Source organism: Streptantibioticus silvisoli, assembly GCF_027947535.2.
Taxonomy (GTDB): Bacteria; Actinomycetota; Actinomycetes; order Streptomycetales; family Streptomycetaceae; genus Streptantibioticus_C; species Streptantibioticus_C silvisoli.
The window spans coordinates 1-57,671 of record NZ_JAAGKO020000035.1 but is presented as its reverse complement, the minus strand read 5'-3'; the positions used below and the strand labels follow the sequence as shown (position 1 = coordinate 57,671).

38 protein-coding genes and 1 pseudogene are annotated in these 57,671 nt (G+C 73.6%); 28 read left to right on the top strand and 11 right to left on the bottom strand.

The genetic code is table 11. The features are described from left to right. Positions 1-78: 78 nt before the first annotated feature. Positions 79-666, bottom strand: coding sequence for a TetR/AcrR family transcriptional regulator (locus POF43_RS22475; protein ID WP_271322522.1), 588 nt, complete (start codon positions 664-666; stop codon positions 79-81). A 124-nt stretch (positions 667-790) separates the two neighbouring features. Here POF43_RS22475 and POF43_RS22470 point away from each other — a divergent pair, with 124 nt between their 5' ends. The 3 genes from POF43_RS22470 (at position 791) to POF43_RS22460 (ending at position 3,971) form a co-directional block, all read left to right on the top strand. Continuing rightward, entirely contained in the window at positions 791-1,801 is a 1,011-nt protein-coding gene (locus tag POF43_RS22470; RefSeq protein ID WP_271322521.1) for an NADP-dependent oxidoreductase, read from the top strand. A 107-nt stretch (positions 1,802-1,908) separates the two neighbouring features. Beyond that, positions 1,909-2,451: an NUDIX hydrolase gene (locus POF43_RS22465; protein ID WP_271322520.1), complete on the top strand. Its 543-nt coding sequence runs from the start codon at positions 1,909-1,911 to the stop codon at positions 2,449-2,451. Between the two features lie 284 nt (positions 2,452-2,735). Beyond that, entirely contained in the window at positions 2,736-3,971 is a 1,236-nt protein-coding gene (locus POF43_RS22460; RefSeq protein WP_271312269.1) for an epoxide hydrolase family protein, read from the top strand. On the opposite strand, the gene POF43_RS22455 is transcribed toward POF43_RS22460, so the two are convergent. Together POF43_RS22455 and POF43_RS22450 are read right to left on the bottom strand one after the other, a co-directional pair. Beyond that, on the bottom strand, positions 3,901-5,295 hold the full coding sequence (locus POF43_RS22455) for an MFS transporter (protein ID WP_271322529.1): 1,395 nt from the start codon (positions 5,293-5,295) through the stop codon (positions 3,901-3,903). The genes POF43_RS22460 and POF43_RS22455 overlap by 71 nt on opposite strands. Positions 5,296-5,502: 207 nt before the next feature. Then, positions 5,503-5,721, bottom strand: a complete 219-nt coding sequence (locus POF43_RS22450) for a hypothetical protein (protein WP_271312268.1) — start codon at positions 5,719-5,721, stop codon at positions 5,503-5,505. A gap of 342 nt (positions 5,722-6,063) precedes the next feature. Here POF43_RS22450 and POF43_RS22445 point away from each other — a divergent pair. Next, positions 6,064-6,296: pseudogene (locus tag POF43_RS22445) on the top strand (IS5/IS1182 family transposase); the annotation flags it as partial. 598 nt (positions 6,297-6,894) lie between these two features. Next, positions 6,895-9,492, top strand: coding sequence for a rifamycin-inactivating phosphotransferase (gene rph, locus POF43_RS22440; RefSeq protein ID WP_271322519.1), 2,598 nt, complete (start codon positions 6,895-6,897; stop codon positions 9,490-9,492). Positions 9,493-9,785: 293 nt separating this feature from the next. Here rph and POF43_RS22435 read toward each other — a convergent pair whose 3' ends face one another. Then, positions 9,786-10,694 (bottom strand): LysR family transcriptional regulator, encoded by a 909-nt coding sequence (locus POF43_RS22435; RefSeq protein ID WP_271322518.1) that lies wholly within the window; start codon positions 10,692-10,694, stop codon positions 9,786-9,788. Between the two features lie 93 nt (positions 10,695-10,787). Between POF43_RS22435 and POF43_RS22430 the strand changes: the two genes are divergently transcribed. Beyond that, positions 10,788-11,525: an SDR family oxidoreductase gene (locus POF43_RS22430; RefSeq protein WP_271322517.1), complete on the top strand. Its 738-nt coding sequence runs from the start codon at positions 10,788-10,790 to the stop codon at positions 11,523-11,525. 364 nt (positions 11,526-11,889) lie between these two features. Here the strand turns inward: POF43_RS22430 and POF43_RS22425 are convergent, their stop codons facing one another. From POF43_RS22425 to POF43_RS22415, 3 genes are all read right to left on the bottom strand, one after another. After that, positions 11,890-14,400: an ArnT family glycosyltransferase gene (locus tag POF43_RS22425; protein ID WP_282704714.1), complete on the bottom strand. Its 2,511-nt coding sequence runs from the start codon at positions 14,398-14,400 to the stop codon at positions 11,890-11,892. 1,006 nt (positions 14,401-15,406) lie between these two features. After that, positions 15,407-15,982, bottom strand: coding sequence for a hypothetical protein (locus POF43_RS22420; RefSeq protein WP_271322213.1), 576 nt, complete (start codon positions 15,980-15,982; stop codon positions 15,407-15,409). Positions 15,983-16,361: 379 nt separating this feature from the next. Continuing rightward, entirely contained in the window at positions 16,362-16,556 is a 195-nt protein-coding gene (locus tag POF43_RS22415) for a hypothetical protein (RefSeq protein WP_271322217.1), read from the bottom strand. Positions 16,557-16,869: 313 nt separating this feature from the next. Here POF43_RS22415 and POF43_RS22405 point away from each other — a divergent pair, with 313 nt between their 5' ends. From POF43_RS22405 to POF43_RS22345, 13 genes are all read left to right on the top strand, one after another. Next, complete coding sequence (locus tag POF43_RS22405; protein ID WP_308217757.1) at positions 16,870-21,846, top strand: non-ribosomal peptide synthetase; 4,977 nt, start codon at positions 16,870-16,872, stop codon at positions 21,844-21,846. Between the two features lie 28 nt (positions 21,847-21,874). Continuing rightward, complete coding sequence (locus tag POF43_RS22400) at positions 21,875-26,431, top strand: non-ribosomal peptide synthetase (protein WP_271322212.1); 4,557 nt, start codon at positions 21,875-21,877, stop codon at positions 26,429-26,431. Positions 26,432-26,436: 5 nt separating this feature from the next. Further along, positions 26,437-26,655, top strand: coding sequence for an MbtH family protein (locus POF43_RS22395; protein WP_271312503.1), 219 nt, complete (start codon positions 26,437-26,439; stop codon positions 26,653-26,655). Continuing rightward, positions 26,652-28,547: a non-ribosomal peptide synthetase gene (locus POF43_RS22390; protein WP_271322211.1), complete on the top strand. Its 1,896-nt coding sequence runs from the start codon at positions 26,652-26,654 to the stop codon at positions 28,545-28,547. Before POF43_RS22395 ends, POF43_RS22390 begins: the two co-directional genes overlap by 4 nt. Next, the gene (locus POF43_RS22385) at positions 28,544-30,022 is read left to right on the top strand and encodes a condensation domain-containing protein (protein ID WP_271322210.1); all 1,479 of its coding nucleotides are present in this window, start codon (positions 28,544-28,546) and stop codon (positions 30,020-30,022) included. Before POF43_RS22390 ends, POF43_RS22385 begins: the two co-directional genes overlap by 4 nt. Further along, entirely contained in the window at positions 30,019-31,986 is a 1,968-nt protein-coding gene (locus POF43_RS22380) for a cytochrome P450 (RefSeq protein WP_271322209.1), read from the top strand. The genes POF43_RS22385 and POF43_RS22380 overlap by 4 nt, the downstream gene beginning before the upstream one ends. A gap of 52 nt (positions 31,987-32,038) precedes the next feature. Further along, on the top strand, positions 32,039-33,526 hold the full coding sequence (locus tag POF43_RS22375; RefSeq protein WP_271322208.1) for a condensation domain-containing protein: 1,488 nt from the start codon (positions 32,039-32,041) through the stop codon (positions 33,524-33,526). Further along, positions 33,523-34,257 (top strand): thioesterase II family protein, encoded by a 735-nt coding sequence (locus POF43_RS22370; RefSeq protein WP_271322207.1) that lies wholly within the window; start codon positions 33,523-33,525, stop codon positions 34,255-34,257. Before POF43_RS22375 ends, POF43_RS22370 begins: the two co-directional genes overlap by 4 nt. Next, a complete protein-coding gene (locus POF43_RS22365) occupies positions 34,254-35,876 on the top strand; it encodes an amino acid adenylation domain-containing protein (protein WP_271322206.1) in 1,623 nt (540 codons plus the stop codon). The genes POF43_RS22370 and POF43_RS22365 overlap by 4 nt, the downstream gene beginning before the upstream one ends. Before the next feature lie 53 nt (positions 35,877-35,929). Further along, a complete protein-coding gene (locus POF43_RS22360; protein ID WP_271322205.1) occupies positions 35,930-37,015 on the top strand; it encodes a MupA/Atu3671 family FMN-dependent luciferase-like monooxygenase in 1,086 nt (361 codons plus the stop codon). A 141-nt stretch (positions 37,016-37,156) separates the two neighbouring features. Then, positions 37,157-37,840, top strand: a complete 684-nt coding sequence (locus POF43_RS22355) for a flavodoxin family protein (protein ID WP_271322204.1) — start codon at positions 37,157-37,159, stop codon at positions 37,838-37,840. A 309-nt stretch (positions 37,841-38,149) separates the two neighbouring features. Continuing rightward, complete coding sequence (locus tag POF43_RS22350) at positions 38,150-39,439, top strand: MFS transporter (protein WP_271322203.1); 1,290 nt, start codon at positions 38,150-38,152, stop codon at positions 39,437-39,439. 256 nt (positions 39,440-39,695) lie between these two features. After that, complete coding sequence (locus tag POF43_RS22345; protein ID WP_271312493.1) at positions 39,696-41,429, top strand: thiamine pyrophosphate-dependent enzyme; 1,734 nt, start codon at positions 39,696-39,698, stop codon at positions 41,427-41,429. Between the two features lie 366 nt (positions 41,430-41,795). Here POF43_RS22345 and POF43_RS22340 read toward each other — a convergent pair whose 3' ends face one another. Beyond that, a complete protein-coding gene (locus POF43_RS22340; protein WP_271324607.1) occupies positions 41,796-42,197 on the bottom strand; it encodes a hydrophobin family protein in 402 nt (133 codons plus the stop codon). Positions 42,198-42,666: 469 nt separating this feature from the next. Here POF43_RS22340 and POF43_RS22335 point away from each other — a divergent pair, with 469 nt between their 5' ends. Next, positions 42,667-43,644 (top strand): helix-turn-helix domain-containing protein, encoded by a 978-nt coding sequence (locus POF43_RS22335; RefSeq protein ID WP_271324606.1) that lies wholly within the window; start codon positions 42,667-42,669, stop codon positions 43,642-43,644. Between the two features lie 277 nt (positions 43,645-43,921). On the opposite strand, the gene POF43_RS22330 is transcribed toward POF43_RS22335, so the two are convergent. Together POF43_RS22330 and POF43_RS22325 are read right to left on the bottom strand one after the other, a co-directional pair. Then, positions 43,922-45,634 carry a carbohydrate binding domain-containing protein gene (locus POF43_RS22330; RefSeq protein ID WP_271324605.1) on the bottom strand — a complete coding sequence of 571 codons (1,713 nt, stop codon included), beginning with the start codon at positions 45,632-45,634 and terminating at the stop codon, positions 43,922-43,924. 322 nt (positions 45,635-45,956) lie between these two features. Beyond that, positions 45,957-47,480, bottom strand: coding sequence for an EF-hand domain-containing protein (locus POF43_RS22325; protein ID WP_271324604.1), 1,524 nt, complete (start codon positions 47,478-47,480; stop codon positions 45,957-45,959). A gap of 728 nt (positions 47,481-48,208) precedes the next feature. Here POF43_RS22325 and POF43_RS35180 point away from each other — a divergent pair. The 5 genes from POF43_RS35180 to POF43_RS22305 all read left to right on the top strand — a co-directional run bounded on the left by POF43_RS35180 (position 48,209) and on the right by POF43_RS22305 (position 52,346). After that, entirely contained in the window at positions 48,209-48,571 is a 363-nt protein-coding gene (locus POF43_RS35180) for a beta-ketoacyl synthase N-terminal-like domain-containing protein (protein ID WP_372516108.1), read from the top strand. Positions 48,572-49,002: 431 nt separating this feature from the next. After that, positions 49,003-49,857 carry an AfsR/SARP family transcriptional regulator gene (locus POF43_RS22320; protein WP_372516107.1) on the top strand — a complete coding sequence of 285 codons (855 nt, stop codon included), beginning with the start codon at positions 49,003-49,005 and terminating at the stop codon, positions 49,855-49,857. Positions 49,858-50,641: 784 nt separating this feature from the next. Then, positions 50,642-51,217 carry a GNAT family N-acetyltransferase gene (locus tag POF43_RS22315; RefSeq protein WP_271325565.1) on the top strand — a complete coding sequence of 192 codons (576 nt, stop codon included), beginning with the start codon at positions 50,642-50,644 and terminating at the stop codon, positions 51,215-51,217. 435 nt (positions 51,218-51,652) lie between these two features. Next, positions 51,653-52,141 (top strand): eCIS core domain-containing protein, encoded by a 489-nt coding sequence (locus POF43_RS22310; protein ID WP_372516106.1) that lies wholly within the window; start codon positions 51,653-51,655, stop codon positions 52,139-52,141. Beyond that, positions 52,131-52,346 carry a hypothetical protein gene (locus tag POF43_RS22305; RefSeq protein ID WP_271325566.1) on the top strand — a complete coding sequence of 72 codons (216 nt, stop codon included), beginning with the start codon at positions 52,131-52,133 and terminating at the stop codon, positions 52,344-52,346. The genes POF43_RS22310 and POF43_RS22305 overlap by 11 nt, the downstream gene beginning before the upstream one ends. Positions 52,347-52,633: 287 nt before the next feature. Here POF43_RS22305 and POF43_RS22300 read toward each other — a convergent pair whose 3' ends face one another. After that, positions 52,634-53,689 (bottom strand): ketoacyl-ACP synthase III family protein, encoded by a 1,056-nt coding sequence (locus tag POF43_RS22300; protein ID WP_282704713.1) that lies wholly within the window; start codon positions 53,687-53,689, stop codon positions 52,634-52,636. A 603-nt stretch (positions 53,690-54,292) separates the two neighbouring features. Here POF43_RS22300 and POF43_RS22295 point away from each other — a divergent pair. The 3 genes from POF43_RS22295 (at position 54,293) to POF43_RS22285 (ending at position 57,566) form a co-directional block, all read left to right on the top strand. Continuing rightward, the gene (locus tag POF43_RS22295; protein WP_303659609.1) at positions 54,293-55,369 is read left to right on the top strand and encodes an acyltransferase domain-containing protein; all 1,077 of its coding nucleotides are present in this window, start codon (positions 54,293-54,295) and stop codon (positions 55,367-55,369) included. Further along, entirely contained in the window at positions 55,366-56,610 is a 1,245-nt protein-coding gene (locus POF43_RS22290) for a methyltransferase (RefSeq protein ID WP_282704712.1), read from the top strand. The genes POF43_RS22295 and POF43_RS22290 overlap by 4 nt, the downstream gene beginning before the upstream one ends. Before the next feature lie 200 nt (positions 56,611-56,810). Then, entirely contained in the window at positions 56,811-57,566 is a 756-nt protein-coding gene (locus tag POF43_RS22285; RefSeq protein WP_271318864.1) for an SDR family NAD(P)-dependent oxidoreductase, read from the top strand. The last annotated feature ends 105 nt before the right edge of the window (positions 57,567-57,671 follow it).

Sequence of the window (57,671 nt, the reverse complement as noted above, 5' to 3'; positions counted from 1 at the left end):
TACGCCTGCCGGCCCCGCGCCGCTCCGTTACCTGAGCGCCGCGGAGAGGTGCCGGTCCGGGTGGGCGGACGAGTTCGGCTACGGCCCCGGGGGCGGCGTCCTCCCGGTGTCGGTGCCCGCCGGATTCGTCAGGATCGCGTTCGCGACCACGTCGAACAGGTGGTCGACGCGTGGGGTGAGCGGGGGCTGGTCGCTGAGCCACGCGAGCGCGGCGACCAGCGCGAACAGATCGGTGCCGTCGACGTCGGTCCGCGCCGTGCCCGCGGCCTGGGCACGGGTGAGCAGCCGCGCGCCGGCCGCGCGCATGGTGACGCACGAGGCGTGGAGTGCGGACTCGGTGTCCTCGATGGCGGCTGCCATCAACACGGTCACGCCCCGAAACTCCGTCGTCCACGCGAGGCAGTCGCGCAGCCACGAGACGAGAGCGTCCTCGGGCGAGCTCGACGTCTCGAACTCGCCCGCCCTGGCCGTCAGTTCGTCGAAGCTCGTGCGGAGCAGGGCGACGAGCAGCTCCTCGCGCGTCGGGAAGTGGCGCAGCAGCGTCGCGAGCCCGACGTCGGCCCGGCGCGCGATGTCGCGCAGCGATACGTCGACGCCCTGCTCGCTGATGGCGGTGCCCGCTACCGCGAGCAGGTGGTCCCGGTTCTTCCTGGCGTCGGCCCGCATCTGTCCCTCGTGACTATCCGGCTTGACTATCCGGATCGGTGGTCCATATATTCGGATCAGTGGTCCACTTATGTGGAGCGCTGATCCGGATAAGCCTATCCCGCAGCACGGGCAGGAGAAAACGATGCCGAAAAACACGATGAGGGCGGTCCGGCTCCATGAGCACGGCGGCCCTGAAGTGCTGCGTTACGACGAGGCGCCGATGCCGGAGCCGGGGCCGGGGGAGGTGCTGGTCCGCGTTCACGCGGTCGGCGTCAATCCGCCGGACTGGTACCTGCGGGGCGGGCTGACCAGGATGCCCGGGCGGCCGGAGTCGACGGTCGGCCTGCCGGTGATACCCGGGACGGACGTGTCGGGCGTTGTCGAGGCCGTCGCCGCGGACGTGGACGGCCTGGCCGTGGGTGATGAGGTCTTCGGCCTGCTGCGTTTCCCCGGCTTCCACGGCGGCGCGTACGCCGAGTACGTGGCCGCGCCCGCGTCGGACCTCGCCCGCAAGCCGGCCGGCATCGACCACGTGCACGCCGCCGGGGCGCCGATGGCCGGGCTGACGGCGTGGCAGTTCCTGATCGAGGCCGGACACGACCACCCCTCGCCCTTCCAGCCGGGCCCGCACCGCCCGACGGCACTCGACGCCGGCACGACGGTGCTCGTCAACGGCGCGGCGGGTGGCGTGGGGCACTTCGCGCTGCAACTGGCGAAGTGGAAGGGCGCGTCGGTCATCGCGGTGGCGTCGGGCGCGCACGCGTCGTTCCTGAACGGACTCGGCGCCGACCGGTTCATCGACTACACCAAGAGCCGTCCCGAGGAACTCGTGCGCGACGTCGACCTCGTCCTCGACACCGTCGGCGGCCCCGACAGCAAGCGCCTCCTGCACACGCTCAAGCGCGGCGGCGCCCACTTCCCCGTGTTCTACGGCGACTTCGACGAGGAGGAGATCGCGAAGCTCGGCGTCACCGTCTCCATGGCCCAGGTCCGCTCGAACGGCGCGCAACTCGCCGAACTGGGACGCCTGCTCGACGCGGGCACGGTCCGCGTCGCGATCGACAGCACGTTCGCGCTGGCGGACGCCCGGGCAGCCCACGAACGCGCCGCCCGAGGACACATCCGGGGCAAGATCGTGCTGACGGTCGGCTAGGTCGTCCAGGTCGTCCGGAACGAGCCGTCCACCGACGTCTCCGGTGGCTGTCTCGGCGGGGCACCGGTGGGCATTCCGGGCCGGCCAGGGGACGTACAGTCCTGTCCATGACGATCAACACCGCGGCGTCATGGCGCGAGATCGAACGCAGCACCGTCTTCAGCGAGTTCGGCCGCTCCGTGGACCGCGTCGCGTTCGAGCTGCCCGACGGCAGGCGGGAGGAGTTCTACCTCAAGCGCGAGGGCCCGGCCGGCGCGGTGCTCGCCCTCACCCCGGACCGGCGCGTCATCCTGGCCCGCCAGTACCGGCCAGGGCCCGACCGCGTGATGTCCGAACTGCCGGGCGGCTTCATCGAACCCGGCGAGCAGCCGGCCCGGGCCGTCGCCAGGGAACTGCTGGAAGAGACCGGTTACCAGGGCGAAGTCCGACCGGTCGGACAGTACTGGCACGACGCCTACTCCAGCGCCCGCCGCTTCGCCTTCCTCGCCACCGACTGCGTCAAGGTCACCGAACCGACCCCGCAGGGCACGGAGTTCATCGAGGTCGTCACCCTCACCCTGGACGAGTTCCGCACCGGCGTGCTCCGCACCGGCGGAATGACCGACACCGCCGCGGCCTACCTCGCCCTGGAACACCTGACGCTCCTGTGACGGGGGAGGCGGCGGGCGGTCCTGGCGGTGGCGGTCCGGGCGGCGCGAGGGCGTGCACAGGCGTGCGGGCATGGGCACGCGGGCGTGTACGGGTGCGGTCGGGCCTGCGGGGGCGTTCACGAACGTGCGGCGCGTACGGGCGCGTGCGTGCGGGCGCGGGCGTCGCGTGCGCGAGGGGTTTCGGGGACCCACCTTTTCGGCCTGTTTCCGCGTCCGGCGCCGGGGAGGAGGCGTTCGACAGTAAATTCCTTTCGCATTCCCCGCTCGCAGTGAGGAGCCACGACATGACCGCCCCGCAGGGATTTCCCCTGGAACCCACCCCGATCCATGTGTCCGACGACGTCCTCGACGACTTGCGCGCCCGGCTCACGCTGACCCGTCCGCCGCTGGACGAGGGGAACGAGGACTGGTCCTACGGCGTCCCGGACAGCTGTCTTCGTGAGCTGGTCGCCCACTGGCGGGACGGCTACGACTGGCGCAAGGCCGAGGCCGCCATCAACGCCTACGAGCACTACCGGGTGAGCGTCGCCGGCGTCCCGGTGCACTTCATGCGCAAGCCCGGCCGCGGCCCGCGCCCGATCCCGTTGATCCTCACCCACGGCTGGCCGTGGACGTTCTGGCACTGGTCGAAGGTGATCGACCCGCTCGCCGACCCGGCCGCGTTCGGCGGTGACCCCGCCGACGCGTTCGACGTCATCGTGCCGTCCCTGCCCGGCTTCGGTTTCCCCGGCCCGCTCACCGGCTTTCCGGACGTCAACTTCTGGAAGGTCTCCGACCTCTGGCACTCGCTGATGACCGAGACCCTGGGCTACGAGAAGTACGCCGCGGGGGGTTGCGACATCGGCGGGCTCATCTCCAGCCAGCTCGGCCACAAGTACGCCGACGAGCTGTACGGAATCCACATCGGCTCCGGACTGCGCCTCGACTTCTTCACCGGCCCGCGCGCGTGGGACCTCGCCCAGAGCCGGCCCCTCACCGACGACCAGCCCGCCGACGTCCGGGCCCGCATCATCGAGATGGACCACCGCTCGGCATCCCACCTCGCCGTGCACATGCTCGACGGCGCCACCCTGGCCCACGGGCTGAGCGACTCACCCGCCGGACTGCTCGCCTGGCTGCTGGAGCGGTGGAACGCCTGGAGCGACAACGGCGGCGACATCGAGTCCGTCTTCAGCAAGGACGACCTGCTCACCCACGCCACGATCTACTGGGTGAACAACTCCATCGCCACGTCGATGCGTTACTACGCCAACGCCAACCGCTACCCCTGGTCCCCGTCCCACGACCGCACCCCGGTCGTGCAGGCCCCGGTCGGCCTCACCTTCGTCACGTACGAGAACCCGCCCGGCATCCACACCGCCGACGAGCGCGTCCAGGCGTTCACGTCCGGCCCGCAGGCCGCTTGGTTCAACCACGTCAACGTCAACGCCCATGACCACGGCGGCCACTTCATCCCCTGGGAGAACCCCGCCGCCTGGGTGAGCGACCTGCGCCGCACCTTCCGCGGCCGCCGGCCCTGAAGCCCCCGCGCAGCCGGATCAGGCGCAGGCGGGCGTAGGGGGATGGGTGGCCGCCGGACTCCGGCAGCTCGGTGCGGCCGGCCGGCGGAGGCGCGTTCCGCGCGGCCGGAAGCGTCCGGCCCAGGCGGGCGAGCGGGGACAGAGCCATCAGCACCGGTGACGACAGCATGCCCACGGCCGTCACCAGCAGGCTGGTGCGCAACCCCCACTCCATCGGGAGGAACCCGCCGAGCAGGGAGCCGGGTGGCGCCATCCCCATGCCGACGAACGATATGGTCGCGGCCACGCGGGCCTGCATCCCGTCCGGAGTGACGGTCTGCCGTATCGCCATGACCGTGACGTTCACCAACTGCCCGGCGGTCCCGAACACGAAGGCGATCGCCAGGAGCGCGCAGACCGTCACCGCCGAGGAGCCGTGCAGCGCGGGCACCGCCAGGAACACGCCGTCGCCGAGTGCCGCCGCGAACACGAGCACCGCGCCATGACCGAACCGGCCCGGCAACCGCGCGGCCAGCATCGAACCCAGCAGCGCGCCCGGCCCCGTCACCGCGAGCGCCAGCCCGACCGCGGCGCCCGGCAGGTGCAGTTGCCGCGGCAGGAAGAGCAGATAGACGGTCATCATGGCCGCGAAGGAGAACTGGAAGGCGGCCGAGGCGAGGCACACGGTCCGCAACGAGGTGTCGCCGACGACGAAGCGGAGGCCCTCATGAATCCGCCGCCCCACCCGACGGGAACGGTCCGGGCGTTCCGGAACCGACTCGGTCCGGCGCATCCGCCGGAGCGACAGGAACGACAGCGCGAAGAACACCGCGCCGCAGACCGCGGCGATCGGCGCCGACAGCAGTGACACCAACGCGCCGCCGAGGGCGGGCCCGCCGATCTGCGCTGCGGACCGGCTGCCCTCGAGCGCGCTGTTGCCCCGGAGCAACTGGCCGCGTTCCACCAGCCGTACGAGAGACGCCTGGTACGCCACGTCGAAGAACACGGACAGCGCCCCGGCGGCGAGGGCGACCACCAGCAGCGCGGGCAGACCGAGCCGGCCGAGCAGACCGGCCACGGCGGCGGCGCCCAGTACCAGGGACCGGCCGGCGTCCGTCATCACCATGACCGTGCGGGTCCGCCACCGGTCCACCCAGGCGCCGGCGAGGAGCGAGAGCAACAGGACCGGCACCTGTCCCACCGCGCGCAGCACGCCCAACTCGCCGGCGCCGGCGTTGAGCGCCAGGACGGCGTAGAGCGGGAGAACGATCAGCGTGGTCTGTTCGCCGAGTTGGGAGGCCGTCTGACCCGCCCAGAGTCTGCGGAAGTCGCGATCGCGCCACAGGCTCGGCGCAACGGATCGACCGGAACCGGGAGCAGTTGCAGGGGAGGAGGAAGAGGGAGTGGACGGCACGGAGGCCCTTCGGATTGCCGGCGGCGAGGCCCGTCCCCGGCGCACACCAGGTGTGCCGGGTGATTCAGGCAGGGAACGGTCGCTGTGTCGCCGAACCGAAGGCAGCACGCGATGACGGGCCGACAACGGCCCGCAACGTCAACGCGTGCTCGGACGACCGACCATGTCTGCGACTCCTCGTAGGTCGACTCGCTGCACCGGGACACCGTACTGGGTTCCTCCCTCGGTCTTCACCGGGTAGGTGTCGATCTGCGAACCGCGGCAGCCATAGGTCGCGGCGCTTGCGGCCGGCGCGAACAACACACCGGTCGCGACGACCGTGGCGGCCACCGCGAATGCTGCTACTGCCTTGCGCATGGTTTCCCCTTCTCGTCGGTCCGGGCGGAAACCTACGCCGACCCGCTTCTTGAGTGCGACTGGTTTCCATCAACTCCATTGACAGCAAGCCGAGTTGAAGGCGGCCGAAGGTCGGATCCCGGCGCTATCCGGATTGAGACGTCGTGGGCGTCGGCGGAGCGACCGACAAGGCGCCTGTTTGCCCATGTCCGGGGCCCGGTTGGCTCGTTGGTCGGGTCATGGGGGAGGAGAAGGAGCCGACTTGGCTGGTATCGGACGACCTGTGGGCGCGGGTCGCGGGTGACGTGCTGGCGCCGGCTGGTGGACGGGGTGCGGTACCGGCTGCCCCGGGGGTTGACCGCCCCGCCCGCCACCGTGCTCACCGCCGGCAACCGGGACGACGTCACGTAGCCGCTGCCGTTGCTCGACGCGGCACCGCACGTCCGGGGCAGGGCCGGCCGTCCTCGCCACCGGCCATGTCAGCTGTTGGCCGACCGCGGTTACGCCTCGACACGTACCGTCGTCGCCTGCCGCGGCAACGCGGGATCGAACCCGCCATCATGCGACGTGGCGTGCCCCACGGCTCCGGGCCCGGCACTACCTGCGGCTGGTACATCCGTGGGCCGGGGAACGCCTGGGCCCGCGGCCGTTGCATCCGTAGGGCCGACAGGACATTCGCCCGGGCCAGCGCCGCGTCCCGCTTCGCGTGAAGCTCGCCGTTCCGGCGGGCGGCAGAAGTCACAGCGTGAAAAGACAAGACGCCGAAGGGGGGAACGGCCAAAGAGGAGTGGCAAAACACAACGGCGAGGAGATCTCTCTCCTCGCCACTCCTAAGTTATAGCGCGTAGGGGGGCTTGCGGCAAGGCCCCGGTGGTGGCGCAGAATCGGCGGCCGAGGCTACAACCTGCGGAAATGAGGGCACGACGTGCGGGTGTTGTTGTCGACGTACGGGGGACGCGGTGACGTCGAACCAGCGAGGGGATCGGAAGCGCAGGTGCGGATGGGGATGCGGACGTTCGGGGCGGTGCGGGGGTGTGCGCGGTCCGGGAGGCTGGAGCGGTCGGCCGACCGGTCGACGGGAGGGCGGCCGGAGACCAGGGCGGGTCTGACAGGAGGTTCGACGCAGCCGGCGGCGCCGGTGCAGCGATCGGCCGGTGCGGTGCGACGGGACACGGCTGCCCCGGGGGTGTCGCGATGACCGAGCAGTACGTGCGGGATCTTCACGAGGTGGACGAGACGCAGGTCGCGGTCGTCGGCGGCAAGGGCGCCCACCTGGGCGGGCTGTCGCGGATCGACGGCGTCCGCGTGCCGGACGGCTTCTGCGTGACGACGAACGCCTTCCGGCGGATCATGGCGCAGGAGCCGTCGATCGGCGACCGGATCGATCAGTTGTCGCGCCTGGACCCGGACGACCGGGAGGCGATCCGCACGCTCAGCGAGCGGATTCGCCGGACCGTCGAAGAGGTCGCCGTCCCGGGCGATCTCGCGGCGGCGATCACCGGCGCGCTCGCCCGGTTCGGCGAGCAGGCCGCTTACGCCGTCCGGTCCAGCGCCACGGCGGAGGACCTGCCGACGGCCTCGTTCGCCGGCCAGCAGGACACGTACCTGAACGTCATGGGGCCGGCGGAGGTCCTCCGGCACGTCAGCCGGTGCTGGGCCTCGCTGTTCACCGAGCGGGCGGTGGCCTACCGCCAGCGCAACGGCATCGACCACCGTACGGTCCACATGGCCGTCGTCGTGCAGCGGATGGTCTTCCCGCACGCGGCCGGCGTCCTGTTCACGGCCGACCCCGTCACGGGCCACCGGAAGACCGCCACCGTGGACGCCGGCCTCGGTCTCGGCGAGGCCCTGGTCTCCGGACTGGTGAACCCGGACGTCTTCACGGTGCGGCACGGCGAAGTCGTCACCAGGGCGATCGCCGTCAAACAGCGTGCCGTTCACGCCCTGCCGGCCGGCGGTACGCAGGACGTGGCGGTCGACGCGCGGCGGCAGGAGCAGCCGGCGCTGACGGACGCGCAGGTGGTGCGGCTCGTGCAGCTCGGGCGGCGGATCGAGGCGCACTTCGGCCGCCCGCAGGACATCGAGTGGTGCCTGGTCGATGAGGGTTTCCACATCGTTCAGAGCCGGCCGATCACCACGCTGTTCCCCATCCCCGAGGCCGGCGACCAGGACCCGCACGTCTACGTCTCCGTCGGCCACGCCCAGATGATGACCGACCCGATGAGGCCCCTGGGGCTCTCCGTGTGGCAGCTGACGGCCATGGCGCCGATGCACACGGCCGGCGGGCGGCTGTTCGTCGACGTCACCCGGCGCCTGGCCTCACCCGCCAGCCGCGCCGGCCTGCTGGAGCTCATGGGAAGGGGCGATCCGCTGGTCAGGGACGCGCTGGAGACCGTCCTGGACCGCGACGACTTCGTCCCGTCGCTCCCGGACGCGGGCCCCGGGGGGCCGCCGGCCGGCGGTGCGCCCGCCCCGATCGAGACCGATCCGGCCGTCGTCACCGGGCTGATCGAGCGCAGCCGGGCGTCCGTCGCCGCCCTGGAGCGGGGCATCCGGGCGAAGACCGGCCCGGCGCTGTTCGACTTCCTGCTGGAGGCCTTCGAGGAGCACAAGCGGGTCCTGACCGATCCGCTGAGCCTTCAGGCGATCATGGCGGGGATGGAGGCCACGTGGTGGCTCAACGACAAGCTGGGGGAGTGGCTGGGCGAGAAGAACGTTGCCGACACGCTCACACTGTCCGCCCCCGGCAACGTCACGTCCGAGATGGGACTGGCGCTGCTCGACGTCGCCGACGTGATCCGCCCGTGGCCGCAGGTGGTGGCGTTCCTGGCGGGCGTCGAGGACGAGGGCTTCCTGGACGAGCTGGCGACGCTCGCGGGCGGGAGCGCGGCGCGGGACGCCATCGTGGCCTACCTCGACCGGTACGGCATGCGCTGCGTCGGCGAGATCGACATCACGAGGCCGCGGTGGCGTGAGCGCCCCACCACGCTCGTGCCCGTGATCCTCGACAACGTCAGGAACTTCGGGCCGGGCGCCGCCGAGGAGCGCTTCGAGCAGGGGCGGCGCAAGGCGGAGAAGAAGGAACAGGACGTGCTGGCCCGGCTGCGGGCCCTGCCGGACGGGGAGCGCAAGGCCGAGGAGGCCAAGCGGATGATCGACCGGGTCCGTACCTTCATCGGGTACCGGGAGTACCCGAAGTACAACATCATCAGCCGCTACTTCGTCTACAAGCAGGCCCTGCTGGAGGAGGCCGAGCGCCTCGTGCGGGCCGGCGTGCTCGCTGCGAGGGAGGACGTCTTCTACCTCACGTTCCAGGAATTCCACGACGTCGTGCGCTCCAACCGGGTGGACGACCGGCTCGTCCGACAGCGCAAGGACGCGTTCCGGTCGTACCACGCGCTCACCCCGCCGCGGGTGCTCACCTCGGACGGTGAGGCCCTCACCGGGGCCTACCGGCGCGACGACGTGCCGGCCGGCGCCCTGGTCGGCCTGCCGGTCTCCGCCGGGACCATCGAGGGAAGGGCCCGGGTCGTCCTCGACATGGCCCAGGCCGATCTCGAAGCGGGCGACATCCTGGTCACGACGTTCACGGACCCCAGCTGGTCGCCGCTGTTCGTCGGAATCGCGGGTCTGGTGACGGAGGTCGGCGGCCTGATGACGCATGGCGCGGTGATCGCCCGGGAGTACGGCCTGCCGGCCGTCGTGGGCGTGGAGCGGGCCACCCGGCTGATCCGCGACGGGCAGCGGATCCGCGTGCACGGAACCGACGGATACATCGAGATCCTGCCGTGACCGGCCGCAGCGGGAAGCCCCAGCGGTAGCCCCCGGCCGAACAACGCCGAGCGGGTGTCGGCCTCCCCCGGCCGCCACCTGCTCGGCGTACCCGTGGACCCGGTCCGTGCGTGTCCTTCGCCGGGTCCCCGGCCGCCGCCCGTAAGGCGTACCGCGGGGCCCGCGTGTCCTTCGCCCGGTCCCCGGTCACCGCCTGCGACGCGTACCCCCGGGACCCGGCTCGTCGGTGTCCTTCGCCGGGCCCGTGGCTGCCCCGCCCGGGAAGTGCCTCCCCGCTGCCGCGTGCCGGACCGTCAGTACGTCCCGTCGTCGCAGCCCGGAAGCACTTCCCGCGCCGCTGCGGGCGGAGGGGGAGCAGCCGGTCGAAGACGTGTCGCCACGCGGACCAGGTCGGCGACCATGCGAAGCCGGCTCTGCGACGGCCAGGCGATCACCGTGGCCACCGGCGGGGCGTCCAGCACCGGCACGGTGGTGAGGTCCCGGCGCAGGTCGGTGGCGGCGGACTCGGGCATGATCGCGGTGGTCCGGCCGAGCGCGATGAGCTGGAAGAGCTGGGTCAGGTTGCGTACCTCTGCCCCCGGCCCCTCCGGGTAGCCGCCGCCGGGGCCGGGCCAGCGGGCCATCGGCAGCTCCGGCAACGCGGCGACCTCGGCCATGCGGACCTGGGAGCGGCCGGCGAGCGGGTGGGAGGCCGGCACGATCGCCACCTGCCCCTCGGTGTACAGGGTCTCGGTGTCGAGCCCGGTCGTCGCATCGAACGGCAGGTGCAGCAGGGCCACGTCGGCCCGCCCGTCCCGCAGCAGTTCCTGTTGCTGGTGCGCCTCGCAGAGCAGCAGGTCGACGGTGGCCGCGCCGGGCTCCGCGCGGTAGGCGTCGAGCAGTTCCGCCAGCAGTTCGCCGCCGGTGCCGGATTTGACGGCGAGGGCGAGGCGGGGGCGCCGTGCCGCGGCCTGCTGGGTACGCCGTTCGGCCGCGGCCACCGCGCCGAGGATCGCGCGGCCCTCGCCCAGCAGCACCGCCCCGGCCTCGGTGAGCGTGACCTTGCGGCTGGTGCGCTCCAGCAACGTGACCCCGAGCCGCCGTTCGAGCCGGGTGATCGCGCGGGACAGCGGCGGCTGGGCGATCTCCAGACGCTGGGCGGCCCTGCCGAAGTGCAGTTCCTCGGCGATGGCGACGAAGTACCGCAGCTCGCGTATCTCCATGCCGCCACGGTATCCGCGGCGGCCGGCCGATCGATGCCGCCCGGGTATCGCTGCGTTACCGGGACGGTGTTGGTCCCCGGCCGGTGTGCGGACATGCTCGACGTCATGAGTGACAAGACGATCGCGCTGGTCACCGGCGCGAACAAGGGAATCGGCTTCGAGATCGCGGCCGGGCTGGGCGCGTTGGGCTGGAGCGTCGGTGTCGGCGCCCGGGACGGGCGGCGCGGGGCGGACGCCGTGGCGAAACTGCGCGCGGCCGGTGCCGACGCGTTCGGCGTGCCCCTGGACGTGACCGACGACGAGAGCGTGACCGCCGCGGTGCGGCTGATCGGGGAGCGGGTGGGCCGGCTCGACGTGCTGGTCAACAACGCCGGTGTCGCCGGCGGCTGGCCGGAAGAGCCGTCGGGCCTCGACCTCGCGACCGTGCGGCGGCTGGTGGAGACCAACGTCATCGGCGTCATCCGGGTCACCAACGCGATGCTGCCGCTGCTGCGCGCCTCCGCGCACCCGCGGATCGTCAACCAGTCCAGCCATGTCGGTTCCCTGGCCCTTCAGACCGCGCCCGGTGCCGACCTCGGAGGGATCAGCGGGGGATACGCGCCGACCAAGACCTACCTCAACGCCGTCACCGTCCAGTACGCCAAGGAGCTGAGCGGCACCGGCATCCTGATCAACAACGCCTGCCCCGGCTACGTGGCCACCGACCTCAACGGGTTCAGCGGGACGCAGACCCCCGCACAGGGCGCGGCGATCGCCATCCGGCTGGCGACGCTGCCCGACGACGGCCCCACCGGCCAGCTGTTCGACGACAACGGGGTCGTGCCGTGGTGACGGGTTGAGGTGCCCCTGTGCCCCTGTGCCCCAGTGCCTCCGTGCGACCGCACGCTCGCCGTGGGTTGAGCGGTTCTCCCGGCCCGGCCCGACCGGTGGGTGTGCCGCCGTCCACCAGTCCGGCGTCCGGCACGCCACCCGCCGCGCCGACAAGAGCCGCACGACCGCACGCTCGCCGTACGGTCGCGCGGTTCCGTTCCTCTGCACGCCCGGCCCGAGGGGGCCGTGACGCGGACCGCGGCACCGCTGGGCCGCGCGGTCGGCGCACCCCCTGACCTCGGACGTCGCCGGGAGCGGTGTCCCGGGCCGAAGGGGGCGCCGCGGCCGGTCGGGGGCGGGCCGGTGCGCGGCCCGCCCCCGCGGGTCAGGAGGAGGCGGTGCAGCGACGCAGGGTGCCGGAGCCGCCGCCCATCATCGCGGCGAACCCGCCGGCCTGCGCGGAGGCGCCGGAGGACTGCGCGACCCCGTACGCGGTGGACGGCACCTCGGTGCAGTGCTGCTGCGCCCAGGAGCTGATCGCCTGGGACGAGCCGCCGCTGCCGCCGCCCATCATGCCCATGCCGCCGCCCCCGCTCTGGGTGAGGACGTAGCGCACCTTGCCCTGGCGCACCAGTTGCTCGAACGCGGCGAGCGTCGGCTGGGCGACGCCGCCGGAGAAGCCGCCGATCGGCAGCACCTTCTGCCCGGTGAACAGGATGTACGGCTCGGCCTGCCGCCAGCCGACGGTGGTCAGCGGATACTCGGCGCCGTCCCGGCGCGCCGAGACGTAGGACCACAGCTTCTTCTCGTCCGACGTCATCGAGGTGGGCGCGGTCATCCCGCTGAAGCCGCGGGCCCCCGCTCCCTTGCCGCCGCCGGCCGCCGAAGCCCCGGGGAAGGCGGGCACGCCATGGGCCCCCGAAGCGCCCGGCATCCCCGAGGCGCCCGGCGCCCCGGCCGCGCCCCGCCCGCCCGTCGCGCCCGGCCGGCCGGCCGCGGACCCGGCGCCCGGGAACCCGCCCGCGCCGCCGAACCCGCCGAACCCGCCGGCGGCGCTCGGCCCGGCCTCGGCGTCGAACGCGCTGCCGCCGTCCGCCGGGTCGAACGCCGAGGCGGACCAGGCGACGCTGCCGGTGAAGGCCGTGGCCAGGGCGGCCAGCAGGGCGACGGCGGTCAACCGGGTGCGGGTGCGGCCGGTCAGCCGGCCGGCGACCAGCGCGACGACGCCCGCCACCGACAGGACCAGCGACAGCCAGCGCAGCCACGACGCGAAGGAGGCCGAGGCGCTCCACAGGTGCCAGGTCCACCCGGCCTGCACGGCGACGACGGCCGGAAGCGCCCAGGCGGCGCGCCGGCCGGCCCGGTAGGTGCGCCACAGCAGCACCGAGCCGGCGCCGCACAGCGCGGCCAGCGCCGGGGCCAGTGTGGCCATGTACGCGGTGTGCGGGATCGAGTCCATGTCGCTGAAGACCGCGCCGACCACGACCAGCCAGGCGCCGTAGGTGACGAACCCGCCGCGCAGCACGTCCGTGCGCCCGGCCCGGCGGCGCCACCACAGGCCCAGCGCCGTCACCATCAGCGCGAACGGCAGCGTCCAGCCGATCTGCGCGGCGAACCTGCCCTCGAACAGCTTGGTCCACTTGTCGCCGCCCCCGAACATGCCGCCCGCGCCGCCGCGGCCGCCCGGCATCCCGGTGAAGCCGCCCCGCGCGGAGGCGTCGCCCCCGGTGAAGCCGCCCCGTGCCCACGCGCCGCCGGTGAAGCCGCCCTGCGCGGCACCGGAGCCGCCGGGCGCACCGGAGCCGCCGGGCGCTCCCGAACCGCCGAACGCGCCCGCCCCGCCCGGCGTGCCGAAGGCACCCGTGCGGCCCGTACCGCCGGCCGCGCCGCCCGGCGCACCGGTGCCCGAGCCCGCGGCACCGGGGGCGCCGAAGGGGGACCGCCCGCCGTGCCCGCCGCCGGCGGCGCCCGGCCCCATGCCGTTGATCGCACCCTTGATGTGGACGCCGAAGCGGTCCAGGCCGTTGTAGCCGAAGACCATGGCGATCGCGCTGTTGTCGGTGGAGCCGTCGACGTACGGGCGGTCCTTGGCGGGGACGACGGTCATCATGAGCACCCAGCTCACCGACACCGCGAAGCACACCGCGCCGGCCACCAGCACGTGCCAGGTGCGGCGGCGCAGGCGTCCGGGGGCGACCAGCAGGTAGGCCAGCGCGAAGGCGGGCAGCACCATCCAGGCCTGCATCATCTTCATCTGGAAGCCGACGCCCACCCAGACCCCGGCCCAAACCAGTGACCGCAGCCGGCCCTGCACGACCGCCGCCTGGAAGCGGTCGGCGGCCAGCACCAGGCAGCAGACCAGCGCGCCGTCCTCCATCGGGTGCCCGAACATCGAGGCGCACACCGGCGTCAGGGCCAGCAGCGCGGCGGCCGTCAGGCCCGCGGCCTCGCCGGACCAGCGGCGCACGAGGCGGTAGATCACCAGTACGGCGATCACGCCCTCGACGCACTGCGGAAGCGCCACCGACCACTGGTGGAAGCCGAGCACCCGCGCGAACAGCGCCTGGATCGCGAACGATCCGGAGATCTTGTCCAGGGTGATCGTGGCACCCGGGTCCATCGCGCCGAACAGCCACGCCTTCCAGCTCACCGACATGCTCTTGACGCTGTCGCTGTAGAACATGGAGTAGCCGGCGGTGGCGATGTTCCAGGAGAACAGCGCCGCGGCGAAGGCGGCGATCACCAGGAGCGCGGGTCGCGCCCACCGCGGCTGGTCCTGCGGCGAGCGCCACACCTGCCACTGCGGGCGGCCGCGGCCCGCCGGGTCCCCCTCGGGGCCGGGTGCCCGGTCGGGATGGACGTCCGGTGGTACGGCGGTCTCGGGACTGGGCGTCATGGCTTCCTTCGCGGAGAGGGGACAGCGGTGGCGCACGGCTCCCTGAACCGGGCGTCGACTCACTATGGTTGCCGCGTCTGGACGAGCCCCGGGAGAAAGCTGGGAGTTTCCTGGGAGCGGCCCGTCACGCGGCCCCCGGTGGCCGGAAGGCCGCGATCATTGTCGGGAAAGCGCCGGTGGGGACCGGTTTCCCGCCGGGCGCGCGGGCCCGTCCGGTCCGCGTGAATGGACCGTGGAGGACCCTTCACAGGGCCCGGCGCGGTCCGAAACGCCGCCGGGGAGCGGCCGGGCGCACCGGCCGGCGCCGGATGGGCGTGCGGGGCCCGGGCACGTACCCGTGTGCCTCCGCACGCCCGGAGCCGTCGCGTCCCCGGCCCGCGGCGCCCAGCGCGACGGCGGCGTGATCGACGTCAGGGGAACCCCCGACGCCCTGGCGCGACGGTGCGAACGGGCGGGTGTACGCGTGCGCCGGGGCGGGCGGGTGCGGTCCGTGGAGCCGGACGGCACCGGGGTGACGGTCCGGACCGACGCCGCGGCGCACCGCGCCGGAGGCGTTCCGCACCGCGGCGCCCGAGCGGGTGTACGCCTTCGTCCGGCAGACCGTACGGGCCGCGGTGGCGGAAGCGCTCGACGCGGCGCCGGGGCTGTCCCCGGCCGAGATCCTCCGGCGGGCACCCGACCCGGCGCAAGGTCCCTTCTGCGGCCTGCGCTTCCGTCCCACCGCCGCGGCGGCCGAACCCGGGGGCGGACCGCGTGACCACGCCCCCGCCGACCCCGGCCGGCCGGGCATCCGCCGGTTCGGCGCCGGTCGCGGCGCGGCCCTTGCCGTGTGCCCGCGCGTCGGTGCCGAGCTCCGGCTGCCGCAGGAACGCGGGCGTTGCCGCGCTCGCGGCGGCTCAGGCCGCCGTGCTCCGATCCGGCCGGCCGGGCAACGCCGGCGGCAAGGGGTCCGACCGCGGAGGGTCCGCTCACGGCGGCGCGGGGGACGCCTCGATCTGCCGGGGCGCTACACCTTCGCCCGCGCGTAGCAGTACCAGAGGCCGCCCTCTTCGCGGGCCAGCGGATCATTCTTCTGGTATTGCCAATCGCAGGCCGCTGCTTTGTCGATCTTCGTCCGGCACACCCACTTGTTCCCCGCCGAGCTCGCCTCGACGTCGGCGCTTCCTTTGAAGGTGGCCTCGCAGTATCCCGTCATGTCCTTTATTCCGCCGCGGCGTTTTCCCGAGGACGAGTAGCACTGGGTGCTGTCGATGCCGGTGCCCTTCGCGCGCAGCGGGATGGACCACTGCCAGGAGCAGGCTTTGTCGAGATCGATCGCCGAGGAGCAGAAGTCCTCGTCGTTGTCGTCGTAGGAGTACGACGCGCAGTAGCCGCCGAGATCCAGCCCGCCCAGCTTCACTTCCTGGGAGCCGGGGGTGGCGTGGTGGCCGACCACCAGATAGCCGGCGGCGATCACGGCGACGGTCAGCACCGCCGTGAGCATGGAGGTGACGAGTGTCTTTTTGTCGGAACCCTCGAACAGGCCTTTGACTTTTCCCAGCAGGCCTAAGACGGTTCCCGCAATGCCCAAAGGCTCGGTCATTTCATTTACCCCCGTTGTCGCGAAAGGGTAAATTCTCCTACCCCTCCGGAGTAGTAAAGCCAAGCTCTAAGATATTACTCACCGCAGTTACTTGATCACAACGTCGCGGACGGAATTGGCGGCACGCCGGGCGGTGCGGCCCGCCGCCGGCCTCGCCGGACCCGGGAAGGGCGAGTTCGCCGGTGGGCGGGGAGGCGCCGAAGCCGACACCCCGTCACGCCGCCCTGCCCGCCGGCGGGCTCCTGGCACGTCGTCGGAGCCCGGCGCCCAGGAGCCGTACCCCACCGGCGAAGCCTCGGCCGGCGGAGACCGTCGCGCCGGGCGCGGGCACGGGCGGCGTTGCGCCGGCCCGCCGGCCGGACCCGTGACGGCACGCGGATTACGCGGTGACCAGGGCTTCGCTCAGCTCCCACAGCTGCCGGGCGGACGCCGGGTCGATGGAATGCGAGGTGACGGCCGAGTCGGAATGCCGCGGGTCGAAAGGCCGCCGCTCGTCGTCCAGTTCCGGGATGCCGCTGCTCCTGAGGCGGACCCCGCCGATGTCGGCGAGCAGGGGGCTGGTGGCCGCGAACACGATGGTCGCGGCCCGCCGGCCCGGGCCAGGGCACGGGTGACTTCCAGGCCGATGCCGGCAGGTCCACCGGTGATCACGACGTTCTTGCCGCTCAGGCCGATTCCCGCGACGACCTCCTCGACCGTGCAGGACGCGGTGAATCCGGACCCGACGGGACGCTGTTGGTGGTTCATACCGGCACACTGCAAACCGGCGGCGCGGCGGGCCGGCCGGCGGCGCTTTCGTCGCCCCGGTGGGCGACGGCAGTCCCAACTGCCGCACGACTGCCGGACGGACTGCCTGTTTCACGGCGGGACGCGCATAGCTTTTCGGCATGGCTGAGATGACGCGTTCGTCTTCCTGTCCCGATCTGTTATCCGGTTTCGCCCGGGGTGCCCCCGAGCGAACCGCGATCTGTTCCCCCGGTCGTACGGTGACCTACGGAACACTCGACCGGCTCAGCGCGATCCTCGCAGGCCGGATGGCCGCGGCGGCACCACCGGGCGGAACGGTCGCCGTGCGGTCGGCGGACCGGGTCGACCACGTGATCGCCCTGGTCGCCGCGTTACGCGCCGGAATCCCCTGGCTGGCGCTCGATCCCGCCGCGCCCGCCGCGCGCAATGAGCGGATCGCCGAGCGCTGCGACGCCGTGCTGCTGCCGCCGGTGCGCGAGACCGAGCCGCACCGGCCGGGCGCCGGGCGGCCGGACACCTGGGCCGCGCCGCCCGAGCAGGCGCTGGCGTACATCGTGCACACCTCCGGTACGACCGGGGAGCCCAAGGGGGTGGCCGTCGGACGCGGCGCCCTGGAACGGCACCTGGCAGCGGTGCGCGAGACCTTCGCCCTCACCCCGGACGACGTCGTGCTGCAGTTCAGCGCCCCCTATGTCGACGTGTGGGTCGAGCAGGTCCTGGGAGCACTGACCGCGGGGGCACGGCTGGTGATCGGGGAGCACCGCACCCCGGCGCCGCGCGACCTGGCCGCGCTGGTGCGCCGGGAGCAGGTCACCGTCATGAACCTGCCCGCCGGCTACTGGCAGGAGTTCACCGCCGTCCTGCCCCACGTCCGCGCCGACCTCGCCTCGTTGCGGCTGATGGTCTGCGGCAGCGACACCATGCCTGCCGCCTCCGCCGAACGCTGGGAGCGCGAGACCGGGGTGCGGCTGCTCAACGCCTACGGTCCCACCGAGACGGTGATCACCAGCCTGGTGCACGAGGTGCGCGGCCAGGGCGCCGACCTGCCGGTGCCGATCGGACGGGCCCTCGGACCGCGCACCGCCCACGTGCTCGACGCGGCGCTGTGCCCGGCCGAAGCGGGCGATGTCGGCGAACTCTACATCGGCGGCGAGGCGTTGGCGACCGGCTACGTCGCCCGGCCGGGGCTGACGGCCGAACGGTTCCTGCCCGACCCGTTCAGTGCCGCGCCCGGCGCCCGGATGTACCGCACCGGCGACCTGGTGCGCCGGCTGCCGGACGGCACCGTGGAGTTCGCGGGCCGGCGGGACGACCAGGTCAAGATCCGCGGCTACCGGATCGAACCGGGCGAGGTGGAGAACGTCCTGGCCCGGCACCCCCGGGTGCTCACCTGCGCCGTCGGGGTACGCGAACCGGTGCCCGGCGACCGGCGGCTGGCCGCCTACGTCACCGCGCCGCGGGGCGCCGAGCCGACCGCCGCGGAACTGCGCGAGCACCTGGCCGCGCTGCTGCCCGCCTACATGGTCCCGGCCTCCTTCACCGTCGTCCCGGCGCTGCCGCTGACGGCGGGCGGCAAGGTCGACCGGGCCGCGCTGGGCGCCCCGGTCCCGGGTGAGGCACCGGCGGCCGTCGCCGACGCCGCACCGCCGGCCGGCGCGGAGCACTGCGCCCCGCCGGAGGCCGCGTCCGCCGGGGTACCGAGCGACGACGCGCCGGGGACGCCGTCCGTCACCGCACCCGACGCGCCCCGGACGGCCGGCGCCGCGGAGCCGCCGGACGACGCGCTGGAGAGCCTGCTGCGGGAGATCTGGTCCGAGGTCCTCGGCATCACCGACATCGGGCCGACCGACAACTTCTTCCTGCTGGGCGGCGACTCGCTGACCGCGCTGCGGGTGGCCGGGCGGATCCTGGAGACCCCCTGGGCCGAGGCGACGGTCACCGTCTTCGAGGAGCCGACGCTGCGCGGGCTGGCGGCGGCGATGGCCGCGGCGGTCCCGGCCGGCTCGCGGGCGGCGGACGGCGCGGCCGGTCCGGTCAGGACCGGGGCGACCCGCGCCCCGCTGTCCGGCCTGCAACGCGGCCTGTGGCTGCTGACCCAGCTGGACCCGGACACCACGGCGTACAACATCCCCTGGGTCTTCGAGCTGGACGGGCCCGTGGACCCGGCGGCGCTGCGGGCGGCGCTGGGCGGGCTGATCGACCGGCACGAGGCGCTGCGCACCGTCTTCGGCGACGAGGACGGCGAACCGTGCCAGATCGTGCGCCCGTACGCGGCGGTGCCGCTGGCCGTCAGCGAGCTGGCCGAGGACGCCGACGGCGCGGCCGTCGAGGCCCTGGTCGCCGCGGACGCCGCCGAGCCCTTCCGTCTCACCGACGGCCCGCTGCTGCGGATGCGGCTCATCCGGCACGGGCAGGCCCGCAGCACGCTGGTGGCGGTCTTCCACCACCTGGTGTGGGACGAGTCCTCGCTCGGGGTGCTGGAACGCGACCTGGGGGAGCTGTACCAGGCCGCGGCGGCCGGCCGGGCGCCCCGGTTGCCCGAACTGCCGGTCGGATATCCCGACTACAGCATCTGGCAGCAGTCGCTCCCGCAGCGCGAGCACCTCGACCACTGGCGGCAGCGGCTGGCGGGGGCGCCGCGGATCAGCACGCCGCCCACCGACCGCCCGCGCACGGCCGGCGGGGAGCGGGTCGCGGCCAGCCTGCGGTTCACCGTGCCGCCGCGTACCGCCCGGCGGGTGCGCGAGCTGGCCCGCTCGACCCGTTCGACCCCGTACACCGTGCTGCTGGCCGGGTACGCGGCGCTGCTGCACCGGGTGACCGGCGCGCGGGACCTGGTGGTCGGCACCCCGGTCACCACCCGCAGCCGGCCCGAACTCGAAGGGCTGATCGGCTACTTCGTCAACCTCGTGCCGCTGCGGTTGCGGTTCGCGGCGGACAGCGGGTTCGGCGCGCTGGTCGAACAGGTCAAGGACGCCTCCTTCGACGCGTTCGCCCACCAGGACACCCCGCTGGACGCCATCGTCGGCGCGGTCCTGGACGATCGCCGCGCGGACGCCGACCCGCTGTTCCAGACGATCTTCGAACTGCACCCCGGCGCGGACCGCCCGGTGCGGCTCGGACCGGCGAGCGGCACCCGGCGGCTGCACGCGCACGCCGAGGCCAAGTTCGAACTGGCCTGGATGATCGAGGAGTCCGGCGACGGGTTCCAGGGCTGGATCGAGTACGACACCGGCCTGTACGACCGGGAGCGCGTCGAGCGGCTGCGGCAGGAGTGGCTCGACCTGCTGGCCCGGCTGACCGAGAGCCCCGACACCGCCATCGGCGGCGACGGCGAGCCCGAGGCCGACACGGTGGTCGCCGACACGGTGGTGGCCGTCTTCGAGGACTGGGCGCGGCGTACCCCCGGCGCCCCGGCGCTGCTGGAGGCGGACAGCGGCCGGGCGTGGTCGTACGCCGAACTGGACGCGCGGGCCAACCGGTTCGCCCACTGGCTGCGGGACGCCGGCGTGCGGGTGGGGGACACCGTCGGCCTGCACCTGCCGCGGTCGGCGCGCTGGGTGGCGGTGATGCTGGGGGTGCTGAAGGCCGGCGCCGCCTACCTGCCGCTGGAGCCGCACCTCCACCGCGACCGGCTCGCGCTGTGCGTGCGCGACACCGGCCCCGCCGTGGTGGTCAGCACCGATCCGGCGGTGGCGGCCGGCCTGGGCGCCCGGGTGCTCGACGTGCTCGACGGCACGCCGGAGCGCTGCCCGGCCGATCCGGTGGGGGTGGCGGTGACCGCCGAGGACGGGGTCTACCTGCCGTACACCTCGGGCTCGACGGGCACGCCGAAGGGCACGCTGGTGCCGCACCGCGCGATCCCCGGCTTCTTCCGCGACGCCGAGTACGCCGGCTGGGGCCCGGGTTCGACCTCGGTCCTGCACTCGGCGCTGTCCTGGGACGGCCACGTGCTGGACCTGTACCCGGCGCTGATGACCGGCGGGCGGACCGTCGTCTGCGGGCCCGGTGACGACGACCCGCTCGCGGTCGCCCGCACCGCCGCGGACCACGGCGCGACCGACCTGTTCCTGAGCCCGGCGGCGCTCGGCGCGGTGGCCGTCGCGGAACCCGGCCTGCTGGCCGGACTGCGCTGCCTGGTGGTCGGCGGCGACGCGGTACCGGCCGACCACTTCCGGCGCGTGCTGGAGGCGGCACCGGGGCTGCGGATCGCCTACGGCTACGGCCCGTCGGAGACCACGGTGTTCGCCACCGTCGACGTCCTGCGGCCGGCGGACCTGGCCGGCGGCCAGGTCCCGGTCGGCCGGGACGTCGGCGACCGCGTCACCCGGGTACTGGACGGGTCACTGCGGCCCTGCCCGCCCGGCGGCACCGGGGAGCTCTACATCGGCGGCCCGGCCGTCGGCCACGGCTACCACGACCGGCCGGGCCTGACCGCGCGCGCCTTCGTCCCCGACCCGTTCAGCCCGATGCCCGGCGCCCGGATGTACCGCACCGGCGATCTGGTACGTCAACTGCCCCGCGGCGCCTACGAGTTCGCGGGGCGCCGGGACAACCAGATCAAGATCAGGGGCTACCGCGTCGAGCTGGGCGAGATCGAGAACGCCCTGGCGACGCACCCCGCGGTCGGCTCCTGCGTGGTCGTCGTCCACGAACCGGCGCCGGGCGACAAGCGCCTCGCCGCCCACCTGACGGCCAAGGACGCCGGGGCGGCGCCGGGGACGGCGGAACTGCGCGCCCACTTGGCCGCGCTGCTGCCCGACCACATGCTGCCGGCCACCTTCACGGTGCTGGCCGCGCTGCCGCTGACCGCCAACGGCAAGGTCGACCGCAAGGCGCTGTCCGCACCGGCGGCCGCCACCGCGCCCACCACCGGTGTGGCGGCCCCGCCGGCCAAGGGCGACACGGAGCTGGAACGCACGATCTTCCGGGCCTGGTCCCAGGTGCTGGGCATCGACGACTTCGGCACGCAGGACAACTTCTTCGGGCTCGGCGGCGACTCGCTGCGCGCGGTGCGGCTGGCCCTGGTGCTGGCCCGCGAGCTCGGCACCGAGGTACCGCCGCGGCTGATCTTCGCCTGCAAGACCGTCTCCGCCCTCGCCGCCCGGCTGGCCTGAGACCCCCCACCGTCCGATTGGAGTGATCATGGACGTCCAGCATGCCCCGGCACGGCCGGGCACCAGGGTGGCGCCACTGTCCGGCCTGCAACGCGGGCTGTGGTTCCTCGACCGCCTCTCGCCCGGAACCGCCGCGTACAACATCCCGTGGGTCCTGGAACTCGACGGCCCGCTCGAGGAGCCGGCGCTGCGCACGGCGCTGGAGGCGGTCGTCGCCCGGCACGAGGTGCTGCGGACCACCTTCGACGTCGCCGACGGCGAACCGTTCCAGGTGATCCACCCGGCGCGGCCGGTCCCGCTCGCGGTGACCGACGTCAGGTCCCTGCCGCGGCAGCGGTGGGAGGCGGCGGTGGAGGCCGCCGTCGAGCAGGACTCCCGCGGTCCGCTGGACCTGCGGGACGGGCCGCTGCTGCGGGCCCGGCTGATCCGGCACGGGCAGCAGCGCCACACCCTCGTCGTGGTGGTCCACCACATCGTGTGGGACGAGTGGTCGCTGGAGATCTTCGAACGGGAGCTGTCGGAGGCGTACGCGGCGGCCCTGGCCGGCCGGCGGCCCCGGCTGCCGGAGCTCACCTTGAGCTACGCCGACCACGCCGCCGCGGCCGCCGCCCGCTCCCACGAGCACGATCTGGCCTACTGGCGCGAGCAGTTGGCCGGCGCGCCGACCCTCACCACGCTGCCCGCCGACCGGCCGCGCCCCGACCGCCCCACGGCCGGCGGCGACACCTACGTCTTCGACCTGCCGTCCGGCACCGCCGAGCGGGTGCGCAAGCTCGCCATGGACTGCGGGGCGACGCCGTTCACCGTGCTGCTCGCCGCGTTCTCCGCGCTGGCGCACCGCTGGACCGGCGCCGACGACCTGGTGATCGGCACCCCGGTCACCACCCGCGACCGGCCCGAACTCGACCACCTCATCGGCTACTTCGTCAACGTCATGCCGCTGCGCACCCGGATCACCGCGGGCGGCAGCTTCCGGGAGCTGGCCGAGCAGTCGCGCGACGTCTGCTTCGACGCCTACGGCCACCAGGACACCCCGCTGGACACGATCGTCAACGACATCGTGCGCGAACGGCAGGGCGGCCACCCGCCGCTGGTGCAGATGCTCTTCGGCCTGCACGCCCGCGACGCGCGGCAGATGCGGCTGGGCGGGGCCACCGGCCGGCGCCGGGTGCGGCCCAACGGCACCGCCAAGCTCGACCTGATCTGGTCGGTCTACGACGACGGCGAACTGCACGGCGAGATCGAGTACGCCACCGACCTGTTCGACCGCGACACCATGGCGCGGGCGGCGGACTCCTGGCTGGCGCTGCTCGACCACGCCCTGGCCCGCCCGGACACCGCGCTGGCCGACCTCGACGTGCTCGACCCGGCCGGCCGCTCGGCCGCGCTGCCCCGGCCGGCCCGGTCGGCGGGCGCGACGCTGCCGCTGCACACCGGGGTCGAGGAGCACGCCGTGCGCACCCCGGCGGCCGTGGCGCTGGGCGACGGCACCCGCTCGCTGACCTACGCCGAGCTGGACGGGCGGGCCAACCGGCTGGCCCACCACCTGCGCGACCGCGGGGTGCTGCCCGGCGACCGGGTGGGCCTGCTGCTGGACCGCACCGTGGAGGCCGTGGTCTCGGTGCTGGCGGTGCTGAAGGCCGGCGCGGCCTACGTGCCGGTCGACCTGACCGCGCCGCACGACCGGATGGCCTACGCCTTCGGGCAGGCGCAGGTCTCGGTGGTGGTCACCGACCAGCCGGACGGCGCCGCCGACGGGCCGTGGAAGACGGTGCGGCTGCGCGACGACGCGGCGGCGGTGGCCGGCTGCCCGGCGACCCGCCCGCCGGTCGAGGTGCACGCCGACGACACCGCCTACGTCATCTTCACCTCCGGCTCGACCGGCCGCCCCAAGGGCGTGCAGATCGCCCACCGGCACGTGCGCGAGCTGATGGCGTCCGGCGGCCGGCACCTGGGGATCGGCGCCGGCGACGTGGCGGCGATGTTCCACTCCTACGCCTTCGACGTGTCGGTGTGGGAGCTGTGGAGCGCGCTGCTGCACGGCGGGCGGCTGGTCGTCGTGCCGTACCTGCTGTGCCGCTCGCCGCAGGAGTTCGCCGCGCTGCTGGCCGCCGAACGGGTCACCCTGCTGTCGCAGACCCCGTCCGCCTTCGGGCAGTTGACGACGGCGTTGCGGGACCGGCCGCGCGAGCTGCCGCACCTGCGGTGGGTGCTGCTGGCCGGCGAGGCGCTGGACCCGGCGGCCGTGCGCCGCTGGTTCGCCCTGGACCCGGCGCCGCCCGCGGCGCTGTGCAACCTGTACGGCACGACCGAGACCACGGTGCACGCCACGGCGTTCGACGTGCGCGACCCGGACGGGTTCGAGCGCAGCCGGGTCGGCTCGGTCATGCCGCACCTGACCCAGGTGGTGCTCGACGACCGGCTGCGGCCGGTGCCGGTCGGCGTCACCGGGGAGCTGTACGTCGGCGGACTGTCGCTGGCGCACGGCTACCTGGGGCGCTCGGACCTCACGGCGCAGCGGTTCCTGCCCGACCCGTTCAGCGGTGGCGGGGCGCGGATGTACCGCACCGGCGACCTGGTGCGGCGGCTGGCGGACGGCGGCCTGGAGTACCTCGGCCGGCGCGACGGGCAGGTCAAGATCCGTGGGTACCGCATCGAACTGGGCGAGATCGAGAACGTCCTGGCCGCCCATCCGGCGGTGGCCACCTGCGTGGTGACCGTGCGCGAACCGGCCCCGGGCGACAAGCGGCTGGCCGCCTACGTCACCGCCGCCGGCCCCGGCGAACCGGACCCCGGCGAACTGCGCGAGCACCTGCTGACCGGCCTGCCGGCCTACATGGTGCCCGCCACCTTCACGGTGCTGGCCGAACTGCCGCTGACCACCAACGGCAAGGTCGACCGCAAGGCCCTGCCGGAGCCGGTCACCGCGGTGCCCACCGGTGCGCGGTCGGCGCCGCCGAAGGGCGAACTCCAGGAACTGGTGGCCCGGGTGTGGTCGCAGGTGCTCGACGTCGCCGAGGTCGGCGCGCACGACGACTTCTTCCGGCTCGGCGGCGACTCGCTGCGCGCGGTGCGGGTGGCCAACGCCCTGCGGACCGAGGGCTGGGACGTCGAACTCCAGGACTTCTTCCGCCACCCCACCGTGGCGGCGCTGTCGCGCGGTGCCGTGCCGGCCGCCGGCGGCGACGAACCGGCCCTGGACACCGTGCCGTTCGCCCTGCTGGACCCGGCCGACCGCGCGGTGATGCCGGCGGAGGTGGTGGACGCCGGACCGACGGTCGCCATGCAGCTGGCCATGGCCTACCACATGGAACTGTCGGGCGGCACCGACAGCTACCACAACGTCAACAGCTACCTGGTCAGCGGCGCGTTCGACGCCGGCCTGCTGCGCCGGGCGGTCGTCGAGGCCATGGAGCGCCACCCGGTGCTGCGCACCTCCATCGACCTGATGACGTACGGCGAACCACTGCAACTGACGCACCGTCACCTGCAACCGCCGCTGGTGGTGACCGACGTACGCCACCTGGCCGAGGCCGACCGGGACGCCGCGGTGCGCGAGGAGTTCCACCGGCTGCGCACCACCGGCTTCGACCTCGCCACCCCGCCGCTGTTCGCGGTACGGGCGCACCGGCTGACGGACGAGACCTTCCAGCTGACCGTCGCCGAGCACCACGCCATCCTGGACGGCTGGAGCTTCACCTCGCTGCTGTCGGAACTGCTGCGCCGGCACGCCGAGTTGATCGACGACCCGACGCTCGCGCCGGCCGCGCCGCCGCGCTCGGGCTTCCGCGACTTCGCCGCGGCCGAGCGGACCGCGGCCCGCGACGAGGCGTCGCTGCGCTACTGGCGCGACAAACTCGCCGGTGCGGACGGCCGGCTGCGGCTGCGCCCCGACCTGGCGCCGCGGCCGGAGGAGGGCGTCGAGCCCGGCGTGAGCGGGGTGCGCACCACCGAGCGGTTCCTGCCCGGCGTCGGCGCCCGGTTCCGGCTGGCGGCGGCGGCCGGCGGCACCACGCCCAAGAGTGTGGCGTTCGCCGCCCACCTGGTGGCGCTCGGCGCGATCACCGGGTCGCACCGGCCGGTGACCGGCCTGTCGGTGAACGGCCGGCTGGCCCGTGAGGGCGGCACCGAGGCGCTGGGGCTGTTCCTCAACACCGTGCCGGTCACCGCCGACACCACCGTCGAACCCCTCGCCCTGGCCCGGGTGCTGCACGAGGAGGAGACGGCGATGATCCCGCACCGCCGGGTCCCGTTCGCGCTGCTGGCCCGGATGATGCAATCCACCGCGCTGGGCAGCAACTTCGGCTTCCTGCGCTTCCACGCGCTGGGCCAGGTCGCCGAGGACGGCGGACGCATCGTCAGCGACGGGCTGCGCTTCGAACCCACGATGCGGCACGAACCCACCAACTTCGCGCTCAGCGCGGCGATGGTGATGGACCCCACCTCCGACGACGGCCTGCTGGCCGTCGACCACACCGTGGCCCTGGTCCCCGACCGGGCCGTGGACGCCTACCGCACCGCTTTCCTGGCGGCCGTCGAGGCCATGACGGACCACGTGGACCGCACCCCCCGAGACAAGGAGTGACCGACATGGACGCCTTCACCACCTTCGACGTGGTCGTCAACGACGAGGAGCAGTACTCCCTGTGGCCCGCCGGGGTCCCGCTGCCGAACGGCTGGACGGCCGAGGGGACCACCGGGTCCGAGGAGCGGTGCCTGGAGCGGATCGAGGCCATCTGGCCGGACATCCGCCCCCGCAGCCTGCGGGAGTCCGTGGAGCGCCGGCGTGCCGAGGAGGGCGTGCGATGAGCGTCGAGACCCCGGCACCGCCGGCCGTGGCGGCGGCCGCGAACCCGGCAGCCGCCAACGCCCTGCCCGCCACCCCGGGGCGGGAGGGCACCATCCCCGCCTGGTTCGAGGAGCAGGTACGCCGCAGCCCCGACGCGGTGGCCCTCACCCAGGTCGGCGGCGGCCTGCTGACCTACGCCGAACTGGACGCACGCGCCAACCGGTTCGCGCACTGGCTGCGGGCCGCCGGGGTGCGGCCGGGCGACACCGTCGGCCTGCACCTGTCGCGCTCCACCGAGTGCGTGGCGGCCATGCTCGGCGTGCTGAAGGCGGCGGCGGCCTACCTGCCGTTGGAGCCGCACGTCCACCACGCCCGCCTCGTGCACTGCGTGCAGGACGCCGGCGCGGCCGTCGTGGTCAGCGCCGACCCGGCCACCGCAGCCAACTTCGGGGTCCGCGTCCTGGACGTGGCCGACGGCAGCGTGGACCGGCAGCCGGCCACCGCGCCGGACCTGGTGGTGCGGGCGGACGACACCGTCTACGTCACCTACACCTCCGGCTCGACCGGCACGCCGAAGGGCACCCTCGTCCCGCACCGGGCCGTCCCGGGGTTCTTCGCGGGCACCGACTACGCCATGTGGGGGCCGGACTCCATCTCCCTGCTGCACTGCGCGCTGGCCTGGGACGGCCACCTGATCGACCTGTACCCGGCGCTGCTGACCGGCGGACGGGTCGTCGTCCCGGCGCACGACACCGGTGACCCGCTGGCCACGGTGCGCTGCGCGGCCGAGCACGGAGTCACCGTGATGTTCTTGACCACGGCGGCCTTCAACCTGCTGGCGCACGGCGACACCGGCGACGTCACCGCCCCGCGCCACCTGCTCTTCGGCGGCGAGGCGGTCTCACCGCAACACACCCGGCAGGTCGCCCGCCGCCACCCGGGCACCCGGCTGGTGAACTGCTACGGGCCGTCGGAGACCACCGTCTTCAGCACGGTCCGGCCGGTGCGCGAGGCCGACCTGGCCGACGGGCGCATCCCCATCGGCACCCCGGTCGGCGACCGCACCGTGCGGGTGCTCGACGAGAACCTGCGGCCCTGCCCGAGCGGCGTGACCGGGGAGCTGTACGTCAGCGGCCCCGCCCTCGCCCACGGCTACCACCACCGCCCCGGCCTGACCGCGCGCGCCTTCGTCCCCGACCCGTTCAGCCCGCTGCCCGGCGCCCGGATGTACCGCACCGGCGACCTGGTACGGCAACTGCCCGACGGCGCCTATGAGTTCATCGGCCGGCGGGACAACCAGGCCAAGATCCGCGGCCGGCGCGTCGAACCCGGTGAGATCGAGGTGACGCTCGCTGCGCACCCGGACGTCACCGCGTGCGCGGTGACGGTGTGGGAACCGGCCGCCGGCGACAAGCGCCTCGCGGCCCACCTGGCCACCCGGGACGGTACCCCGGCCGACCCGGCCGCCCTGCGCGCCTTCCTGGCCGACCGGCTGCCCGCCTACCTCGTCCCCGCCACCTTCACCACCTTGCCGGCGCTGCCGCTGACCGCCAACGGCAAGCTCGACCGCGCGGCGCTGCCCGTCCCGCACGACGACGCCCCGACCGCCGCCGAGGACCTGCCGCCGGAGCCGGCCGACCCGCTGCGCGACCTGATCGGCCTGACCTGGGCGAAACTGCTGGGCGTCGAGCAGGTGCGCGGCGCCGACAACTTCGCGGCGCTGGGCGGCCATTCGCTGCTGGCCGTGCGCCTGGTGCACGTACTGCGGGCCGCGCTCGGGGTCAACGTCACCCTCGCCTCGCTGGTGGGATCGCGCGACCTGGACCACTTCACCACCGCGGTACGCGCCACGATCGCCGCCGAAGGTGCCGAGCCCGACCTGCCCGGCCTGCTGGAGAGGCTGTCGCGGTGAGCGCGCACCCGCAGGTGGACGCCGACGAGGCGGTCCGCGACCTGCTCGCCGCGCTGGGCGAACCGCAGGTCGCCGCGCACGACGTGCTGCCCACCGGCTCGGACGCCGACGGCGAGATGCCGCTGTCCGAGGGCCAGCGCCAGCTGTGGTTCCTCCAGCAGCTGCACCCGGACTCCACCACCTACAACGTGTGCGTCGGCCTGCGGACGCACGGCCCGTTGGACACCGCGGCCCTCGGCACGGCGCTGACCGCGCTGGCCGACCGGCACACGGTGCTGCGGACCAACGTGGTCGCCCGCCGCGGTCGCCCGCACGCCGTGATCCGTCCCGCGGGCACCCCGGTGGAACTGCGCCCGGTCGGCGGCCCGGGGACCGCGCCGGCCGACGCGGAGATCCAGCGGGTGGCCCGCGAGGAGATGGCCGTCCCGTTCGACCTGGCCGTCGAACCGCTGCTGCGCGCCCGGCTGCTGCGGCTGGCCGCTGATGACCACGTGCTGCTGCTGGTCTGGCACCACCTGGTCGTCGACGGCTGGTCCATGCGCATCGCGCTGCGCGACCTGGCCGCGCTGTACTCGCAGGCGGCCGGCGGTCCGACCGCCGACCTGCCCGTGCTGCCGCACGGCTACGGCGACTTCGCGCTGTGGCAGACGACGCTGATGACGCGCACCCGGCGCCACGAACGGGCCGTGGAGCACTGGTGCCGCACCCTGCACGGCGCCCCCGAACGGTCGGCCCCGCCGCCGGACGCGGCCACCGGGCAGCAGGGCGGCCGCTCCCTGCACTTCGACCTGCCCGGGCCGACCACCGCCGCCGTCGCATCGGTCGCTGTGCGGTACGACCTCACCCCGTTCGCGGTGACCTTCACCGCCTTCCTGGTCTGGCTCGCGGCGGCCGGCGGGTCGCGCGACGTCGTCGCCGGGGTGCCCAGCAGCGGCCGGGCCTTCCCCCAACTCGACGACGTGGTCGGCTACTTCGTGAACCTGATGCCGCTGCGGATGGACCTCGACCCGCGCTGGTCGTTCGCCGGCGCCGCCCGCGCGGTGCGCGCCGCGGTGGCCGACGGCCTCGACCACGACCTGCTTCCCTTCGACCGGATCGTCAAGGCCCTCGGCGTCCCCCGCCGCGCCGGGCAGCGCCCGCTGGCGCAGGTGATGTTCCAGCTGGTGTCCGCGCACGACGTGGGCGGATCGGCCGCGCGCTGGCACGGCCTGCGGGTGGACGAGTGCCCGATCGGCAACGACGACAGCCCCCGGTTCGACCTCGAACTCGACCTGCTGCACGACACCGACGGCACCCTGCGCGGCAGCTTGACGGTGGACGCCGCGCGGTACTCCGCGGCGGCGGCCGACGGGTTCCGTGACGCGTACGCCCGGGTGCTGGCCGCGCTGTGCCGGCAGCCGGACGCACCGCTGGCCGCTTTCCTGCCCGCCGGCGCGGGCCCCGACGACGCACCGGAACAGGACGGTCGACGATGACCACGCACATCCGCACCCCACAGCGGACGGACCGCCCGCACGTGGTCGACGACTGGTTCATGGTCCTGCGCCCGCGGCCCGGCGCCCGGACCCGGCTGTTCTGCTTCCCGCACGCCGGCGGCGACGTCTCGGCGTTCGCCACCCTGGCCGGGGCCCTGCCGCGGGACACCGAGGTGTGGGCGCTGCGGCTGCCCGGCCGCGGCGCGCGGCTGCACGAGCCGCTGCCGGCCGACTTCGACACGCTGGTCGCCCAGGTCACCGCGGCCCTGCTGCCGCACACCGCGGGGGTGGACTTCGGCATCTACGGGCAGAGCTTCGGCGGCCTGCTGGCCTACGAGGTCGCCCGCGCGCTGCCGGCCGGCCACCTGCCGCGGTTCCTCGTGCCCGCCTCGGTCAAGGCGCCGCAGGTGTGGGCCGAGCAGCTGCCCGAGCGGCTCGACGCGGCCGGGCTGCTGGCTGCCACCGGGTTCGACACGGTCCTCGGCCAGGACCCGGAACTGGCCGCCATGACCCTGGAGGTCATCGGCGCCGACCTGGAGCTGTGCCGCACCTACCGGCACCGCCCCGGACCGCTGCCGGCCGTCGCGGTGCTGGCGGTCGCCGGGACCGGCGACCCGCTGGTGGACGCCGACGACCTGGCCGCCTGGGCCGAGGTGGCGGGCGGAACCCCGGCCGTCGCCCTGGTCGAGGGCGGCCACGTACTGGCATCGCCCGCCACCGCCGGCCCGCTGGAGCCGCTGCGCGCCCTGGCCGCCGCGGCCCCGGCCCCCGCGCCCGCGGCGCCGGCGACCTCACCCGACCTGTCCGACACCCTGTTCTGGCAGGGCCCGGACGTGGCCGCCCGGGTGGACGCGCTGCGCTCGGCGTCCCCGGTGTGCCGGACCGTCGTCCCCGGCGACGGACCGGTGTGGTCCGTGCTGTCCTACGAACTGGCGATGCAGGTCCTCGGCGACGGCGCCACCTTCAGCTCGACCGGCGGTTCGCTGCTGGGCTCCTCGCCGGGCGGCGCGGCACCGGCCGGCGCCGGACGGATGATGGCGATGTGCGACGGCCCGGCGCACCGCACGTTCCGCCACCCCGTCGCACCGTTCTTCAACACCCGCAGTACCGCCGGGTACGCGCCACGCCTGGCCCAGCTCACCGAGGACGCGGTACGCCGCGGGCTCGACGGCGGTGAGGTCAACTTCGTGGACCTCATCTCGCCGGTGCCGGTGGCCGTCATGTGCGACCTGCTCGACATCCCGGTCGCCGACCGCGGCCGCGTGGTGGCCCTCAGCGACGCGGCGTTCCTCGGCACCACGGCGCACGAACGGCAGGCGGGCCACCAGGAGTTGATCCGCTACCTGTTCGGCCACGCGGTACGGCACCGGGCCCGGCCGGGCGGCGGGCTGGCCGGGACGCTGGCGACGCACACCGTGGACGGCGCGCGGCTGCCGCTGGAGGAGGTCGTGCTCAACCTCGACAACATCCTGGTCGGCGGCGTGCAGACCGTCCGGCACACCGCCGCGATGGGCATGCTCGCCCTGCTGCGCCACCCCGACCAGTTCGCCGCGCTGTGGGACGGCACGGTGGAGATGGACGACGCGGTCGACGAACTGCTGCGCTGGACCTCCTCCGGACTGCACGTACTGCGCACCGCGGCGTGCGAGACCGAACTGGGCGGCATCCGCGTCCGGGCCGGCGAGAAGGTCGTGGTGTGGACCTGGGCGGCCAACCACGACCCGGAGCGCTTCGACCGCCCGGCGGAACTGCTGCTCGACCGCAGCCCCAACCGCCACCTCGGGCTCGGCTTCGGACCGCACTACTGCGTGGGCGCCGCCCTCGCCAAGGCCGAGCTGTCGGCGATCTTCACCACGCTGCGCGCCCGGGCACGCGCGATCGAACCGGCCGGAACGCCCCGGCACAACACCTCGATCATCAATTTCGGGCTCGACGACCTGCCGGTACGGCTCGTCGCCCGCTGACGGCGTGCGCGACCTCACCACGACGCGGGAACACGAAGCTGGAGGGGAACCCATGGACATGGCAACGGACGTGCGGCCGCAGACGGACGCGATCGAGGAACTGCTGGCCGCCGTGTGGTCGGAGGTGCTCGACGGGACACCGGTCGGCCCCGCGGACAACTTCTTCGACCTGGGCGGCGACTCGCTGCTCATCCTGGAGACGATCGCGCTGGCCCGTGAGGAGGGACTGGACTACACGCCGCTGGACCTCATCGAGAACCAGACGGTCGCCGAACTGGCCGCCCGGGTGACCGCGGCGACCGCCCCGCTCGTCGAGGCCGAGGTCACCGACGGCATCCCGCTGACGTTCGCCCAGCAGCAGCTGTGCACCCGCCAGCCGCACCCGCGGTACGTCACGCAGGCGGTGCTGTGGCGGGTGGAGGACGACCTGGACGCCGAGGTGCTGGCGCAGGCGCTGCCGGCCGTGCTGGACCCGCACGACTCCTTCCGGCTGCGGCTGGACGGCTCCCGGCTGCGGCTGGCCGCCGACGCGGGCTTCACCCTGGAGCGGCTCGACCTGTCCGGCGGCACCGAACGGGAGCGCGCCGAGGCGGTCCTGCGGGAGACGACGCGGTTGCAGCGCTCCCTCGACCCGGTCGGCGGACCCACGGTCCGCGGCGCGCTGCTCGACCTGGGGCCGGCCGGCCGCCGGCTGTTCCTGACCGCCCACCACCTCGCCGTCGACAGCGCCTCCTGGCGGATCCTGCGCGGCGAACTGGCCGCCGCCTGCCGCCGTCCCGCCCGCGAACAGCCCGGGCAGCAGGCGACCACGCCCTACGGTGTGTGGGCCCAGCGGATCGGCGCCACCCGGCCGGTGCCCGGCCCGCCGACCGCGGGCGGCGGCCTGCCCTGGGCGCCCTGGGGACGGCTGGACAACGGCGGCGAGCCCTTCTCCCGCGCCACCACGGCGCGCGTGCGGACCCCGGCGGACCTGACCGCCACCCTGCTGGAGCTGGCCCGCCGCGACCTGGGCACCGGGATGGACTCGGTGGTGCTGGCCGCGGTGACCACCGCCGTCGCCCAGGTGTACGGCACCGACCTGGTCGCCTGCGACATCGAGCGGCACGGCCGCGACCAGGCCGGCGCCGGCACCGACATCAGCCGGACCACCGGATGGTTCACCGACCTGCGCACCGTGCGGCTGGCCCCCGGCGGCCCGGCGGAGCGGCTGGTGAAGTCCGCCGACCACGCCCTGCACGACCCGGACGGCGGCGTCGCGACCCGGACCGTGCCCGCGGCGCTGGTCAACTACCTGGGCCGGTTCACCGAACGGCCGCAGGAGATGTTCGCGGAGGCCGAGGAGACCTTCGCCGACGACCGCCACCCCGACAACCACCTCACCCACCCCGTGGAGGTGCACGCCGCCGTCAACGGCGCCCACCTGGTCACCGTGCTGACCTGCGACGGCGCCGCCCCCGACGGGCAGCGCGCGCAGGAGCTCGCCGACGCCTACGCCGCGGCGCTGGAGTCGATCGCCGCCGGACCCCGGGAGGAGGCGTGATCGGGCTGCACCCGGCGCTGCCGCCCTGCGACACCGCCGTGGTGGTGGTACCCGGCATCGCCGGCACCGCACGGGCGGTACGCCCGCTGACCGCGGCGCTCGCCCCCGTACCGGTGTCGGTCGCCGTGCGCCGGCCCAGCCCGGCCGGCCGCGGCGGGAGCCTGCCGATCCCGCGACGGGCCGAGGAACTCGCCGCCCGCCTGACCGCCGGCCCGCTGCCCGCCCGCCTGATCGTCGCCGGCCACAGCCTGGGCGCCTACATCGCCCTCGAACTGGTGCGCCTGCTGGCGCTCTCGGCCCCCGAAACCGCCTGCACCCTGGTCGTGGCCGCCCAACTGCCCCCACACCGCCTGCCGTTGCACGCTGACGACGGCTTCGACGACGCGACGGTGCTGCGCAAGGTCACCGGCGGCACGGCCCCCGACGGGCTGGCCGGCGACCCGGCGCTGCTGGGCGTCCTGATCGACCAGTGGCGCACCGACTACCGGGCCATCGACGCCTACAAGCCCGAACCCGCCGCGCTGACCGACGCGCCGGTCCACGTGTGGACGGCCACCGGCGACCCGTCCGCGCCGTACGGCGAAGGCATCGCGGACTGGGGCCGGTACACCACCGGCCCGGTGCACCGCGAGGAGTTCGACGGCTCGCACGACTTCCTGTTCACCCGCGTCGCACCCGTGGCCGACCGGCTGCGGCAGCTGACCGCCCGACCGATCGAGGTGTGCCCGTGACCGGCCCGACCACCACCGCCCTGTACGACTGGTTCGCGCGCTCGGCCGCCGCCCACCCGGACGCGCCGGCCCTGGAGCTGGACGGTACGGCGTACTCCTACCGGCAGTTGGAGCGGTACGCCGAAGTGCTGTCCGGCCGGATCGTGCGGGCGCACGGCGGCGCGCCCCCGGCCCGGGTCGCGCTGCTGGCCTCCCGCAGCCTCACCGCGTTCGCCGGCTACCTCGCGGCGCAGCGCCTGGGCGCCACCGTCACCCCGCTCAACCCCGGCTACCCGGCCGCCCGCAACCGCACGGTGTGCCGACTCGCCCGGACCGATGTCCTGGTGGCCGAGCGGTCCGCGCTGCCGCCCGAGGGGTACGCCGCCGACGGCACCGTGCCGGTGGAACTGGTGCTCACCGACGAGGAGGTCACCGCGCCCGCCCCGGCGGACCTGCCGGTGCCGCCGCCGGCCCGGGCGGCCGCCGACGACGTGGCGTACGTGCTGTTCACCTCCGGCTCCACCGGCCGGCCCAAGGGCGTGCCCGTCCGGCACCGCAACGCCTCGGCGTACGTCGCCCGCAACATCGAGCGGTTCCGCGTCGGCCCCGGCGACCGCACCTCGCACACCTTCGACCTGACCTTCGACCCCTCGGTGCACGACCTGTTCGTCACCTGGGGCGCCGGAGCCACGCTGGTGGTCCCGCAGCGCACGGACCTGCTGACCCCGGTCGAATACCTCACCCGCCAGGCCATCACCCACTGGTTCTCGGTGCCCTCCCTGGTCTCGGTCAGCGCCGCACTGGGCAACCTGCCGGCCGGCCAGGCCCCGGCGCTGCGCCACGGGGTCTTCATCGGCGAGCAGTTGACGTACCGTCAGGCCAGGGCGTGGCACGACGTCGCCCCCGGCGCGGTCATCGACAACGTCTACGGCCCCACCGAGCTGACCGTCGCCTGCACCGCCTACCGGCTGCCCCGCGACCCGCAGCAGTGGCCGGCCACCAGCAACGACACCGTGCCCATCGGACCCGTCTACGACACGCTCGACCACCTCGTGCTCGACGAGGACGGCCACCCGGCCGACGAGGGCGAACTGTGCGTGCGCGGCGTCCAGCGCTTCGACGGCTACCTCGACCCGGACGACGACAACGAGCGCTTCCTCACCCACGAGGACGGCCGCACCGAGATCCACCGCGGCGGCCCGCTCACCGACGCGCACTACTACCGCACCGGGGACCGGGTGCGCCGGGAGCAGGGCACGCTGCTGCACCTGGGCCGGCTCGACAACCAGGTCAAGCTGCGCGGCTACCGCGTCGAACTGGGCGAGATCGAGACGGCGCTGCGCCGCCACCCCGCCGTCGAGGAGGCCGTCGTCCTCGCGCTGCCCGGCACCAACGGCCTGGAGGCGGTGGCCTGTTACACCGGCGAGCCGCTGGAGCGCGCCGCGGCCCGCGGCTGGCTGCGCGCCCACGTCCCGCCGCACATGGTCCCGCGCCGCCTCGTGCACCTGGAGCGCCTGCCGCTCAACCCCAACGGCAAGATCGACCGCCCCGCGCTGCGACGCGACCTGACGGCCGACCCGACCCCCACGCCCGCACCGGCACCCGCCGCCGCGCCGACCCGCCTGCTCCCGGTCGGCTGACCGCACCGCACCGCACCCGCTCCGAAACGTCCCCCCGCCACCAAGGAGCCACCATGGACTTCAGCCTGTTCTACTTCGCCAACGACAGCGCCAACGACAACTCCGGCGACCGCTACCGCTTACTGCTGGAGGGCGCCCGGTTCGCCGACACCCACGGCTTCAGCGCGGTGTGGACGCCCGAACGGCACTTCCACGCCTTCGGCGGCCTCTACCCCAACCCGTCCGTCCTGGGGGCGGCCCTCGCGGTGGCGACCGAACGCGTCCAGATCCGGGCCGGCAGCGTCGTGGCCCCGCTGCACCACCCGGCCCGCATCGCCGAGGAGTGGGCCGTGGTGGACAACCTGTCCGGCGGCCGGGTCGGGCTGTCGTTCGCCTCCGGCTGGCACAGCACGGACTTCGCGCTGCGCCCCGAGGCGTACCAGGACCGCCGCCGCATCACCCTGGAGACCGCCCAGCAGGTACGCGAACTGTGGCGCGGCCGCCCGATGGACGTCGTCGACGGCGCCGGCACCGAACGCAGCATCAGCACCTTCCCGCCGCCGGTCCGCCGCGAACTGCCCGTCTGGGTCACCAGCGCCGGCAACACCGAGACCTTCCGGGACGCCGGGCGGGCCGGCTCCGGCGTGCTGACCCACCTGCTGGGCCAGGACCTCGACCAGCTCGCCGAGAAGATCGCCGCCTACCGGCAGGCCGTGGCCGACCGCCCCGACGCCGACGGCCGGCCCGGCCACGTGGCGCTCATGGTGCACACCTACCTCGGCGAGGACGACGACACCGTCCGCGAGGCGGTCCGCGCCCCGCTGTCGGACTACCTGCGCAGCTCGGTCGAACTCACCCTCACCTCGCAGCGCTCCCGCACCGGTTCGCGCCGCCGGATGGACCCGTCGAAACTGCGCCGGGAGGACGTGGACTTCCTGGTCGCCCAGTCCTTCGAACGGTATTACCGGCACAGCGGACTGCTCGGCACCGTCGACAAGGCGATGGACCTGGTGGACGCGGTGCGCGCCGCCGGGGTGGACGAGATCGCCTGCCTCATCGACTTCGGCCTGCCGGACGACGCGGTGCTGGCCGGCCTGGAGCACCTCGACACGCTGCGCCGCACCGTCGAGCAGCGGGTCCCGGCCGGCGCCGTCGCCTGACCGCGCACGCCGCCGCCCGACCGCCCCGGTGCGCACCGCGCGGTACGCCCGCGCGTCCCAGCCGGACCTTCCTGCTTCGCGCACGGCTCCACCACTCCCGGTCTTTCCCGGCTTGCTTCGGCTTCCAGCGAGGAGAGCACCATGCCACCACCGACACACTCCGTTCCGCCCGGCCCCGGCGCGCGCTTCCTGTTCGTCCTGGGCGGCGGCCGTCCCGGCGGCTCCACGGAGGCCCTGGCCCGCCGGGCCGCGGACGGTCTGCCGGACCGCGCCGCCCGCCGCTGGCTGCGGCTGGCCGACCACCCGCTGCCCGCGTTCGAGGACGCCCGCGGCACGCCGGCCGGTACCGCCGGCGCCGGGGACCGCCACGAACGGGTCCTGCTGGAGGCGACGTTGGAGGCGACCGACCTGGTGATCGTCTCCCCGCTGTACTGGTACACGGTCTCGGCGGCCACCAAGCTCTACCTCGACCACTGGTCGCGCTGGATGGACCGGGCCGACCTGGCCTACCGCGAGCGGATGCGCGGCAAGACGATGTGGGCGGTCAGCTCCTGCGCGTCGCCGGACCCCGCGGACGCCGATCCGCTCGCCGGGATGCTGCGCAGGACCGCCCGCCACCTAGACATGGAGTGGGGCGGGCTGCTGCTCGGCCGCGGCCCCGGCCGCCCCGACCGGTCGGCGGTGACGGGTCTCCCGGCCGGACCTCGCGACCGCCCGCCGGCCGCCCGCCCCGGCGAGCCCGCCACCTGCGACAGCACCGGACGCCCTGTCGAGGCCCGGGCCTTCTTCACCGCGGGCGTCCTGGCGGCGGCGGCCCAACGGTGAGGCGTGGCGCGGCCGGGACCGGACGGCGGTGGGCTTTACAGCGCGGACGGCGCCGTGCCGACCGTACGGATGACGCTGTGCTGACGGCGGAGGTGTGACCGGATGGCGGTCGGCTGATCGTATGACCGAAGGCGCGACCGTAGGACCTGACCGCAGGTGTGACCGCACGACGAGGCCGTGACCGTACGGCCGATGGGGTGATCGTACGACCGGTGCGCAGTCCGAACGACGGTGTGGTGACCGGCGGGCGGGATGCCCGGCGTACCCGTGGTGCCGGGAGTGCCCCGGCGCCGAAGGAGGAGGACCGAGATGGAGTCGCACGAGCCGCGGGCCCCGGGCGGGACGCCGCCCGGACGCGGATTCCGGTTGCTGTGGGCGGGGGAGACGACCAGCAAGGTCGGCACCGCCGTCACGTCGGTCGCGCTGCCGCTGCTGGCCACGCTGACCCTGCGCTCCAGCGCCTTCCAGATCGGGCTGATCGCCGCCGCGCAGTGGTTGCCGTGGCTGCTGGTCGGCCTGCCGGCCGGCGCGTGGGTGGACCGGTGGGATCCGCGGCGGGTGATGCTGTGGTGCGACCTGCTCTCGGCGCTCGCCGTGGTCGGGGTGCCGGTCGCGGCGGCGGCGGGCGTGCTGACCTTCGGCCAGGTGCTGGTGGCCGCCTTCGTGCTGGGCCTGGCCGGCGTCTTCTTCTCCACCGCCTACCAGGTGTACCTGCCGCTGGTCGTCGCGGAGGACCGCCTGGTCGGTGCCAACGCGCGCCTTCAGGGCAGCGAGTCCGGCGCGCAGATCGCCGGGCCGAGCCTGGGCGGCCTGCTGACGCAGGTGTTCGGCGCGGCGGCGGGGCTGCTGGTGGACGCCGTCTCCTTCGCCGTCTCCGCCGCCTGCCTGCTGGCCTCCCCGGCCCCGGCCGGCGCCGCCCGGCTCCGCGGCGGCCGCCCAGAACCCGTGCGCCGGGCGGTGCGCGAGGGGCTGCGGTTCGTGCTGGGCGACCGGCTGCTGCGGCGGTTCACCCTGGTGGCCGCGTTGACGAACCTGACGGCGACCGCCACCGAGACGCTGCTCGTGATCTTCCTCGTCCGCACGGTCCACCTGCCGGCCGGCACGGTCGGCGTGCTGATGGCGGTCGGCGGCACCGGCGGGGTACTCGGCGCCCTCGCCGCCGTCCCGCTGGCCGGCCGGCTCGGCGAGGCCCGGGTGGCCCGGCTCAGCCTGGCCGCCACCGCCCCCTTCGGACTCCTGGTCCCGCTCACGGCCCGCGGCCCCGCGCTGGCCCTGTTCGTCGTGGGGGCCGCGGTACCGGTGGCCGGGATGATCGTCTACAACGTGGTGGTCAGCAGCTTCCGCCAGCAGCACGTCCCGCGCGGCATGCTGGGGCGCATCTCGGCGACCATGCGGTTCCTGATGTTCGGCGTGATCCCGCTGGGCGCGCTGGCCGGGGGGTCGCTGGGCTCCCTGATCGGCCCCCGCGCGGCGCTGTGGTGGGTGGCCGGCGCCGCCCTGCTGCCCGGCGTCCTGCTCACCCTCTCCCCGCTGCGCCGCATGAGCCGCCTCACCCTGCTCCCGGTCGCCACCGCCTCGGCCCCGTCCGGCGGCGCGTGACCCGGTCCCGACCGCGACGGCGGGCCGTCGCTCTCCCCGGCCCGTGACGACGCTGCGCCACCGCCGCACCACCGGCATGGTAGGAGTGCGCAGCGCTCACGCCGGTGTCCGGGAACCCGATCAGGACGGGAGCCACATCAAGCCGGCAAACCCGGGCAGGCGCGTACCGGTGGTGATCCGGTGGAGGTCAGCGCGGGAGTCGCCCGGCTGCCGTACCGGACAGGCCGCTCGACCGTTCAAGTATCGGAGGCAGTTGATGGCCCGTACCGTCGCCCAAGTGATCGTCGACGCGCTGGAAGAGCTTCAGGTGAAGCATGTCTTCGGCGTGGTCGGCGACGCGCTCAACCCCTTCACCGACGCCATCCGCCGGGCGGAGACGGTCGAGTGGGTGGGCTGCCGGCACGAGGAGGCGGCAGCTTTCGCCGCCGGTGCGCAGTCGCAGCTCAGCGGCACGATCGGGGTCTGCATGGGCACCGTCGGCCCCGGTTCGATCCACCTGCTGAACGGCCTCTACGACGCCGCCAAGAGCGGGACCCCGGTCCTGGCGATCGCCGGGCAGGTACCGCTCGCCGACGTCGGCACCGACTACTTCCAGGAGGTCGACAACGACCTGCTCTTCCGCGACGTCGCCGTCTTCCGCGCCACCATCACCTCACCGGCGCAGCTGCCCGGCCTCCTGGAGATCGCCGTACGCAGCGCGATCGGGCGCGGCGGGGTGGCCGTGCTGACCGTGCCGGGCGACGTCGGCGACCAGGAGGTGCCCGACGACCGCCCGGCCCGGCTGTCGCTGACCCGGCCCAGCAGCCGGCCCGACGACCCGGCCCTGGACGAGGCCGCCGAGCTGATCAACTCCGCCGACCGGGTCACCCTGCTGGTCGGCAGGGGCGCGCGGGGAGCGCGTACGGAGACCCTGGCGCTGGCGGAACGGCTCGGGGCGCCGATGGTGCTGACGCTGAAGGCCAAGGAGGGCTTCGAGGGCGACAACCCGTTCGAGGTGGGCCAGACCGGTCTGATCGGCAATCCGGCCGCCGCCTGGGCGATGGACCACGCGGACGCGCTGGTACTGCTGGGGACCGACTTCCCCTACCGGGACTGGTATCCGGACGGCAAGAAGGTGGTGCAGGTCGACACCGTCGCCGAGCACATCGGCCGCCGGGTACCGGTCGACGTGGCGCTCACCGCGGACGTCGGCCCCACGTTGCGCGCCCTGATGGACCGGGTCGAGCCGAGCGAGGACCGCTCCCACCTCGACGGCGCCCGCGAACGCTTCGCCACCTGGCAGAAGGCGCAGCACAGGCTGGCCGCCCCGGACCACGACCGGGGGCTGGTCGGCAAGGTGCGCTCGGCACTGGACAACCGTGAACACCTGGTACGCCCCGAGGCACTCGCTCTGGCGATCAACGAAGTGGCGGCCGACGACGCGGTGTTCACCTCGGACACCGGGATGGCGACGGTGTGGCTCTCCCGGTTCGTGCGGATGCACGGGAAACGCCGGCTGATGGGTTCCTACAACCTGGGATCGATGGCCAACGCCATGCCGCAGGCGCTCGGTGCGCAGTTCCTCGACCGGGACCGGCAGGTGGTGGCGTTCTGCGGCGACGGCGGTCTGAGCATGCTGCTCGGCGATCTGATCACCATCCGCACCCACCGGCTGCCGGTGAAGATCATCGTCTTCGACAACCGGCGCCTGGGCATGGTGAAGCTGGAGCAGGAGCAGGTCGGACTGCCCGAGTTCGGCACCGAACTCGACAACCCGGACTTCGCCGCCGTCGCCACGGCCCTGGGCATCACGGGTATCCGGGTCACCCATTCCGGCGAGCTGATCGATGGTGTGAACAGGGCTTTCTCCACGCCGGGCCCGGTTCTGCTGGACGTACTGACCAACCCCGAGGAGATCGCCGTCCCCGCGAAGCCCACGGTCGAGCAGGGCTGGGGCTTCGCCATCGCCAAGGTCAAGGAGATGCTGCGCAGCCCGGGCGAGACGGACTGACGATGGAGGGTGGGGCCACGCGGTAGCGCCGTGCGCGGCGCGGCGCTCGGGGAGGCCGGGGCGGGGGTGGCCGGGAACGCGCCGGCGGCGAACGGGCGTGGGAGCGGCGGCACTTGGGCGTGCGGCGTCGTGGGTGCGGCGCGCTGCCGGAGCGACCGGTCGATCCCTCGTGTCGTGCCGGCCGGTTGACGCGCCGTTGGGCGTGAAGGCGGACCGCGTCAGCGCCCGAGTGGGCCGGTGGCTGCTCGTCGAGGGCATCGAGGGCATCGAGGACGTCGGGGACTGAGCCACCTGCCGCACGCTCGAAGGCCGACGCCTCCACGGAGGCGCCGGCCTTCGTCGCTGCCCACCGGGCACGGCCGTTCTTCAGCTGGGGCGGCTCTCCGCCGCCGTCGGGGAGAGGCTCGCCGGGGTACAGCCCAGGGCCACGAGTCCGTCGAACCGGCCGCACACCACCGGCTGGCTGCCGCAGCTGCTGCCATCCGCGATCGGTACCAGGCTGAGGGGACGGCAACCGAGGCCGACACTGCCCGGATAGGCCGAGGCCGACACGCCTTCGACCTTCAGCAGGGCGGCGGTGGCGGGGTCGAGCTTGTCCTGGCTCTCCGTGGACAGACAGCACAGGTTTTGACCGGCCGGCGCGGCGGCCGGGCGCGCGGCGGCGGGCGTGGCGTGCGCGGGCGCGGCGGAGACGGCCAGCCCCATGGTCGACAGCAGGCCGGCCCCGACAGCGGCGGCAACGCGCCGGTATACGGAAGAAGTGATCATGCGGTGATCCTCGCCCGTCGACCGCCGCCGGATACCCGGCGTCGCCCACGCGGGCGAACACGTTCACCGGGGTGGGGGGAGCACGGCCCGTGCTGCCCGTACCGGTCGGCGGAGGCAGTGCGGGGCCGCCGCTTGGGACTCCTCCCCCTTGTCCTCCGACCGCCCGCACCCCGCACCCGTCGTGCCTGCCGCATCACCCGGGTGACGTCGTTGCGCCGGCCGCCGGTGGGGAGGACCGCCGGGCTCGGTCGGCGGGTGTCCGCTGGACAGAACCCGGTTGCGTACCGGGTTCCGACGGTGCCCTGGCGGCCGGGCCGACGTCCGGTTCGCGCCGCGGTGGCCCGGTGCGCGCAGGCGAGGCGCCACCCCTGCCTGCCACGGTGCGCGGCTGCGGTCCGGGGCGGGCCCATGGGGCGAAGGCACGAAGTCCGGAGCCATCACAACAGTTACGCTGAAGACAGGGGGGTGCATGATGCAGGTGGTATTCCGCGCCGAGGATCTGCCGGCGCAGGATCGGCTGAGTTCGTTGAACGAGATCTTCGTCAACAGCGAGCACCCGATGCGGGTCGTCAGCGCGGAGCCCGACGAGTTCCTGGCGACGGCGCGGATGCTGGATCTCGCCGAGGTCGACGTGGTGGAGCTGACGTGCTCTCCCTCCGAGGTCGTGCGGACACCCAGGCTGATCCGGCAGCACGATCCGGAGCTGCTCTGCGTCATCACGGCCCTCAGCGGAGACATCATGGTCAGTCAGGCGGGGCGGGAGACCGTGCTGACCGGCCAGGAATTCGCGATGTACGACAGCTCGACGCCCTTCCGGCTGGGATTCGGCACGGGTGCCGGGCCGGTGACGATGGTGCGCGCACACCTACCCCGCGAGTTCCTGGGAGTGCCGGTCGGCAGGATCGAGCGGCTGCTGGGGAGGTCCCTGCCCGGGGCCACGGGTGTCGGCGGACTGCTGAGGCAGTTCCTCACCAGTACGACCACGTGCTCGGCCGACTACCGCCCGACCGATCTTCCCCGGGTCGGTACCGTGGCCCGCGACCTGATGACCGCCGTGGTGGCCCATCACCTCGACGCCGAGGGCACGGTGCCGGACGACTCACGCCGGCGCACGCTGCTGATGCGGATCGAGACCTTCATCCAGCAGCAACTGCCCGACCCCCGCCTGACGCCGGGAACCGTTGCCGCCGCTCACCACATCTCGCTGAGCTACCTGCACCGCCTCTTCGCGGCGCGCGACACCACCGTCGCGGCCTGGATCCGCCACCAGCGCCTCGAACGCGCGCGCCGGGACCTCGCCGATCAGGCGCTGCGCGACGTGCCCGTCCACCAGATCGCGGCACGCTGGGGCTTCAAGGACCACCCCACCTTCACCCGGGCCTTTCGCGCCGCCTATGGCGCCTCGCCGAGCGACTACCGCTCCGTCGCGGACGCGGCGGTGGTGTGATCCCGGGCGAGCCTCGACCGGAGGGACGGCCGTCGACGGGCCCGGCTTCCGAAAGCCGGCCGCAGCGCGGGCCGGCGCGGGCCACGCCGACGGCGGCCCGGCCGACTTCGACCGGGCCGCCCACCGCCGACGCGACACCGTCGGACTCCGCATCAACCGCTTGACGCCATGGCACGGCATCGCCATCCGAAACGACAAGGCGTCAAGTGGCTGCCTCGCCGCACGCCACGTCGCCGCCGTCCGCCTCCGGACCGCACGGTGATCGGTGAGAAACGGCCTAGCCGAGGGTGAAGTCGTCGGCGGTCACGCTGGATTGGCCGTACCAGCCGTGGACGTAGACGGTGACGGTTCCGCTGCTGCCCGTGGTGAAGCCGACCGTCAGCTGGTTCCAGCTGGTGAGGTCGGACCAGGCGCTGGCGGTGGCGCCGCCGCTGACTCCGAGGTAGGCGTAGGGGCCCTGGACCCAACCGGTGAGCGTGTAGGTGTGGTTGGGGGAGAGGGTGACGGTCTGGTCGCATTCCGCAGTGCTGCTGGCGCTCGGGGTGACCTGGAGTGCGTGGCTGCCGCTGTGGACCGGGCTGGAGACCACCGCTGCGCCACCGGTGCAGGTCCACGGGCTCAGGCTGCCGGTCTCGAAGCCGGCGTTGGTCAGGGAGCCGCCGCCGCCTCCTCCACCGCCGGTGGAGGTGACGGTGAGGGTGTAGGTCGCGCTGTGGCTGCCGCTCGTGGCGCTGCCGGTGACGGTGATGGGGTAGCTGCCCGCGGCGACGGAGGCTCCGACCGTCGCTTTCAGCGTCGAGCTGCCGCCCGACGTTACGGAGGCAGGGCTGAAGGAGACGCTGACTCCGGCAGGCGCACCGGACGCGGAGAGGCTGACGGATTCGGCGCTGCCCGTGGTGACGGCGGTGCCGACGGTCGCGGTCGCGGAACCGCCCTGGGCGACCGAGGCGGAGCCCGGTGACAGGGACAGGGAGAAGTCACTGGTGGTGCCCCCGCCGCCACCGCCTCCGCTGCCCTCGTACGGCACGAACGCGTCCGTGAACGCGAGGCTGTTCTGGCTGATCTCACTGCACGTGGGCAGCGAGTTGGCGCTTCCGCCGCAGGCCTGGTCCCGGGTCGCGGCCCAGAACGCGAGCCGTCCGACGCCGTTCTGCGCGGCGAAGTTCTCCACGGTCTGGGCGTCGGCCAGGGTGAACGTCGAACCGTCGTCGTTCTTGCCGATCATCGGGGTGATCCCGAGGTTGGCGTAGGTGTAACCGGGGTCGACGGACTGCATCTGCGCCAGCGTCGCCTTGGCCGCGCTGACCGCGCCCTGGCCCATCTCGGTGCCCGTGCCCGCGTAGTAGTCCATCGCCATGATGTTGACGACGTCGATCTTGATGCCCGCGCTCTTGGCGGCCTTGAGGATGTTGACGCCGTCGCTGGTCAGGCCGCTGGTCAGCACCGGCAGGGTCATGGAGAACTGCAGGCCGGGGTTGGACGCCTTGAGGTCCTTCATCGCCTGCATCTGGCGGGCCGCGGCGCCGGTGTCCGCGATGGCGGCGCCTTCGATGTCGAAGTCGAGCTGGGTGACGCCGTAGTCGTTGATGAGGGCCTGGTACCCGGCGTCGATGCTGCTCTGCGTGGAGCACGTCCAGGCGAGCGCTTCGCCGCTGGCCCCGCCGGAGGAGATGATGACGGAGGCACCCTCGGACTTGGCCTTGGCGATCTCGGGGTCGGTGAAGGAGTCGTTGCCGATCGGGAGGGTGTCACCCCAGATCTGGGTGCACCCTTCGCCGAGCACGAAAGCCGCCGTGTATGCCTTGAGCTTGTGTCCGGTGACAGCTGTGTCGAGCAGTCCTTCCTGGCTGTTGGACATGTCGACATAGGGAGCCACGGAGTAGACGCTGCTCGCCGTCGCGGCGCTGCCGGCCGGCGCCAGAGCGACGGCGGCACCGGTGGCGGCGAGGGCGAGGGCGCAGACGGAAGCCGCAAACCGCGTGAGATTCATGACTGAGTACCCCTTCTGGGGATGCCTCGGGCCTGGAGTGGTGGGTGTTGGTGCCGCGCGGGCCGAGTTGGTACATACCAAAGCGTCCGCCTGTTGCGCCGTCAAGAGAACCAGACCAAGCGGAATGCCGCCCACTCCCTTGCGGCCCTCGGCCTCCCCGTTTCAGTCGGCTCGGTGCTTTCCGCGTATTCGCGCTCCGTGCGGGAGTGTTCCGTGCGGGAGTGTTCTGTGCGTGAGTGCTCCGTGCGGGAGTGTTCCGAGCGTGAGTGCTCCGTTCGCGGCTGTTCTGTCGGTGCGTGCTCCGTGCCCGGGTGCTTCCCGCTCAGGCGCGGCCGAGGAGTTGGTGGCCGGCTGCCGAGTTGGAGCGGGCGGTGAAGAAGTCGGTGAAGCCGTTCAGGAATTCCTCGCGAGTGATGCGGCCGTCTCCGTCGCCGTCCAGTTGGCGGAATCCGTGGGCGAGTTCCGCCGGGTGGACCCGGGTGCCGAACATGACGGTGTACTCGGCGGCGTCGAGGTGGCCGTCCCCGTCGGTGTCCGCGGCGTCGAAGACGGCTTGCGCGGCCAGCCGTGGGCCGCGGTTCAGATAGTCGGGGTCGTGGTCGCAGCCGGCCATCGTGGCGGTGATGAACTCCGTGCGGTCGACCCGTCCGTCGCCGTCGGTGTCCATGGTGGTGCGGATCTGCTCCCACCAGGCGGAGAACGCGGCGTGGACCGACGCTTCCCCGGCGTCGTCGAGTTCGAGTTGCCAGCAGACGTTGTGTGCCATCGCCCGCAGGTCCTCGGCGTCGACGAAGCCGTCGCCGGTCTGGTCCAGCACCTGGCGGAAGAACGTGTCGAGCCTGGGCCGCCGCGCGTCCCGCTGCCGGCGTCGCCCTGCGGTCCGTTGCTGGCCCGGGATCACTGTGGCCGGTGCCGTTGCCGCTTCCGTGGCGGTGGCCGGGTCGCCCGGGGCGGTGTGCGCGCGGTAGCGCATACGGTCCGGCAGCCGGGTCACCAGCGCGCGGGCGCCGTGGTGCATGACCCAGGACAGCAGTGCGGCGCGGCGGGTGCGGCGCAGTGCGAAGCGAGTGCGGTAGGAGGCGGGCAGGTCGGCGAGGGTGAGGTCGGCCAGGATGCGGGCTACCACCAGCCGCAGCAGTGGCCACAGCAGGCGGACCGGGCGCAGCCGGCGCGGGCACGGCGCCTCGCGCAGGATGCCGTGCAGGAGGTAGCGGGCCGCCGTGCCGTGCTCCAGGGTTTCCGCCACCGTCCGCTCGACATACGCCGGCACGTCGGCGGCGGTCGCGGGCACCAACGAGTCCGGCAGCCCGAACGCGAGCACGACCTCGTGGAACTCCCGGTAGAGCGCGTCGAGTTCGGCCGTGCTGTAGGGGTCGCCCGACAACTCCCCGACGGCGGTGACGCATTCGTAGAGGGTGACCATGACCCACACCCGGGTGGCCGGATCCAACGCCGAGTAGCCGCGCCCCTGCTCGTCGGTGCCCTCGATGCGCCGGTGCGCGCGCTCCAGCCGGGCGATCTCGCGGCGCAGGGTGTCGGCGTCGGAGTGGAACAGCCGTCGCCCGCTGCCGAGGGTGTGCTCGATCCGCCGCCAGGGGTGTCCGCGGTAGGTGGACTGCTTCTCCATGCCGGCGGAGACGTGCGGATGCGCCGCCTGGAGGACCAGCAGCCGCCAGGCGACCAGCCCGATGCGCCATTCGCCCAGTGCCCGCCGGAACGAGACGTCGCCGGGGCCTGGTTCCGGTCGGCCGGGGGAGCCCGGTGTGTCCGGACGGGGTCCGTGTGCGTCCGGGGCGGGTCCGCGCGGGGCCGGTACGGGGGAGTCGGCGGGAACGGTGCGGTCCATGGACGAACTCCTCGGCTGCGCGTACGACTTGGCGCACCCGATCTGCTCATCGGAACCACTCCGCAAACCGGCCCGGTATTAGTCATACCGGACGACGGCGCTTTTCGGCCGCCTCCCGGAAACCGGCCCGCACTCCGCTCCGGAGTGTTCCCGGCCCGTTCCGGAGTGCGTCCCGAACGCCCTCAGCCCCAGCGGGCGTACCGCACGCCACTGTTGTGGCCGTCCCTGCTCCGGCGGGTGCCCCGTTCGCCCATTCCGGCTGCCCAGGCGGTGTGTCCGCCTCGGGACGGAGCTGCCGTGGGTTCCCACTGGGGGGTTGAGGTACCTGTCTGGCCGGGCAACGGGCGTTCTTCTGCCGCTGGGGTTCTCCAGGGCGGCGCGCTCGGCCGCCCGCTGCCGGGGCGGCCTGCGGTGACGCGCGGGAGGGCTGCGGTGGCAGGGCGGCGGAGTAGGGGGCTGAGCGGCCCGGGGCTGGTGGTGTGTTCGGTGGGGGCTGCTGTTGTGCTGGTGAGGCTGGTCCGGGGGCGGGACCCGTAGTTCCGGTTGATCGCGTTGTCGTCGCGGTGGGTCGGGTTTCGTGTCAGGGGGTTTAGGGCGGTGGATGGGTGTGGGTTCCGTTTGTCTCCAGTGGTTTTCGAGGTGTTCTCTAGGTGGTGCGGGGAGTCTCGGGTGTGCCGGATTTGCAGGGGCGGCCGTTGATTGTTCTATTGTCCCGGGGAGGGGGTGGGATGGTGCCTTGGGTTGTGCTGACGGGTACTGGTGTGGTGGCTCCGGGAGAGAGTGACAGGAAAGCGTTTTGGGGGTTTGCTCCTTCGGGTCGGTCGGCGGTGTGGGGAATAACGCTTTTTGATGGGGGTGGGTTTAGTCCGCGTGTTGCGGCGGAGGCTGATGTTGATCCGGTTGATCACAGGCTGTCGCCGCGTGAGGTGCGGCGGATGGACGGGGCGGCGCAGATGGCGGTGGTCGCCGCGCGGGAGGCCGTCGGGAGTTGCGGTTGGTGGATGCCCGGATCGCGGGGGAGGGGGTGGGGTGGTGATCGGGAGTGCGGTTGGGTGTTCGATGAGTTCGGGGACGCGAGTACGCGGTCGTGAGTGACCATGGCAGGCGGTGACCGGTCGATCACGCGTTGCCTCGCCTCATTCGCGCCGGCGACCGCTCGCTGGCGTGCCCGCGTCGGGCTGTCGCCGGGCCACCGAGTCGTCGTCGGGGTGCTGCGGGTACTGGTGTCGGGTGGTCGGTGTGCGGGTGCTGGGGTGTCGTAGGGGTGTTGTTCGGGGCCGGGAATTGACTACCGTGTGTGATGTCGCGTGAGGTGTGCTCGGGGGGTCTTGAAATCAAAAAAACGTGCTATCTTCGGGTTCGGCCCGGTGCTTCCGGGGTATGAAATGGCGTGAACACAGAACGCCGAAAACAAATTCCCCCCGAATATGTGTGCGGGGTAAATATATTCGTGAGTTGGTGTCCCGTTCTCGGGCGTGCTGAATCATTTCGCGATCGTGCTCAACTTGGGAATTCGGCGACTGTGGCCGACGGATTATCCGATTCAGGGGGCGTAGTGATAGCCAGGGTTCTTGGGACGCTCGATGTGAAAGTCAACGGCCGCTCGACCGTTCCCACGGCTCCCAAGCCGCGGAAGGTGCTGGCCCTGTTGGTGCTCCACGCCAACCACGTGGTCTCCACCCCGGCGCTGATGAGGGAGCTGTGGGGCGAACAGCCGCCGCCGAGCGCGGCCACGACCCTGCAGACGTACATCCTGCTGCTGCGGAAGCTCCTGGCGAAGGTCCTGCCCGGCGGGATGGTGGAGGCCAAGCGGGTGCTGTCGACCTGGCCCGGCGGATACCGCCTCCACCTGTCCGGCGACGCGATGGACCTGCGCCGCTTCGACCAGCTGTGCGTCCAGGGCCGGCAGGCCCTGGCCCGCGGGGAGAACGAGAAGGCCGCCGACACCCTCAGCGAGGCACTCGCCCTGTGGCGCGACGACGTCCTGGTCGACGTCACCCCCGGCCCACTGCTGGAGGCCGAAACGGTACGGCTGCGCGAGAGCCGCCTGGTGGCCCTGGAACAACGCATCGAAGCAGACCTGCGCCTGGGCCGCCACCACCAGGCCATCGGCGAACTGTCCTCACTCGTCGTGGAGTTCCCCCTCAACGAAAACCTCCACGCCCACCTGATGCTCGCCCTGCACCGCTCGGGCCGCACAGCACAGGCCCTCGGCGTCTACCAGCGCCTTCGCGCCGCACTCATCAACGAACTCGGCCTGGACCCCTCCTCACGCCTGCGCGACCTGCACCTCGCGCTACTCGTCTGCGACCCCGCCCTCGACAGCGAACCCACCGGCACAGCAGCCACCCCCGGCAGACTGATCGCCGTCTCCTGACACCCCGCCCGCACCGACCCGCGGGTCCGCACCGGTCTGCGGGTACCGCACCGGTCTGCGGGCACCGAAAGGGGGCCGAGACCGGCACCCCCGTGCGGGTGCCACGCCGGAGGTTCTCGTGCGGGTGTCGCATGCCCGCACCGGCTCTGTCCGCGAGAACGGAGTCTGGCTCAGTGGGGCGGAACGCGGCGCCGGCGTCAGTCCCGTGCCGCCGCCTCGGGCCCGCGCAGCCGGACCGGCCGACCCCGCAGCGTCCGGTAGCGGGCCCGGTCCAGCCGCCGCTGCGCCGGGTCTGCCCGGGCTCGCCGACCGGCAGCGGGCCGTCTTCAGACAGGTGGCAGCGACCCCTGCGACGGTGACGATGCCGGTCCGGTTGACCGGGTGCGTGTCCATGGACGTCGAGTCGGCGGTGGGTGAGTTCCTCCGCTTTGTGAACCGGGGCCGCCTGCGTGATCTCCGGCTCGGACGAGGACGCAGACCGGCGAGCGCGCCCCCGGCGACACCGGCCGGCCCGGTGCTGGTCGGCCCGCCTCCATCCGTCCGCGGCCGGGTACGGGTACGGGACGATGCCGGTCGGCATCCCGAGAGTGCGCCGGTACGGCCGCCGTTCGTTCGCCCTGCCGGCCTGGAATTTCCGGGCTCACCGCCCGTCCGGCGCGTTCGGCGTCACCGGGGACGTACGCGCCCCGGAACGTCCGGGCGACGTCACCGGGGACGTACGAGCTCCGGGCCGTGGGGACAAACGGTTGGTCCCGGGTGCGTGTGACGCGGCAGGATGCTCCGCATGACATTGCCCACCCCCGAGCTGCACACCGCCCGCCTGCGACTGCGGCCGTTCACCGATGCCGACGAGACGCCGCTCTACGCGCTGCACAGCAGTGCCCATGTGCTGCGGTACTGGGACTCCCCGCCGTGGAGCGAACCGGCCCGCGCCCAGCGCTTCATCGCGGTCTGCCGCACGATCGAGGAGGAGGGCACGGGAGCGCGGGTGGCCGTCGACCGCGTCAGCGACGGCGCGTTTCTCGGCTGGTGCGGCCTGACCAACTGGAACCCCGACTTCCGCAGCGCGTCCCTGGGCTACGTCTTCGACGCCGCCGCGTGGGGCCACGGCTACGCCACGGAGACCGCGCACGCCGTCCTGCGGTGGGCGTTCGACACCCTGGACCTCAACCGTGTCCAGGCCGAGACCGACACCCGCAACGTGGCGTCCGCCCGGGTGCTGGAGAAGCTCGGCTTCGTCCGCGAAGGCACCCTCCGCGAGGACTGCGTCGTCAACGGCGACGTCTCCGACTCCTGGGTCTTCGGCCTCCTCCGCCGCGAGTGGCACCCCGCGGCCACGCCGGGGGCCGGTCGCTTCTAGCGACGTGTCCGGCGGATCCTGGCGGGCTCGCGGCGCTCGGCGCGGCACTTCGCCGGGTTGCCCGAGCGTCCCGATGACACCGGCTGTCCGGGAACGCTTCGGTACCCTGCTCCTCCGGCCTCCGGCCGGGAGGTGCCCCCGTCGCGTTCTGCCGGCCGTTCCCGCCGGAGCGGCCGGCCGGCCCGGCGACGCCTGCCTCCGACACTGCCCTCGCGGTTCTTGCCCCCGCCCCGGGGTCGTCGTAAACCGGTTCTGACGCGCCGCGACCACGGCTCGAACCGCCGGTCCAGGGGGTGGATGTGTACGCGCACGACCAGCAGTCGCAGGGCAAGTCCGAGCACCGTGACCGGGGCCGACCAACCGCACGGCAGCAGCCCGTGCCGCCGCTCTCCGGGGCGGTCGGCACGTTGCAGCGCACCATAGGCAACGCGGCCGTTGTCCAACTCCTCCAGCGGCAGCGGCAGTCGGAGCCCCCCCGTACAGCGGTACGCGGTCCACCGGGTGCTGCGGTCGCCGGGCCGTCCGCTGGCCGACGACACGCGGGCGGACATGGAGGCCCGCCTGGGCGCCGACTTCGGCGGCGTGCGGATCCACGACGACTCCGCCGCGGTCCGCTCGGCCGCGGAGATCGGTGCCCGCGCCTACACCTCCGGCGAGCACGTCGTGCTCGGCCGCGGCGGCTCCGACGAGCACACGCTGGCCCACGAGCTCACCCACGTCATCCAGCAGCGCACGGGCCCCGTGGCCGGTACCGACCACGGCGACGGACTGTCCGTCAGCGACCCCGGCGACCCCTTCGAGCGCGCCGCCGAGGCGAACGCCGTTCGGGCGCTGCGTGGGCGGCGCGTCCGGCCGTCCAGCGGGCTGCCGCCTGTCGGACCAGGGCCTCGTCAACCTCCCGCCGCAGCGGGAGGTGTTCGGTGACTGGCGCGGCGTCACCTGGCACTCGCCCGAGGACCAGGAGTACCGGCCCGTCAAACCCTTCGACATGTTCGTCCCCGAGGCCTGCGTGGCGTTCCTTCCCCCCTTCGACTCCGTCCACTACCACTACTTCGGCGAGGAGTTGTACGACACGGGGTACTCGTTCGGTGCCTATCTGGAACGGCTGCTGGCCTCCCGCGGCTTCTGATACTGGCCGCAGACGCTGTGCCGGGAGCTGGCGGAGAGCGCGGAGGCCGCCGCCTTCCGCCGCGTGATGCCGGTGGTCTTCCCGGACCACGACGACGCGCTGTTCCGGCCCGCGCCACGCTGAACCGGCGCCGCCCGTACCGCTCCCGCGCCGGAACAGGGTCCTCGCCCCCGCGGACTACCGGGACGTGGCCGACGGTTCGGTGCCCCGTCCGCCGCCCCGCCGTCCGTCCGTCCGCCGCCCACCCACCTACCGCTCGCTCCGCCCACCGTCCGCCCCGTCCTCCTTCAGCGTGATGCCTGTTCCGGCCAGGACGGGACCTCGACGATCTCCAGGACCGCCGCCGACCAGGTGAACCCCGCGCCGATCCCGGCCAGTAACACCCGATCACCCGAGCTCACCCGTTTGGACTCCACCAGATGGGCCAGCCCCGCGAACTGGTCACCGCCACCGAGATGGCCCACCCCCCGGCCCCAGTCGCACGTGGAGCGTTCCGGTGCGATACCGAACGGCTGGAAGAACCCCGCTTCCAAACGGCGCCGGCCCAGATGCGGCAGGACGAAGGCGTCGATCCCGGCCACCGTGAGACCGGCCTGTTCCAACGCACCGTTCAGCGCCCGCCGCTGGCCCCCGGAGACCCGGGCGATCGCCGCGGCCCGCCCGGCCCGGGCCAGGAACTGCCGCTTGCACTCGTCGAGATCGACCCGCCGGACCCGCCCGTCGACCGCCGGGGCGAACGGATGATCACCGCGGTGCATACCCTCCAGCCGGGGCTCCGAGACCGTCACCAGCGACCGCAGCCGCGCGAACCCCCCGGCCCGGCTCAACACCAAAGCCGCACCACCGTCCGCGTAGACCGTGCCCGGATCACTGCGCCAGCGGTCGAACCCCGGCGGGCAGAACACATCACCGGCCGTCAGCAAAGCCGCCGGCCGGCCGGTCCCGGCCCGCAGGAAAGCCGCGGCCAACTCCACCGCGCCCATCCCACCGTTGGAGACCTGCCGCACCTCCAGCGCCGGACACGCCGGATGCTCACCCGCCAAGGCCAACGCCTGCACATGGCTGGCCGCCCCCCACAAATCGTGCCCCTGGTCATAGAGCGTGGCGTGCAGCAACAACCCCACGTCCCCGGCCGCGACCGCGGCCCGCTCCAACGCGACACGGGCCGCACGGGCCGCCATACCGGTAGCGCACTCACCGGCACCGGCCACCGTCACCGCCTTCGCGCCGCAACGCCGGGCAGCGGCCGGATCGCAACTGCCGTCCGCGATCGCCTCGTCCACCGTCACCGCCGACGGCAGCCACGAGGCAGCACCGGCCACATACAGATCATCGAACCTCATACCGCCCACTGTCGGCGCCCCGACTCGAAGCAACCTGGAAACCGCCTGGAACCCCACTGGAACGCCGGTGGTCCGGTGGTCCGGTGGCTGGTAGGCGGTGGCGCGGGGGCCGGCAGGCTTCCCCCGCAGTCCCGACGCGCACGTCTTCCCGACCCACCGCTGATCCCACCACCGTTGGCACACCGCATCCTGTCGGCCCTGCCCCGGACCTGCCGCTGACGTTTCCCGAACCCACCGCCGGCACCTCCACCGTGGCCCGGCGGGCTCCCGACGCAGACTCGTCGCCGCTGTCTTCCCCGACCCGCCGCTGTCCCCCCTTGCGACCCGGTGGTTCGGCGGGCTCCCGCAGCAACCCGACGCCGACGTCTCCCATACCCGCCGTCGACACCGACCCCGCCACCGTCCCACCGTGGCCCCCGCAACCAGCCACCCGCCCCACCCCGTACCCGCCCGTTTGCCTCCAGACCCCACCCTCACCCCCACCCCCCCCGCGTCCCGGAATCCCGCCCCCGGAATCCCGTCCCCGCACTCCTCTAGCCCCGCTCAAGGCCCCCGTGCGCATAGTGGGTCGCTTCGCCGCCTGCCGCACAAGGGGAGTTGACGATGGGACAGGTGACACGCACGACAAAGACCCGAGGGACCCGAGAGGCCCGGCCGACCCGGCGGATCGGGTTCCTCCTGCCCGGACAGGGCGCCCAGCACCAGCGGATGGCCGCCGGCCTCTACGGCTGGGACGACGTCTTCACCACCACCATGGACACCCTTTTCGCCGCACTCGGTACGGACGGCGGGACACTGCGCGCCGACTGGCTCTCCGACGACCCCGCGGTCCCACCCGACCACGTCACCCGCGCCCAACCCCTGCTGTACGCGGTCGACTACGCGATCGGTGCCACGCTGCGCGCGTGGGGCGCACCGCCCGCCGTGCTGCTCGGACACAGCGCGGGCGAACTCGCCGCCGGGGCGCTGGCCGGGGTCTTCGATCCGGCGGACGCCATGCGCCTGATGTGGGACCGGGCCCGCCGGATCGCCGCACTGCCGCCCGGCGGGATGCTCGCGGTGGCCGCGACCGTGGAGGAACTCACCCCCTGGCTGCACGGCGACGTCGTGATCGCCGCGGTCAACGGCCCCCGCCAGACCATGCTGGCCGGTCCCGCCGCACCACTGGCCGAGGCCCTGCCGCGTATCCGGGAAGCCGGGCTGACCGCGGTGCCGGTGAAGGCCACCACCGCCTTCCACAGCCCCGCCCTGCGCCCGGCGATCAGCACCGAGCCCTACCAGGGGGTGACACTGCGCCCGCCGGCCGTCGCACTGTGGTCGGCGTTCGCCGCGGCCCCGCTCACCGTCGACCTCGCGCTCAGCCCCCGGTTCTGGGCGGGTCATCCCGTCGAACCCGTCCTGTTCGGGCCGGCGCTGGACGCGTTGCTGACCGGCGAGGACCTGCTGCTGATCGAGACCGGCCCCGGGCAAGGGCTCACCTCGCTCGCCCGCCGCCACCCCCGCGTACGCGCCGGGCACTCCGCGGTCGTGCCGCTGCTCCCGGCCCGGCCCCTGGGCCCGCGGCACGACCGCCGTCACCTCCTGGCCGCGGTGGACCGCCTCCGCGACCAGGGCTGGAAACTCAACCCGCCGCCCGCCCCGCACGACGAGGCGACCGACCCGTCAGGAGAGACACGATGAGCGAGAACGAGACCACCCCGCCCCCGGCCACCGCCGACGGACCGCGCACCCCACTGTCGGCAGCCGGCCCGGCGACCCCACCGGTCACCGACGGTCCGGGCACCCCGCCCCCGGCGAACAACGGTGCGGCCGCTGACAGACCGGCGACCCCACCCCCGACCGCCGAGGGGGCGGCCGCCGACGGTCCCGGCGCTGACAGACCGACCCCCGAAGGCCCCAACGGCTCCGACAACCCCGGTCCCGGTGCCGCGGTCCAGCGCATGCTCGGCCTCGTCGTCGGGGCCTGGGCCGGCGCGGCGGTCCACACCGCCGTCACCCTCGAACTGCCCGAACACCTGGCGGCCGGTGCCACCACCGTCCAGGAACTCGCCGGTGCCACGAAGACCGAACCCGACGCGCTGCGCCGCCTGCTGGACTACCTCGTCGCACTCCAGGTGTGCGCGGGCAGCCCGGCCCAGGGTTACCGGCTGACCGCGACCGGCGAGACGCTACGACCCGGCGTGCCCGGCTCGGTCCGCGACTACGTCCGCCTGGTCGGCGAGGAGTTCTACCCCGTCTGGGCCCACCTGCCCCACACCGTGCGCACCGGCGAACCCTCCTTCGCCCGGGTCCACGGCCAGGACCTGTACTCGTACATGGCCGACCACCCGCAGGCCGGCGACCGCTTCAACTCGGCCATGAACAGCGGCCAGGTCCTCTTCCAGCACGTCGCGAAAGTCTGGGACTTCACCGGCTGCGCCCGGATCGCCGACATCGGCGGTGGCAACGGCGAACTGCTCGCCGAGATCCTGCGCGAGCACCCGAACACCGAAGGGCTGCTGCACGAACTGCCGGAGACCACCGCCACCGCCACCGAATACCTGGCCCGCCACCACCTGGCCGACCGGTGCCAGGTGGTGGCCGGCGACATGTTCCAGGAGGTACCGGCCGGCGCCGACGCCTACCTGCTGTCCCGGGTGCTGATCAACCACGACGACGAGCGGGCCGCCACCGTGCTGCGCAACTGCGCCGCCGCGATGAAGCCGGGCGCGGTCGTCCTGCTGGTGGAACGCCCGACCAGCCAGGCCGCGCCGACCGAGGTCTCGGCAGCGATCGACCTGTTGATGATGCTCGTCACCAGCGGCGGCCGCAGCCGCACCGGCGCCGAACTCGACGCGCTGACCCGGACAGCCGGACTCATCCCGCAGCAATCACGGCAACTGGTGCAGGGTTTCCGGCTGTTCGCGGCAAGACGCCCCTGAGCGAAGCCCCCCGGCACTATCGTCCCGACGGTGGGGCCGACCTCCGGCCCCGGCACCACCTCACCCCGAAGCCACCTCACCCCGACGCCATCACCCCGACGCCATCACCCCGTACCGCCAGCACCCCCGCCGACACCACGCCCGCCGCCACCCTGACGGCACCACGTTCCCTTTTTTCTCGCAACGGAGGAATCCTTCCCATGCCCGACAACCCACGTACCGCGATCGTCACCGGCAGTGCCCGCGGCATCGGTGCCGCCATCGCGAAGGAACTGGCCGGCCGCGGACTGAACGTGGTCGTCAACCACCGCACCAGCCACGAGGCGGCCCAGGCGCTGGTCAAGGAGATCGCCGACCTCGGAGGCACCGCCGTCGCGCACGCCGCCGACGTCACCGACCCGGACGCCGCCGCCGCCCTGGTGGAGCGGGCGGTCAGCGAGTTCGGCGGCCTGGACGTACTGGTCTGCAACGCCAACGTCGGCCTCGGCATGGGCTCGGTGACCACCGTGGAGTGGTCCGACTTCGCCGCCAAGGTCAACGACGAGCTGGCCGCGGTCTTCCACCCGACCCGGGCTGCGCTGCCGCACCTGACCGCCCGCGGCCGCGGACACATCGTCTACCTCTCCAGCGACGCCCACCGCGGCCCGGCCTCGCCCATGATGCTGGCGCACTCCACCGCCAAGGCGGCGATGAACACCTACGCCCTGTACGTCGCCAAGGACAGCGCGCCGCACAACATCACGGTGAACGTGCTGTCCGCCGGCCTGGTGCGCACCGAGTCGACCTCCGGCATCCCCCAGCAGATGTGGGACCAGATGGTCGGCCGGATACCGGTGGGCCGGGCCAGCGAGCCCGAGGACCTGGCCCGCGCGGTGGGCTTCCTGACCGACCCGGCCACCAGCTGCCTCACCGGCCAGGTGATCTCACTCAACGGCGGCTCCAACCTGGGGAACTGACGCCGGCCCGCCCGGCAACCTGCTCCGCCCCGCCCCGGGGCATCTTCCGCCCCGGGGCCGGGCACCCAGCCCCCGTCCAGCCCGCGGGGGTGCCCCGGGCACTCC

Coding starts and splice junctions, on each gene's coding strand:
- POF43_RS22475 (WP_271322522.1), bottom strand. CDS start 666: ATGCGGGCCGACGCCAGGAAGAACCGGGACCACCTGCTCGCGGTAGCG.
- POF43_RS22470 (WP_271322521.1), top strand. CDS start 791: ATGCCGAAAAACACGATGAGGGCGGTCCGGCTCCATGAGCACGGCGGC.
- POF43_RS22465 (WP_271322520.1), top strand. CDS start 1,909: ATGACGATCAACACCGCGGCGTCATGGCGCGAGATCGAACGCAGCACC.
- POF43_RS22460 (WP_271312269.1), top strand. CDS start 2,736: ATGACCGCCCCGCAGGGATTTCCCCTGGAACCCACCCCGATCCATGTG.
- POF43_RS22450 (WP_271312268.1), bottom strand. CDS start 5,721: ATGCGCAAGGCAGTAGCAGCATTCGCGGTGGCCGCCACGGTCGTCGCG.
- rph (WP_271322519.1), top strand. CDS start 6,895: ATGACCGAGCAGTACGTGCGGGATCTTCACGAGGTGGACGAGACGCAG.
- POF43_RS22435 (WP_271322518.1), bottom strand. CDS start 10,694: ATGGAGATACGCGAGCTGCGGTACTTCGTCGCCATCGCCGAGGAACTG.
- POF43_RS22430 (WP_271322517.1), top strand. CDS start 10,788: ATGCTCGACGTCATGAGTGACAAGACGATCGCGCTGGTCACCGGCGCG.
- POF43_RS22425 (WP_282704714.1), bottom strand. CDS start 14,400: ATGACGCCCAGTCCCGAGACCGCCGTACCACCGGACGTCCATCCCGAC.
- POF43_RS22420 (WP_271322213.1), bottom strand. CDS start 15,982: ATGACCGAGCCTTTGGGCATTGCGGGAACCGTCTTAGGCCTGCTGGGA.
- POF43_RS22405 (WP_308217757.1), top strand. CDS start 16,870: ATGGCTGAGATGACGCGTTCGTCTTCCTGTCCCGATCTGTTATCCGGT.
- POF43_RS22400 (WP_271322212.1), top strand. CDS start 21,875: ATGGACGTCCAGCATGCCCCGGCACGGCCGGGCACCAGGGTGGCGCCA.
- POF43_RS22395 (WP_271312503.1), top strand. CDS start 26,437: ATGGACGCCTTCACCACCTTCGACGTGGTCGTCAACGACGAGGAGCAG.
- POF43_RS22390 (WP_271322211.1), top strand. CDS start 26,652: ATGAGCGTCGAGACCCCGGCACCGCCGGCCGTGGCGGCGGCCGCGAAC.
- POF43_RS22380 (WP_271322209.1), top strand. CDS start 30,019: ATGACCACGCACATCCGCACCCCACAGCGGACGGACCGCCCGCACGTG.
- POF43_RS22375 (WP_271322208.1), top strand. CDS start 32,039: ATGGACATGGCAACGGACGTGCGGCCGCAGACGGACGCGATCGAGGAA.
- POF43_RS22360 (WP_271322205.1), top strand. CDS start 35,930: ATGGACTTCAGCCTGTTCTACTTCGCCAACGACAGCGCCAACGACAAC.
- POF43_RS22355 (WP_271322204.1), top strand. CDS start 37,157: ATGCCACCACCGACACACTCCGTTCCGCCCGGCCCCGGCGCGCGCTTC.
- POF43_RS22350 (WP_271322203.1), top strand. CDS start 38,150: ATGGAGTCGCACGAGCCGCGGGCCCCGGGCGGGACGCCGCCCGGACGC.
- POF43_RS22345 (WP_271312493.1), top strand. CDS start 39,696: ATGGCCCGTACCGTCGCCCAAGTGATCGTCGACGCGCTGGAAGAGCTT.
- POF43_RS22340 (WP_271324607.1), bottom strand. CDS start 42,197: ATGATCACTTCTTCCGTATACCGGCGCGTTGCCGCCGCTGTCGGGGCC.
- POF43_RS22335 (WP_271324606.1), top strand. CDS start 42,667: ATGATGCAGGTGGTATTCCGCGCCGAGGATCTGCCGGCGCAGGATCGG.
- POF43_RS22330 (WP_271324605.1), bottom strand. CDS start 45,634: ATGAATCTCACGCGGTTTGCGGCTTCCGTCTGCGCCCTCGCCCTCGCC.
- POF43_RS22325 (WP_271324604.1), bottom strand. CDS start 47,480: ATGGACCGCACCGTTCCCGCCGACTCCCCCGTACCGGCCCCGCGCGGA.
- POF43_RS35180 (WP_372516108.1), top strand. CDS start 48,209: ATGGTGCCTTGGGTTGTGCTGACGGGTACTGGTGTGGTGGCTCCGGGA.
- POF43_RS22315 (WP_271325565.1), top strand. CDS start 50,642: ATGACATTGCCCACCCCCGAGCTGCACACCGCCCGCCTGCGACTGCGG.
- POF43_RS22300 (WP_282704713.1), bottom strand. CDS start 53,689: ATGAGGTTCGATGATCTGTATGTGGCCGGTGCTGCCTCGTGGCTGCCG.
- POF43_RS22295 (WP_303659609.1), top strand. CDS start 54,293: ATGGGACAGGTGACACGCACGACAAAGACCCGAGGGACCCGAGAGGCC.
- POF43_RS22290 (WP_282704712.1), top strand. CDS start 55,366: ATGAGCGAGAACGAGACCACCCCGCCCCCGGCCACCGCCGACGGACCG.
- POF43_RS22285 (WP_271318864.1), top strand. CDS start 56,811: ATGCCCGACAACCCACGTACCGCGATCGTCACCGGCAGTGCCCGCGGC.